Source organism: Veillonella sp. AS16 (assembly GCF_000517785.1).
Taxonomy (GTDB): domain Bacteria; phylum Bacillota; class Negativicutes; order Veillonellales; family Veillonellaceae; genus Veillonella; species Veillonella denticariosi.
Map to the genome: position 1 here is coordinate 1 of NZ_AZYX01000017.1, position 43,637 is coordinate 43,637.

Annotated in this window: 26 protein-coding genes and 1 CRISPR repeat array; of the genes, 3 read left to right on the plus strand and 23 right to left on the minus strand. The window is 42.1% G+C overall.

The window, feature by feature from the left end:
• The 4 genes from HMPREF1521_RS05350 to HMPREF1521_RS05365 all read right to left on the minus strand — a co-directional run.
• On the minus strand, positions 1-1,032 hold a 1,032-nt coding region (locus HMPREF1521_RS05350), incomplete at its 3' end, for an ESPR-type extended signal peptide-containing protein (RefSeq protein WP_038116818.1).
• Positions 1,033-1,293: 261 nt separating this feature from the next.
• Positions 1,294-1,938, minus strand: coding sequence for a hypothetical protein (locus HMPREF1521_RS05355; protein WP_038116820.1), 645 nt, complete (start codon positions 1,936-1,938; stop codon positions 1,294-1,296).
• Positions 1,939-2,024: 86 nt separating this feature from the next.
• Entirely contained in the window at positions 2,025-10,613 is an 8,589-nt protein-coding gene (locus HMPREF1521_RS05360) for a YadA-like family protein (protein WP_038116822.1), read from the minus strand.
• Between the two features lie 738 nt (positions 10,614-11,351).
• On the minus strand, positions 11,352-12,491 hold the full coding sequence (locus HMPREF1521_RS05365; RefSeq protein ID WP_038116827.1) for an inverse autotransporter beta-barrel domain-containing protein: 1,140 nt from the start codon (positions 12,489-12,491) through the stop codon (positions 11,352-11,354).
• Between the two features lie 431 nt (positions 12,492-12,922).
• Between HMPREF1521_RS05365 and HMPREF1521_RS05370 the strand changes: the two genes are divergently transcribed.
• Together HMPREF1521_RS05370 and HMPREF1521_RS05375 are read left to right on the plus strand one after the other, a co-directional pair.
• Entirely contained in the window at positions 12,923-13,801 is an 879-nt protein-coding gene (locus HMPREF1521_RS05370; RefSeq protein ID WP_038116829.1) for a DUF3829 domain-containing protein, read from the plus strand.
• Between the two features lie 137 nt (positions 13,802-13,938).
• Positions 13,939-14,196 carry a hypothetical protein gene (locus HMPREF1521_RS05375; protein ID WP_038116830.1) on the plus strand — a complete coding sequence of 86 codons (258 nt, stop codon included), beginning with the start codon at positions 13,939-13,941 and terminating at the stop codon, positions 14,194-14,196.
• 257 nt (positions 14,197-14,453) lie between these two features.
• Here HMPREF1521_RS05375 and HMPREF1521_RS05380 read toward each other — a convergent pair whose 3' ends face one another.
• Both HMPREF1521_RS05380 and HMPREF1521_RS05385 read right to left on the minus strand, forming a co-directional pair.
• Positions 14,454-14,780, minus strand: a complete 327-nt coding sequence (locus HMPREF1521_RS05380; protein ID WP_232203193.1) for a Tat pathway signal protein — start codon at positions 14,778-14,780, stop codon at positions 14,454-14,456.
• Between the two features lie 260 nt (positions 14,781-15,040).
• Complete coding sequence (locus HMPREF1521_RS05385) at positions 15,041-17,350, minus strand: autotransporter outer membrane beta-barrel domain-containing protein (protein WP_038116831.1); 2,310 nt, start codon at positions 17,348-17,350, stop codon at positions 15,041-15,043.
• Between the two features lie 1,120 nt (positions 17,351-18,470).
• Between HMPREF1521_RS05385 and HMPREF1521_RS05390 the strand changes: the two genes are divergently transcribed.
• Positions 18,471-19,889 (plus strand): sodium:solute symporter, encoded by a 1,419-nt coding sequence (locus HMPREF1521_RS05390; RefSeq protein WP_038116832.1) that lies wholly within the window; start codon positions 18,471-18,473, stop codon positions 19,887-19,889.
• Between the two features lie 198 nt (positions 19,890-20,087).
• Here the strand turns inward: HMPREF1521_RS05390 and HMPREF1521_RS05395 are convergent, their stop codons facing one another.
• From HMPREF1521_RS05395 to HMPREF1521_RS05475, 17 genes are all read right to left on the minus strand, one after another.
• Positions 20,088-20,291, minus strand: coding sequence for a hypothetical protein (locus tag HMPREF1521_RS05395; protein WP_051435760.1), 204 nt, complete (start codon positions 20,289-20,291; stop codon positions 20,088-20,090).
• A 739-nt stretch (positions 20,292-21,030) separates the two neighbouring features.
• Positions 21,031-22,254: a CRISPR direct-repeat array (repeat unit 36 nt; unit sequence GTTTTAGAGGTTTACAGAATTACACTACTCTCAAAC).
• 65 nt (positions 22,255-22,319) lie between these two features.
• A complete protein-coding gene (gene csn2 / locus HMPREF1521_RS05400; protein WP_038116833.1) occupies positions 22,320-22,994 on the minus strand; it encodes a type II-A CRISPR-associated protein Csn2 in 675 nt (224 codons plus the stop codon).
• Positions 22,991-23,311, minus strand: a complete 321-nt coding sequence (cas2, locus tag HMPREF1521_RS05405; protein WP_255325756.1) for a CRISPR-associated endonuclease Cas2 — start codon at positions 23,309-23,311, stop codon at positions 22,991-22,993. The genes csn2 and cas2 overlap by 4 nt, the downstream gene beginning before the upstream one ends.
• Positions 23,301-24,176, minus strand: coding sequence for a type II CRISPR-associated endonuclease Cas1 (gene cas1 / locus HMPREF1521_RS05410; protein ID WP_038116836.1), 876 nt, complete (start codon positions 24,174-24,176; stop codon positions 23,301-23,303). Before cas1 ends, cas2 begins: the two co-directional genes overlap by 11 nt.
• 28 nt (positions 24,177-24,204) lie before the next feature.
• Positions 24,205-28,404, minus strand: coding sequence for a type II CRISPR RNA-guided endonuclease Cas9 (gene cas9 / locus HMPREF1521_RS05415; RefSeq protein ID WP_038116839.1), 4,200 nt, complete (start codon positions 28,402-28,404; stop codon positions 24,205-24,207).
• Positions 28,405-28,971: 567 nt separating this feature from the next.
• The gene (locus HMPREF1521_RS05420; protein WP_038116841.1) at positions 28,972-29,577 is read right to left on the minus strand and encodes a hypothetical protein; all 606 of its coding nucleotides are present in this window, start codon (positions 29,575-29,577) and stop codon (positions 28,972-28,974) included.
• 315 nt (positions 29,578-29,892) lie between these two features.
• Positions 29,893-30,669 (minus strand): sigma-70 family RNA polymerase sigma factor, encoded by a 777-nt coding sequence (locus tag HMPREF1521_RS05425; protein ID WP_051435761.1) that lies wholly within the window; start codon positions 30,667-30,669, stop codon positions 29,893-29,895.
• Positions 30,670-30,830: 161 nt separating this feature from the next.
• Positions 30,831-31,355 (minus strand): DUF234 domain-containing protein, encoded by a 525-nt coding sequence (locus tag HMPREF1521_RS05430; RefSeq protein WP_051435762.1) that lies wholly within the window; start codon positions 31,353-31,355, stop codon positions 30,831-30,833.
• Positions 31,356-31,742: 387 nt separating this feature from the next.
• Positions 31,743-32,885: a glycoside hydrolase family 3 N-terminal domain-containing protein gene (locus tag HMPREF1521_RS05435; RefSeq protein WP_038116843.1), complete on the minus strand. Its 1,143-nt coding sequence runs from the start codon at positions 32,883-32,885 to the stop codon at positions 31,743-31,745.
• 555 nt (positions 32,886-33,440) lie between these two features.
• Positions 33,441-34,871, minus strand: a complete 1,431-nt coding sequence (locus HMPREF1521_RS05440; protein ID WP_038116845.1) for a [FeFe] hydrogenase, group A — start codon at positions 34,869-34,871, stop codon at positions 33,441-33,443.
• A gap of 357 nt (positions 34,872-35,228) precedes the next feature.
• Complete coding sequence (locus tag HMPREF1521_RS05445; protein ID WP_038116848.1) at positions 35,229-36,545, minus strand: O-antigen polymerase; 1,317 nt, start codon at positions 36,543-36,545, stop codon at positions 35,229-35,231.
• Positions 36,535-37,182 (minus strand): hypothetical protein, encoded by a 648-nt coding sequence (locus tag HMPREF1521_RS05450; RefSeq protein WP_198014215.1) that lies wholly within the window; start codon positions 37,180-37,182, stop codon positions 36,535-36,537. The genes HMPREF1521_RS05445 and HMPREF1521_RS05450 overlap by 11 nt, the downstream gene beginning before the upstream one ends.
• A gap of 44 nt (positions 37,183-37,226) precedes the next feature.
• The gene (locus HMPREF1521_RS05455; protein WP_038116853.1) at positions 37,227-38,471 is read right to left on the minus strand and encodes a flippase; all 1,245 of its coding nucleotides are present in this window, start codon (positions 38,469-38,471) and stop codon (positions 37,227-37,229) included.
• Positions 38,468-40,411 (minus strand): hypothetical protein, encoded by a 1,944-nt coding sequence (locus HMPREF1521_RS05460; protein WP_038116858.1) that lies wholly within the window; start codon positions 40,409-40,411, stop codon positions 38,468-38,470. The genes HMPREF1521_RS05455 and HMPREF1521_RS05460 overlap by 4 nt, the downstream gene beginning before the upstream one ends.
• A 12-nt stretch (positions 40,412-40,423) precedes the next feature.
• Positions 40,424-41,575: a glycosyltransferase gene (locus HMPREF1521_RS05465; RefSeq protein ID WP_038116860.1), complete on the minus strand. Its 1,152-nt coding sequence runs from the start codon at positions 41,573-41,575 to the stop codon at positions 40,424-40,426.
• A gap of 13 nt (positions 41,576-41,588) precedes the next feature.
• Complete coding sequence (locus tag HMPREF1521_RS05470) at positions 41,589-42,641, minus strand: glycosyltransferase family 2 protein (RefSeq protein WP_038116862.1); 1,053 nt, start codon at positions 42,639-42,641, stop codon at positions 41,589-41,591.
• Positions 42,642-42,658: 17 nt separating this feature from the next.
• Positions 42,659-43,432 (minus strand): DUF4422 domain-containing protein, encoded by a 774-nt coding sequence (locus HMPREF1521_RS05475; RefSeq protein ID WP_038116864.1) that lies wholly within the window; start codon positions 43,430-43,432, stop codon positions 42,659-42,661.
• Positions 43,433-43,637 lie beyond the last annotated feature (205 nt).

The following is a 43,637-nucleotide window of genomic DNA, read 5'->3' on the forward strand; positions in this document are numbered from 1 at the left end:
AGCGGAACTTGTACCGTTCGATTCCGATCCATTACCGATAGCGATAGCATCTTGCTTAGTGGCCTTAGCTTTTGTCCCTATAGAAATAGCATTTTCATCTGTCGACATTGCCGTTTCACCGATAGCAATGGAAGACGCTCCGCTGGCTTCACTGTCCCACCCCATAGCAGCGGCATTAACACCTTTAGCTATAGAGTTTGCACCAATAGCACGAGAACCTTGTGCCAATGCGTTTGCACCATTACCGATGGCTACGCCCCACTCACCACGAGATTGAGAACCATTACCCATGGCAATAGCGCCACCTTTGGATGCCTTCGCATTATTACCGAACGCCATAGAGGATCCACCATAAGCACGTGCATTGGAACCGAAAGCCTGGTCATTATCAAGGCCTATCAGTTGATTATTTTCATCATAACCTGCACGTGCATTATTCCCTAATGCAAATCCATTCGTAGATTGTACTTTTGCTTCATTACCAATAGCTACACCATTATTAGCAATAGTATTCGCATTACGACCGATAGCCACAGCTTGTGCACCTTGTCCTAATGTCCCCGTACCGATAGCAATTGTGTTAATATCTCTTGTTTCCGCACTATGACCGATGGCGATACCACCGCTCTTATCCGTGATGCCCGGTGTTGCCGTAGCAGGGTTAACACTTACTGTGGCACCATGACCGATAGCGATACCGTTCTGGCTTTCAGATTCGGACGGATCATTTTTACCAACAGTAGCGTCTGTACCCATAGCCACACTATAATCACCACGGGCATTTGTACTATCACCGATCGCAATACCTCCATCATTTTCAGCTGTCGCACCGTTACCTCTTGTAATAGGTGCCCCCAAAGCATCCGTAGGCATCATAACGCCCGTCAACATAACGGCAACTGCTGTAACACCTACCATTTTAGAGAATACAACCGACAACGAGGATCGTTTCGTCATGTTCTTTGCTGTTTCCGCCACAACAACATAGCAGCCCTTTGTGCGATTCCAAATCACTTTAAATACTCGATTCATTAATCTTACTCCTTTAAATCAAACTAACTATATCCACTTACATAAAAATTATAGTAACAAATCAATAATCACTGAGACTACATCGATTTTCTTAAAATCACATAACTAAAATATCACATTTTACTGGAAAAGTAAAATTTTTTTCATTTTATTTTCACAAAAACACGCGTTTAGATTATCAATTTTTTCGATATATAAAAAATATCGAAGTACCGTTACTCAGACAGTCCTCGATATTCTTATATATTCTATTAAATTATTCTATTGAATTGTCGGTGCATTAATCGCAGCACGAAAGTCAACTACATGAGCGTCTTCCAATTCAGGAGCCGCCTGTTCATCCACAGGTTTCACGCGATTATTGCCATCTTTCATGGCTTCATTCAAGCTGAAAATCACCATTTCATTCATGTAGAAACGCAATTCATTATCATGGATATTAGCCGTGTTACGATCTAAGATATCGATGATTTGTTGTGCGTAATCCAACTTGCCGTCTTCAGATACCGTCGCATGGTCCGTAAAGAACTGCTTGTAATCATTATACAGACGGTCTAACGCCAAGCGCGCATAGCTGTCGTTTTTGTAACGATGACTCACGATGTACCAGCTGCGGCGAACGTTCATATAATATAATACATTATTACGGTACCGTTCCTGCCCCTTCATAACGCGCGTATCATCCATGATGCGTTTGCCCTTCTGGTCCAATTGAAATTGTGTGAAAGCATTCACAACATTGCGAACTTCTTCGCTAGGTACAGGAACTGCGACTTCCGCTTCAATCACGTTTAACTGTTCAGCCGGTTGTTCCGGCATCATCAATCGATCTTGAGCCGCATCCGCCTGACCTACCGCACATACACAAGCAAGCGCCAATACAGGCATAAATTTTTTGAACTTCATACATCCTCCTTATGATGAGCCGCCCCCGAAGGGCGGCTTTCACAATCCTTACATGAGTGGTTAAGAACTCAAATATTCAAATTCGATTATTTTGTAAGACCTGCTTGTTGCATCAACAATGCAATTTGAGCCTTCATTTCTTCATTATCGCGTTGTACCTGATCGTATTTAGCAGTTAACTCCAAGTCATGTTGTTTCATACGTTCATTTTCGGCTTTCAACGCAGTCACTTCATCCTGCAATACATATGCGGAGCTGATAGGGCCGGCTTTATAACGTGCAGGAACGGCTTTCTTAGCATCGGAAGTACCGAATTTATAGGATACGCCCGCATTAACCATGTTGTCATGACCGCCGAGAGATACGCCCATATGGAACATTGTGGACTCGTTAGTATAGTGTGCCACGCCTACAGCCGCAGCGGTGCTGCCTTTGTAGTGACCTACAGCAGCCAATACCTGAGTCGGTTCCAACGGATCGTATTGTAACGGTTTGAGGCCGGAGATTGCCGCACTTGCAGCACCTACATCGGCAATCTTACCATCCACGCTACGCATAGCGCTGCTCAATTGATTTACGTTAACCGCATCAGTACCGTCCACGCCAGGACCAACATTAGTAATTCTGTTACCGCCGTTATCAAGGCCGTCTTTAGTAAGGCTTACAGCATTACCTTGAGCAGGTGTAATCGTCATGCCGCCACCGTTCATAACAGTCGTGTTACCGTCAGCGTCCGTAGTCGTTACGGATTCAAGACCTTTCAAGTCTTTAGCCAACTTGATGTTGTAGCCGTCGCCGGCGGAGTTTTTCACAACACCGATATTGTTATCCGCCAAGCGGTTCACATCGGCACCGCCTTTGAGGTTCATAGTGTCGCCTAAACCGCGAACTACCTTACCGTCATCACCAGGTTGGTCACCTTGGAATACGCGGCCTGTTCTAGCCTTGTTATTGAAATCGTCATTGACAGCTTTCAATTGGTCTTCTGTCGCCGCACGACCAGGAACTGCTACAGGGTTTTCAGGATCCCAAGTTTTATTATCCAAACCGGTTACGAAGTTGCCGTCTTTACCGCCGGAAGTCTGTTTACCTACGACTACGTCGCCGGCTTTCACGGTGTTTGCCGTTACGGAACCGTCATTGCCGTCAATCTTAACTTGATTACCGCCATTGCCGGCTGTAATCGTACCTGCAGAACCGTCGATGTTAACTTGTTTTGCCGGATCCTGACCAAGAGTGATCTTGTCATTTAATGCCATCTTGATAGCGCCGTTGTCCACGGAAGTTTTGATATTGCCGTCACCTTTCAGGTCGATTGTCTCGCCAAGAGGTTTCTTCACGAAGTTACCGTCTTCCGCTTTAAGACCGAAGCCTGTAGTTTTGATGTCTTCAATAGCTGTATGCAATTGACCGCCGTTGACAGCGTCCTTGCTACCAGCGCCAATAGTGCCGTCAGCCACATTAGTGATCTTCTTATCAGCTGCATCGATACCGTCTTTCGTTACCTTAGGACCGTTTTCGATAGTTAAACCGTCTTTGTTGACAGTAACAGCTTTATTGCCGCCATCATTGATCTGCAAGCCGTCTTTCGTCAACTTAGTCGCTTCATTAGCGCCGTCCTTAACAGTAACGCCGTTTGTATCCATCTTAGTGTCGCCTGTTGTTACAGTATTAGCCGTTACAGTGTCTACAGTGATGTCTTTTTTCAATTCCACCTTGACAGCGCCGCCGTCTACGGATGTTTTGATATTCTTCTCATCACCTTTAACTTTAACAGTTTCACCAAGCGGTTTCTTCACGGACTGACCGTCTTCCGCTTCAAGACCGAAGCCTTTAGTTTTAAGACTTTCAACAGCATCATGCAATTGACCGCCGTTGACAGCGTCCTTGCTGTCTTTAGCAACATTACCGTCAGCTACGTTCGTAACCTTCTTGCCAGCTGCATCGATGCCGTCCTTCGTCATGGATGGACCGTCGGTGATCTTAACTCCGTCTTTCGTAACGGATGTCAACGGATTACCGTCTTTATCGTTGATGGTCATGCCTTCGCCGTTCACAACAGTTTTACCGTTTGCACCGTTTGCACCGTTGTTGAAAGTAATGGAATTTAGACCTTTAAGGTCTTTTGCCAAACGAAGCATCAATGTGTCTGTGCCGTCGGATACAACACCGATGTTGTCGTCGTTGGAAAGTTTGGATTTATCCGTTACGCCGCCCTTAACATTTACTTGTGTGTTAAGTTTCTTCTTGATAACGTCGCCGGAGTCACCGCCGTATGCCATACCGTCATCTTTGGTTGCCACTTGATGTGTCTTACCGTTTTCATCAGTGTATTTGATACGGGTGATTTCGTTACCGTTAAGGTCCGGATCACCTTTTTCAACGGAAATGTCAGCGCTGCGGCCGTCTTTACCGTTGAGACCGATGTGGCCTACGCCGTCTTTACCGGACATGGATACAGCATCTTTGCCGTCCTTACCGGTAACAGCTACCTTGCCGTCTGTACCGTTATCTGCATCAGGACCTGTAATGGACACACCGTCCTTACCGTCTTTGCCGACCTTCACGGATTCAGCTTTAAGGTTTTTATTCATCTTCACATTGATAGTTGTATCACCAGATGCTGGGTCTTGTGTGATGAAAGTTTTAAGGTTTTCACCGCTGTAATCATCGTCAGCTGCAGTGCCTTCACCTTTAATAGTCACTTTGGAGCCAAGTTTGTTGGTTTTTTCGCCGCCTTGGTTAGCATCGAATTTCAAACCTTTATTAGTCAATGCATCCGCATTATCCTTGATTTTATCATTCAAATAGTCCACATTAACCGCTTCGCTGCCGTCGTTGCCTGTAGCATACGCCACATTCGTTACGTGAGTGCCGCCTTGTTTATTGTTATATGCAGGACCTTCGTAAGTTACCTTGGATTTATCAGGTGTTCCGTTAGGATCCAAATCATATTTAACAGCGCGGTCATCCAATTTATCAAGTTTGGATTTAGAAGCAACGTCTTTAATCGTTACGTTTTCCGTTTGATCCGGATGATTCTTATCCTGTACAGTCAACGCCACATCGCCGTTATCATCCACAGTGTAGTCTCCATTGGAGCCTGCCGCCTGATTTTTGATCAAGCGATAATCAGTGGAGTTAGCACTTTGTGCATCCAACGCTTTTTTCAACTGATCTTCCGTCGCCGCACGACCGGATACGATCTTATCTGCATCCCAATCTTTGTTATCAAGACCTGTTACATAGTTGCCTGTTTCGCTGTCGCCGGCTGCGTTATTGACAGTTTGATTACCCATAGTAGCGTCGCCTGCTTTCACAGTCTTAGCCGCCGTTACGGAATCAAGATTTTTAAGGTCTTTCGCCAATTGAAGCTCTAATGTATCAGTACCGTTAGCTTTTACGTTGATGTTGCCGGATGCGCTCTTGAACGCAGCAGATTCAGCTTCAGTTACGCCTTCACCCTGTACTTTCACCAAGGAGTTCAATTTTTGTTTATTCACAGTACCTGTGTTGTTACCTGTGAATTGTAAACCGTCCTCCATAGTCGCTACCTGGTGTTCACCGTTACCGTCTTTGTAAACGATACGTGTAAGACCGTTTGTACCGTCAACGCCTTTTTCACCCTTAACGCCTGTCGCAGGATCGTCGTAACCAGGTTTCACGGACAAGTCGATACCGTTAGAACCGTCAACGCCGTTCGTTCCGGCAGGGCCTGTCAAACCGATGTGGCCTACGCCGTCTTTACCGGACATGGATACAGCATCCTTACCGTCAGCACCTGTGATGCCTACTTTACCATTATTGCCATCTTGACCGGCTGCGCCTGTAGGACCTGTAATCGTTACGCCGTCCTTACCGTCTTTACCGTTTTTATTAACCTTAATAGTATCAGCGATAAGATTTTTATTCATCTTCACGTCAATAGTCGTATTGCCTGTCGCCGCATCCTGTTTGATGAAAGTTTTGAGGTTTTCACCGCTGTATTCAGCATCGTCAGCTTTACCTTCACCTTGAATAGTCACGGTAGAGCCTAATTTGTTAGTTTGTACGCCGCCTACATTGGCATCGAATTTGAGGCCCGTATTGATCAAGTCATTCTTAGTATTCGTAATTTGATCACCAAGGTCTTGTTTAACTTGATGTAATTGACCGCCGTTGACAGCATCTTTGGAGCCGGCCGCTACATTACCGTCTTTCAAGTTGGTAATTTTTGTACCGTCCGGGCCTTCCAATGTTACTGTATCATGGCCTGTGTTACCGTCATATTTTACGGAGCGGTCTTTTACCTTATCCAGTTCAGTTTTGGACGCAATATCCTTAATTGTTACAGTTTTAACATCACTGGATTTTTCGTCTTTTACCTTCAAGTCAACTTGATTGTTGTCAACCTTATAGGAACCGTCTTGTGCATTGTCCGGATTAGCAATTAAGCGGTAATCTGTAGCACTTGCATTAGACGCTTTCAAAGCATCGCTAACCGTTTTCAACTGTTCTTCAGTAGCCGCACGGTTTGGTACATATACAGGATCCGCAATATTCCAGGATGTGTTATCTAATCCTGTTACATAGTTACCGGTTTGGTTAGCACCTTTGTTATCCGCTGCCGTATGATTACCTACAGTAGCAGTGCCTGCTTTCACAGTGTCGGATGCCGTTACGGATTGCAAACCGGTCAAGTTTTTCGCCAACTGCAATTGTAATTTTGCATTGCCATCAGCGCCGACAGCCGCAGATGTAACACCGATATTATTACCTGTCGCAAGATCGGAAGCGCTTGTTACGCCACCGTTGATGTCCACTTGTTTGTTGAGCTTAACATTAGATGTAGCACCCATGTCGCCTTTGAATTTAAGGCCGTCGTTCAAGGTTGCCACTTCTTCGTTGGAGCCATCAGGTTTCTGGTACGTAATACGTGTTGTAGTCGTGCCAGGAGCACCGTCTACACCGGGTTGACCGTCACGAGTAACGGAAATGTTAGTTGTTACACCGTCTTTACCGTTGATGCCGATTTTACCGTCTTTACCGTTTGCACCGGTAGCCGTAATCGTTTCTACATTGAGGTCTTTTCCGAGTTTCACATCAATTGTGCTGTCGCCGTTAGCGTCTTGAGAGATTTCCGTAATGATATTGGAGTTATCCCCTTTAACTGCTACTTTGGAGCCCAATTTATTTGTTTTTTCGCCACCGTTGTTAGCATCGAATTTCAAACCTTTGTCGATAAGATCTTGTTTAGTTGTATCAATCTTATTATTTAAATCATTCTTGGTATTTGTGATTTGGTCGCCAAGATCCTGTTTAACTTGATGTAATTGACCGCCGTTGACAGCATCTTTAGAGCCCGGTGCTACATTACCGTCTTTCAAGTTGGTAATCTTTGTACCGTTAGGACCTTCTAAAGTTACCGTATCTTTGTCGGTATCACCGTCGTATTTTACGGAACGATCTTTTACCTTATCAAGTTCAGTTTTGGACGCAATATCCTTAATTGTCACAGTATTAACTGTACCGGATTTATCGTCCTTCACTTGTAAATCAACTTTATTGTTATCAACTTTATAAGAGCCGTCTGCCGCATTGTTCGGATTAGCGATTAAACGATAATCAGAAGCACTTGCGTTAGCCGCTTTCACAGCATCGCTCACAATCTTAAGTTGATCTTCCGTTGCCGCACGACCGGATACATAGGCAGGATCAGTTAACGTCCAATTTTTATTGTCCAAACCGGATACAAAGTTACCGTTCTGAACAGCACTTTTGTTATCTGTTACAGATTGGTTACCCATTGTAGCAGTACCTGCTTTCACGGTCTTAGCAGCGGTTACCGTATTAACGCTGATATCCTGACCCAATGCAACCTTAATCGTTGTATCGTCACCGGCCTGTGTAATCGTAGTGTTGATGTTAGTACCGTCACCGGCTACTGTTACCTTGGAACCTAATTTATTTGTTTTTTCGCCGCCGTTATCAGCATCGAATTTCAAGCCTTTATTAATAATTTCATTTTTAGCGTCATGTAATTGACCGCCGTTGACAGCATCTTTGGAGCCCGCTGCTACATTACCGTCTTTCAAGTTGGTAATCTTTGTACCGTTAGCGCCTTCCAAAGTTACTGTATCTTTGTCGGTATCACCGTCGTATTTTACGGAGCGATCTTTTGCCTTATCAAGCTCTGTTTTTGAAGCGATGTCTTTAATCGTTACCGTTTTTTTATTCGCAGGATTTTTAGAATCCTGTACAGTCAAGTCAACCTTGTTACCGGATACAGTGTAAGCTTTATCAGCCGCATCGCTGTTTTCAACTAATTGATAGTCAGGAGCGTCTACGTCAACCTTATATGTTTTATATGTGCCGTCCGTACCTTCTGTAACAGTCGTGTTTTTACCGGCAACAACCTTTACCGCTTTTTGCGCTTCATCACGAATAACGGATTTACCGCCGTCCGTAATGTTGGACAAGTCTTTATTTGCCGCATTGTCAATCTTGTTCTTAGTAGCATCAGTCAACGTCACATCGATTGTCTGGTTGTTAACAGATGTCGTAACATACGAACCGTCGCCTTTTACAGTCAATGTCTGGTTGTCCAATAAAACGTCGTTTTTACCGGTATTGCCGGCTACTTTCAAATTAACATTGCGCAATTGTGCCACGTTAACAGCATCGGAATCAGCTGTACCTGCAGCCACGTTCGTGATTTGACGAGTTTTCGTACCGCCGTCACCTACGGACACCGCACCCATAGTGGATGTCAACGCAGCGCCTGTCAATCCGCTATAGCCGTTTGTCCGGCTGTCTGCAGTTTTAACATTATAACCTGCTTTACCTGCCGCAACGGAAGCAACGGAATTCGCACCCAATGCAACGCCGTCATCTACGCCGGATTTAGCTTTATAACCGATAGCAGTACTGTTCGCATTAGCTGCAGTCGCATCAGCACCGACAGCTGTAGCGAAGTCACCTGCTGCGGAAGCGCGTACACCGGCCGCTGTCGCATTATTGCCTGTAGCGCCTGTATTATCATAGTTCGCATCGGCGGATGTGCCTTTAGCGCTGAAGAAATTCGTCTGCGCCGCTTCAACAGCTTCTTTTACCGTATGGTATGTGCTGTTCTTGATATTAAAATCAGGCGCTTTATATGTGGAACCGTTCGCTTCATAGCCCGTATACGTAGGACCTGCAAGGGATTGTGCCAGGTTGCTGTTTACAAAACGCAATTGTTTTACGTTTGCAGCATCGGTATCGTTTTCACCGCCCGCTACGTTGATGATACGGCGTTCCGCACCTACGTTACCTACCGCAACTACACCATTTGCAACATTGTTATTTTGTTCGTTAGTAAAAGCAGAAAAACCATTGACTAATGTGCCTTTTACTTCCGTTCCGGCACCCAATGCCAAAGAGTTATTGGACTCAGCCTTAGCATTTGTACCGATAGCCATGGAGTTAGTACCTGTAACAGTAGCACCAAGGCCGATAGCTGTCGTATTAGTATTGTTTGCTTTTGCATCTTTACCGATTGCAATAGCACCATCTTTAGAGGCATTAGCTGCACCGCCGAGAGCAAGTGCATCAGCGCCTAAAGATTTCGCATTACCGCCTAATGCGATGGAATTGGATTTAGTCGCTTCAGCAGTACTGCCCATAGCGATAGCATCGGAACCTGTTGTTTTAGCCTGATTACCCATAGCAAAGCTGTTTGCACCGCTTGCATTAGCGCTCTTACCCATCGCTACCGCATTCTGTGCGGATGATTGTGCCGTATTACCGATGGCAAACGCATTCTCTGCACTAGCATTAGCGCTATAGCCCATAGCTACCGCATTGGCACCACCGGTACTGGATGAAGAACCGAATGCCATGGAGTCAGATGCAGCGGTGGATGTTCTCGCCTTCGTACCGAACGCAAGAGAACGAACACCTTCTGTTACAGTATTACCATTGGCGTTATATTGTGCACTTGGTGTACCCTGCTGCCCAGGTAACTTTATTGTTTCTGCCGCACCGATTGCAATAGATTGATCCGCTTTCGCAGTAGCGGAGTAACCCATTGCAAAGCTGCCGTTCCCCTTCGCCCAGGCAACCGTACCTAAGGCTGCGGAGAACTCACCCTCTGCCGCCGATTGACGCATCATAGCCAACGAGTTGAATCCGCTCGCCTTTGTCGCCGTACCGAGAGCCATGGCGGAAGGAGCTGTCGCCTGCGCATAATGACCTAATGCAAAGGAAATACCCCCTGTGGCCTGAGCATAGTTACCGATAGCCAAACCGGAATAATAATTTGTATTACCTTCCCGTATATTTGTCATACTACCGATAGAAATACCGGAAAACATATTTGTTGTATAATTGCTGCTATCATTACTATTATCAAACGGTCTGTTATTCCCCGGATTTTGATAATTGTATAAATAACTGCCCTCACTAGATTGTGCTTTAGCAGTAGCATACCCAGCATTAACACCATCAATAATCATAGCAGTATGACTAGCCGCATTAACAGTAGAAATATTACAACCCATCAATAATGCGGATACCGCCATAATCGCACTCATGCGTGCCCAAACGTTACCGGTATGTACGGACTTAGCCTTGCCGCCACCGGTTTTTACTAGTTCAGATACTACAACGTAGCACTTTTTTGCCTTACTCCAAATAACATTATAAATTCGATTCATAATAATCCTTTCCTACCGATCTCTCGGTAAAAACATCATCCGTCTGCATTTCCTCACACAGCAAACATAATTTGAAATAACAAAAAAGAAGTGATAGAGACGGGTGATCATCTACACTTCCAACACAACGATAATATTCAGATTTACGATCCGAATATTGTATTTTCAACGATTATTCATCTTACTCTCACCCTAGACTATACAATATCAAAAAAATTCTATCTTGTAAACAACTTTTTCATGTTTTCTTCATTTTTATTTTTTAATTAATAAATTTAATAGTTAGGATAAAGAATCTTCATTTTACGGGCATTTATACGATAAAATTCTCATTAGATTTAGTGATGAACGTCCCACTCGATCAAAATTGTCCCACACGAACATATACAAAAATTGTCTCATATTCATGAATTATTAATTTTCATACAATTTCTTCAAACGGCCGGACATAACAAATGTATGCTATACATATATTAGACTATATATGAGACTACATATGAGACTTCATGTTAGACCATATACATATACACATACGCATATACATATACAATACATATACCTATACCTATACCTATACATTTACATTTACATTTACATTTACATTTACATTTACATTTACATTTACATTTACAATAACTATCGCATATATATAGTAAAGCTGAAAGCCGAGGCCCTAAGACCTCGGCTTTCACCATATCATTTCTATATAGATATATTTATATTATTATCTCTTGCAGGTTAATCAACATGCACCGTATGTTGGCGGCGCACATTTTCCAGCATATTCACGCGAACCGATGTATTCGTATCCGACCGATGGTTGCCGCCGAACCACGCCGTATCGACGCCGGCCAGACGGAACATGATCTTGCCGTACGGACTGCCGTGCTTATGCTCCGGCTTGTTGTATCCCATATCTACGGAAACCCGCGGCGTGAGCTGCATCTCCGTACCGATGCGCAAACCGTGCTTATCCGCACCGCGCCGCAACTGCCAACGATAGGCCTCCATGTACACGCGCGCCCAGCGGGCATTCTTAAAGCTGGTCCCGTATTCCGCAGTATATCCGTTAGACACGCCCTCCAAGCGCATCGCACCGTCAAGGGAACGCTCGCCGGACACCCCGCGATACCAGTTCATGCGAAACGCACCGATACCCGACACATACTCCAACCCGACGCTCATACGGCCGTGATTACCTCTGAACCGATGGTCATAAAACAGATTACCGCCGTAATAATGGTCATCATTCGTCGAGATTCGACGATACCCGACGCCTACATTCGCCGTCGTCCCCGTATCCGCCGCATTCGCCAAACGCTCCTGCGTGAACCACACATGGCGGGCGGCCTCATCATAATGACCTAGCGGCTGCAAGGTTTCAACACCGTACAAGGGCTTCCAGTTTTTCTGAAAGTGCAACGACAGGACAGTTCTCTGCATCCACGGTTTCGCCTTCGATCCGTGCATCGCGGAATGAACACCGGTCATGACCACCGCCTGCAACGCGGAGTTGACCGCATCCGTATCGGAATAGCGGGTCGTCTTTTTATCCGTTGAGTCCGGCATCTCCAATCCGCCCTGACCGATGACATGATCCGGCGTATGGGAAGAGTTAACGCGAAATGTATCATCCGATTTGATAACCTTTCGGTCATCTGTTGATTCGGATTTGATTTCGGAATTCGAACGACTCTTCATCGCCCCATTTGCAGTTACCGATGTATCTGAAGCATCAGACGATACGTCCCCGCTTTCACTATGAACTTGTTTTACCGTGGTCGCCTGCATAGACTGCGCCGTCCTGTCCGACTGTTCCCCCGATACGGACATAACGGACATGCAAAAAGCCACTACCAACACAATTATATATTTCATTACACACTCTTACGTACAAACACACTTCTCATTACGTACTTAATCACTTATTTAATAATCATGTTCTTAATTATGTACTTAATACTTAATTACACACTCTGAATTATACACTCCGACAATTCATGCTTTCATCATGAAAAATACGTGAAATTATTTTTATTTTATACAAATATATAGAAGATTGTCAATGCAAATACGATGTATCATTTCAATACAATACAGTGTGTTACGCCCATACAGCTGCTCATGCAATCGGGACCGAGCATATAGTATTTTATAATGGTAATGCTAAGGCAAGGATCATACTGATCATATATAGAGAGATGGATTTCATTTTATTTATATATAAGTTCTTCTTAAAAGTCCGTAACAAGTGTATAATTAAGATATATAAACAGCGTTTAATGAATTCTTGAAAGGAGAGGGTCTATTTGAATCCATTAGGTAAAAGAATTACAGTTGCTGTGTTGTGTATGTCCGCTTGTGCGGCGCCGTTGTTCTTAGGAGGGTGCGGTCTGTCCAACGTAACGAAACAGATTTCTCAAGGTTCCCAAAAAGCGCAACAGAACGATGTGGAGTTGTTTAACCAGTACATTAAGGCTATCGGTGATTTCAACAGCCGCAGTCTCACATTCTCCTATGCGAATGCGCCGGTTGTGGAGGATTTGAAAAACGGTAAACATTTAACGTCTTTCAGTTCGCCGGACTTCAAGCGATTGGAAGAAGCGTTGCAGGAAGCGAAGAGTGCCGGCGTTCCTTATGACGACATGAACGAACCGCTCGACAAGGTGCTCGCCGTATTGCACGATATCGTACCGGTAGCGGATGAACTGGACTCCTATTTCGATGCCAAAACGTACACGACGGACAATTACGCCAAGGAACAGCAGTTAGGGGCTAAATATGTTCAATTATATGAACAATTCTACGCCGTATACCCTGCATTGGACGATGTCATCCATAAACACAATACGGAACATCTGAAAGAAATGAAAGATGCGGGGCAGAAAAATGGCGCCGCCGTTCAGGAGGTTCATTTACGTCTTACCGATATAATTGATGGTCTTGAAAGCAACAAACCGATCGATGCCAATGCAATCAATCAGGAATTGCAAGCTATCAGTGACTTGGCCAATACGGTAAACAAATCGGAATACGATTCCACAAAACGGTCATTACACCAAACCATCGGTGCAATCCGTACTTTCATGAGCAACCGGGATGATAAAAACTACGAAAATATGATTTCTGAATACAATGATTTCATCAGCGATATGAACAATTTGGACATTCCGAAACTGGATAAATAATCCGGTTACAGTAAATCCGGTCACAATAAATTTTCTACATGACAAACATATTACACGGAGAATTCATACGGATACGTCCGATGTAACACAAACTGAACCATAAACAGTTAAAAGTATATTCTGAGAGGAGAATTACAATGAAGAACAAATTATTGCCAATGGGCATCATAGCCTTAATCATAGCCGTAGTCATCTTGCTGGTCATTCCTGATCCGTCAGCGAACAACCTGGAAATCGCCAAACATGCGACCAGTGCACAACAAGCGGCACAAGCCATTTCCAAAAATAACCAGACATCTATTCTGATTCACACCATCGGCATGTTCTGTCTCGGCCTCGGCATTGCGTCGACCGTGGGCGGAATTATCCTGAAATTTGTCAAGAAAGATAACTAAAAATCCGTATATAAGTACAAAAAAGCTGTACACACATAGTTGATGATTAAACTCCCCTTTGATGTCGATATTGCCATCAAAGGCGTTCAGTCCAATCTATGCATGTACAGCTTTTTTATGATTATTCATATGCAGTTTTATAGCTATTTATGCAGAATTATAGCTATTTAATGTTACATGTCGTACCGTTTGAATGTTAGAGACCCGTTTCGGATAACTCTATAGACCGATATACATCAGCTTTCACAGAAAACCGATTAACGACGAGCAACGCGCATAGCCGCCATCATAGCCGGCGATTTCCACAACGACTGCCCATTATCGGATACGAGTTTATTATTGTAATAGAATACGTCCGCATTGTAATATTCGGTGCCGCTGCTCACCTGATAGCTGAGACCTGCCGTAGTATATACAGTGAAATTCACCACGTCACCAATTTTCTTCACGGAGTCCTGATCCACATACCAGCTGTTACCGTTATATGTCGTAGCATATACATCGTGACGCGCCTCTACAGAGGTCGCATTAACACCGATAATTACAAACAGCGCCGCCAAGGCGTACAAACATTTGTGTATCATGGGAATCCCTCCTTTACTTTAGAGATACGACCCTATTATACCAAATAATGTGAAAGTACGCATAATGGGGCAGAAAAGTCGGGATACTCGAGATATGAACTGCCCTCCAAAAATTGTATCCAATTCTTGGAGGGCAGTTTAACAATCAAGTAACTCGGCTTTGTACTGTTTCATAGATGAACGGGCGTGCTATTAATCCTATTATTGGTTTAATATCTTAGCTACGTTCAATCTTGAAATATTCTCTATTAATAATTATCTTAGAACTTATGTGTAAATCCTGCATTCACAGACCAACCTGCCTTATAATCTCCAGATAGCCCTGTACTAATATCAGCAAAGATGCTGTTATTTGCATTAAAACCGTAGCGACCGCCAAAGGCTAAATCCGTCCAAGTACCTTTAATGTCCTCGGAAGTAGATTTAGTAGTGGCACCACTTGTATACGTAGTTTTCACTGTACCGGAGAATGCATGGTTAACACCAAAACGAGTATATAGGTTACCTGCACCGAAGTGTTTACCGATTTCAAGGCCAAGACCGCCTACTGTACTGCTCACACCAGCTTGGTCTACATGCATACTGCCAGCATTGAAGCTATCACCACCGAAGTGAGTATAGCTCAATTGTGCTTGTGGTTCGATATATGTACCATTTGAAAGTTTCACGGTTTTACCATAGCGTACACCGATTGTGTATGCATTGGCTTCAGTCTCACCAGAGAGTTTTTCACCGATTTCATTGCGAACAGTGAAATCGTTAGATGCACGACCTACTTGGGACTCAATGTGAATATATTGATTATTACCAAGATCTTTCAAGCCATACGCACCAACAGCGAAGGCTTTTTCCTTACCAGAACCGTTAAATACGTAGTCATCGTTCCCACGAAGATAGGAAACTTGACCACCTACGGTCCATCCGCTGCCAGTTTTCGCATCGTAACCACCTTGAATACGTGTATAAGTTGTATCTGTGTCGACACCATTTCCATTAAAGCTGTATTTACCGCCACCAACGCGAGCCCAAATACCTGTCGGTTCGCCTTGTTGTAATACGCGTGAACGATACATATTATCTGTCAACGTTCTCCAACCATTAATATTACTCATGATGGCGGAACGAGTGCCACGCATATGTGGCGTATCAAATGCCCCCATATTGACATGCATCTGAGGATTCCGCTCAAGAGCTGGTGCTTGTTTTTCCTCAGCTTTTGGAGTTGCTTGCGGTGTCGGTTTCTCCTCCGGCTTAGGTGTTGGAGTCGGAGCCGGTTTTACCTCAGGCTTCGGAGCCGGTTGCGGTGCTGGTTTCTCCTCCGGTTTAGGCGTTGGAGCCGGAGCCGGTTTTACCTCAGGCTTCGGAGTCGGTTGCGGTGCTGGTTTCACCTCAGGCTTAGGCGTTGGAACCGGAGCCGGTTTTACCTCAGGCTTCGGAGTCGGTTGCGGTGTCGGTTTCACCTCACCATACTCATATTTACCCTGACCATTTTTATCCGCCTGCCACGTAACAGCACCTTCCTTAGCATGACCTTCGGTTAATACTTTAAAACGCGCGGATTCAGCACCTTCAGAAGCAATAGCAACCGTGCCTTGAAGATTTCTTTCACCATTTACATAATTATGGTAGTACACCTTATGCGCCAAATTATCCAAAACTTTATTTACATTGTCCTCAGTAGACAAGTCTAAGCCCTTACGACTCGTGTACATATGAGCACCGGAATTAGGTGCCGCACTTGTAATATGAACATCGCCACCCCAGAAGGACTCTGGCGTCAATCCATTTACAAGATTTTTACGCTCTTTGTAATCTGGATCTTCTTTGTCATCATACTCACCATTTGGATCATAAATAAAGTTTACATGACCTTCTAATTTATCAATGTGAATTTCATTATGCTCACTTTGAGTTACTATGGATTCAAAATTACGATTTTTTGAACCGACCAAACGATGTACACGGCTTGGAGTTGTCATTGTGCTATAACTAGTACCATTCAAACCGCCTTGATACATATGGTCCCAATAACCACGGTCACCAAGGAATACATTAATATGATTTGGTTGCTTTGCATTTTTATCTGCTAAATTGAGAGCAAAACCAGTCCATAGTACTTCATCACTATCTACACCGATATTAATTTCAGATGGATGTGTATCACTACCATCGATACGTACATCACCTTCAATGGACATATCATGACCAGTAAAATTACCCTTATTACCATCTACACCGAGATTTACTGTACCGCCTTTAGCAATGACAAGTGGATTACTGCTACTGCCAACTTGAAGATCACCATTTTTAATGTTCACGGTACTTCCATTTTGACTAGTAATGACAGTCTTTCGTCCATCAGTTAATCTACCAGAAACGTAATCCGCATTAATAGTACTCTTATTATCTGCATCAATACCATACAGTGTCCCTTGTACCTTTCCCAAATTTAAGGTCTCACCCTTAACGGCACTAATAAGAGTATCTTCTGCCATTACATTAGGCATTACAGAGCTAGCAATCGTCAGGGCGATCGCTAATGATAAGTTCGCTTTACACACACGTTTCATAAGAACCCTCTCTCATTCATACTATAAATTACCATTAAATCTTTTTAATTATAATTTATAAGGGCTATTATTGTAAATATAAGAAAAACGGTTTCATCATCAAAAACAATAATAAATAACAAAATAAAAAGGCAGCACCTAAATGCTTGCCCATGATTATAAATAAACTATATTCTCTTTCATCTCAATTTGACGATATAAATCTTTATCTCTATAATATAGGTAGATAGTCGGACGAGTAGCTACGTCAGGCACATCTCAAAAATCTAAACATGAAGAATGGCCTTTCATTTATCTAATTACACAAGGTAATGAAGGGCTATTTGTCTTTAGTAAGACAAATAAGTGCTACTAGCGCTCCGAAAGCAATGAGCACAGCCATCACTTGAAGCAGGAGCATGAAACGAAGAGAGACCCAACCCCGTCCAACTATCTTAAGTTCATTATAAAACGAACTAATGCTCGATACAATAAGCAGCGTATTATAGAAATATATGAATAAACTAATAGAATGTTTTACTATACACAGATTTATTATAATGTCGTTCATCTCAATTTGACGATATAAATCTTTATCTCTATAATATAAGTAGATAGTCGGACGAGTAGCTACGTCGGGCTCATCTCGGAAAACATAAAATTTTGAGAAATGGCCTTTTCGTTTTATACTAATCTCCGGGTTAGTGGAAATGAAGGGCTATTTGTCTTTAGTAAGACAAATAAGTGCTACTAGCGCTCCGAAAGCAATGAGCACAGCCATCACTTGAAGCAGGAGCATGATTAGTTCATAATCGCTCATAGACTTATCCCTCCCTTCAGAAACGAAGAGAGGCCCAACCCCGTCCAACTATCCTAAGTTCATTATAAAACGAACTAATGCTCGATACAATAAGCAGCGCATTATAGAAATATATGAATAAACCAATAGCCGATATCTGTTATGCAGGTACCGGCTATTTTTTCCTCTATCAGTATGTATTCTCCACGCATCTTCAAAACTCCTCTTTGTATTTTCCTTCATTATCACGGATAATTAAATTATACTTGATCAATGCACCGCAAGTAGTAAGGGCGACTTAGTATGTATTTCTGAAGGCTGTTTAGTTTTTGGAGGTGACATATGGAATCTTTAACGATTATTTGGATTATTGTATGTTTATATTTATTGCTGAACTTGTTGGTCGGTGTGTATTGTCATATCCGTGTGAAAGACAGCACTGATTATCTGCTCGCCGGTCGTCGTATCGGGGTTCTTATGACGGCAGGGACGTTAGCGGCAACGGAGATCGGTGGCGGGAGCACCGTCGGCGTAGCGGCAAAGGCCTACGGTTCATGGGGTTTATCCGCCGGCTGGTACGTAGTCTCCGCCGGTATCGGCGTTATTCTGGTCGCTTTCATAGCACCACTCCTGCGGCGCGCCATGGCGACGACAGTGCCGGAAATCATCGGTCGTCGATTCGGTGCGTCCAGCCATCTCATTACGTCCATTCTGTCCATGCTGGCCACGATTACCCTTGCAGGCGTACAGATTACGGCAACCGCAACAATCATCAGCGTCCTCACGGGGCTTTCAACAGAACTCGCCATCCTCATCTGCGGCGCGGTGCTCGTTATCTACACCATGTCCGGCGGCATGTGGAGCGTAACGATGACGGACGTGATTCATTTCTTCGTCCTCGTGGGCGGGTTCACCATCGCGGTGCCGTTCGTGCTGCATAACGTGGGCGGCTGGGATGCGGTCGTTGCCAAATTGCCGGCGGAACAGCTGGGTTTCACCAAGGTGGGATGGAAAACCATCATCGGCCTCATCATCATGTACTTCATGACATTCTCCACGGGTCAGGAATCGGTGCAGCGCTACTTCTCGGCCAAAGATGAAAGAACCGCCGTGCTCGGCTCGATCATCTGCGGTATCATCATGTCTCTGTTCGCCTTTGTGCCGGCCGTCCTGGGCCTCGTGGCGCTTGCGGAATTCCCGAATATCGAAGCCAACAATGCGGTGGCAACGGTGGCTCTGAACCTGATGCCTCCGATCATGGCGGGCTTTGTTATGGCTGCAGTCGTGTCGGCGACGCTCTCATCAGGGGCAGGCGACCTGTTGGGGGCGGCAACGGTATTCACCAAGGATATCGTGGAACATCACTTTGGTAAAAGCCTCACCGATGCTCAGCTCACCAGGTACAGCCGTCTGTGCGTACTGCTGCTCGGCATCATCGCCATCATCATTTCCCTCGTAAGTAAAGCGATTATTCCGATGCTGGTATTTGCTTTCACCATGAGATCCGCAGGCCCGTTCGCGGCGTTCCTATTGGGACTCACATGGAAAAACGCGACGGCAGGCGCCGGCATCTGGTCCATCGTGCTCGGCTCCGTCGCAGGTGTATACTGGGAATTCGTGGGCAACCCATATGGCATCATGTCCATCATATTCGGATCCGTCGTGAGCCTCATCGTTTTTGTGGCTGTGGTGTGTATTGAAAGAGCCATGGGTAAACCGGCGGCACCACCGGCGATTCCGGAGGATTTAAACATAAAATAATCCTGGTATCAATCATGATACATCAAGGGATTCCTTATACATTAAGGTATTCCTCATACATTAAGAAATTCTTTGAAACAGATGTATTGAATGAACTCTATAAAATGAAAGCTTAAAGATATAAAACAAAAACTCCTATCGGTAACATACCAATAGGAGTTTTTCTTCAATCATATCGCCGGCAGGCATCAGCACGTACTAAGTCACGGCTATCTGCTTGGTCCCGTTCTGGCCGTTCGTCGCCTGCATCGACTCTTTATCTTGTACACCGGCGGCGCATATTCCAGAACCCCCCAGCGTACCCGTATCAAAATACCACATAGTCTGCTCATCAGCACCCGGCATATCAGGCCTGCTTTCATGAATCACCTTATACTGCGGCGACGACTGCAGTTCCTGCATCGAAATCGCCTACCCGACCATGGTGAAAGCTATCGACATCGCCAAACCTGACACAATACCTTTTAATTTTATACATGCCTCTCAAATGATAATAAGCACGGTCTTGTTGGTATAAGTATACTATACGTACAAGAACGTGCCTATTAATTTGGCTTAATAAATTTGTCTATGAATTGCTAAGTTAATGAAAATCAAGAGGTAGATTTAACAGGTAATAAATGTAATGGAGTTGATGATACTAGGGCGGGTTAACACTATGAAAAGTAATATAAATGTACAAGTAAACTATTACGTTAAAACTCTATAAAAATGGTATTACCACCAAAAAAGCAAAACCCAATAATCCTATCAAAAAGCTGACTAAAGCTATGATAGTACCTGTTAACCATACTAACCCTAAGAAACGAAGAATAAAATTCAGCACTACTTTTAACACATATATCGCAGTCTTTTCCTCATTAGAGAAAATTAAGAATTTCTTGATTTTATCGATATATTTAGGTTGTCTCTTATTAGGATTTAATGTCCGCCAATACAAAATCAAATATGGTACGATAATAAAATTTCCTAAAAGTATATACCATAATATAATTTCATAAAGTTCAAAGTACCCTTTATAAAAGCAACCTTCACATGTTCATAGCTCGATAATTGCATATAAATTTAACAACCAGATCAGTGTTAAACCGAGCTTACCAATTATTTGTTTAAGATTGAACATAAAACCTCAAGTAATAACACTATACAAAGACACAGAATTACACTACTCTCAAACCTTGGCCGCTCCGACGTTCTTAGAGAACTTGTTTTAGAGGTTTACAGAATTACACTACTCTCAAACTAAACTTTGAGCATGGTATCAATATGCTCAGTTTTAGAGGTTTACAGAATTACACTACTCTCAAACGACCGGTACGTGGAACATACTAGAAGCTGAGTTTTAGAGGTTTACAGAATTACACTACTCTCAAACTTAAATATGAAGCTGTAGACATTAACGGAGGTTTTAGAGGTTTACAGAATTACACTACTCTCAAACAGATGTGTTCAATACACACTCCTGATTTCTGTTTTAGAGGTTTACAGAATTACACTACTCTCAAACTGTACTCATTCGGTAACGTGCATTCGTTAAGTTTTAGAGGTTTACAGAATTACACTACTCTCAAACGTCTCTTGATTGTTCGATTGTCTTGTTCGAGTTTTAGAGGTTTACAGAATTACACTACTCTCAAACTCTGTTTTTAGCGCCTACAGTAACAGGAGCTGTTTTAGAGGTTTACAGAATTACACTACTCTCAAACACCGTAATTTGTCGCCTCAACGTATTTACGGTTTTAGAGGTTTACAGAATTACACTACTCTCAAACCTGTTCCTTAAAGTCATCATAGACACGTTGGTTTTAGAGGTTTACAGAATTACACTACTCTCAAACAATGAACTTCCTTAGTATCAATTGTTATATGTTTTAGAGGTTTACAGAATTACACTACTCTCAAACGAAACTAGATGTGAAATTTGTTGATGTTGAGTTTTAGAGGTTTACAGAATTACACTACTCTCAAACTGTGCAATGCGAAGAGGCTGAGAACGACAGTTTTAGAGGTTTACAGAATTACACTACTCTCAAACAAGAAATATCCTCATTCCAACCGTCCGTATGTTTTAGAGGTTTACAGAATTACACTACTCTCAAACACGAAGTTTACGCCTAATCAAATGACGTTGGTTTTAGAGGTTTACAGAATTACACTACTCTCAAACGGCGAGGCTTGGAGAACATTAACAGAATCGGTTTTAGAGGTTTACAGAATTACACTACTCTCAAACAGAATTTATAAAGAAAGTGAGTATAGCAATGTTTTAGAGGTTTACAGAATTACACTACTCTCAAACGGAGAATATATGTCGCAAGATGAAGTAAATGTTTTAGAGGTTTACAGAATTACACTACTCTCAAACCCCAAATTAAAATTTACGGCTCAAGAGTAACTCGAGCTACCACCAGGTGTAATTCTGTATTCTCATCAAATCACACAGAAATCATTATCTAAAATATAACCATTAATCAAGCTTTTATCAAGCATTTCTTTATCCAAAGATCCGGTTGTTAAACATACAAGCCTCAACTGACGACTTAACATAGTTTGAAAAAAAGATATTAACTCATCATCATTTAGGATAAGATCAATATTAATCATGATATACAGTTTCGGATGAAGCAATGTATCAACGACTTCTACATAAGACATAAGATCCATAACATCACCATTTCGGTTATCTTCAAAATTAAATGATCCTAACTTAATAAGTTCAGCTGTCCCTATTTCAAGTTTATGTTGAATCGCAAGAGGGTATCCGAATTCTAAAGCATAGTAAAAAGCATGAAGTCGACTGATAATATCCGACACTTCTTCCGTCATCATCAAAGCTTCTTTTCCCAGTTGGTTTTGTAACTTTGTAAGTAAGGACTTATTATTCATATCAACATATAAAGGATTGAGTACCATATGTCCATATTTATCTAAATCGTATGCCTTATCGCTATCATTCAAAATCCAAGGGCCTTCACCACCATCACACTGCACATCTAATTCAGTAACCATACGACGAAATATTTTTCGATTTTCAAAGGATATAACTGTTACTCTATTCTCCGGCACTTCAAAATCCAGCGTCGAGTCTTGATACATTAATTTCATATCATCAGCACCCTCTCTGTCGAATCTATAACCTCACTTTGCTTATCGCCTACAACAATTTCCATCTTGGAAAATTGCTTTTCTGTAACAGTCAGCATGAATAAACTGCCACTCAGTGGCTTATGTTTTCGCACATGTTCCATAATGATAGTGGCACTTGTCGTGTTAAGAACCAGCTTAGAATAAACAGATTCTTGAAGCATAAGAAATCCTGATGTAATTAGATACTTTCTAAAATTTCTGTATTCTTTTCGATCTTCCGAGGTTAGTGTCGGTAAATCAAACATAATTAGTATTCTCATAAATCTATAGCTCATATTCTATAAACCTGATTTGTGATGCATCCTGATTACGTAGCGCATCAAATACACTTTTACAATAAATACGTATGGCTGCACTAAATGTCTGTACCGTATCATTAATCGTTACATCTTCAGATAATAATTCTACTAGTGAAAGCTTCACCTCTCGATTAAACTCGTTCACCTGTGCTTTCACCACCAGTGCATCAATAAATCCACGCAACGGTTCCATCAAATCAGAACCCAAATTATACGGATTAAACTGATTACAATGATTTAGACCCAGTTGAGTAATGTAACCTAGAGATGTAATTTCACGATTAACTGCTGAAAGTATAATTGCATAGCCATAGTTTAAGGCTGCATTAATAGGATTATCTTGTTCCCGAGAAAAGGATTTACCAAATAGAGCATTAAAATACACCTTAGCCGCATGACCTTCACGTTGTGTTTCATCATTTAGTGTCAGCTCATCGATATATTGATACAGTAAGTCCGATTCTTCTAAATCTTGATGGCGTAATAACTCCGCCTGATTCATGATTTTCCTGCGTACAATTTCCGTCCATATATAAGCCTGTACTTCCTTAGGCCAATCCGCCTGCTCCCGACATCGCTTACTGCTATTATGACTACCGTATAACGGTAACACCTCACTGGCGGGATTCCGTTTCTCATCACAGAATACTATTTTCACCTTCTTCTTAATCAACTCATTCATGAGTACGGCGGTGAGACTCACCGCCGTCGATTCAATGATTAACATATAGATTTCATCAATATAAACCTTAGTCGTTTCAAAATCTTTACGTATAATCATGTAATTCATCTTAAAATCTAACTTGGAACGACTACCTATTACTACCGTGCGCCAACTCATAGTATCACCTATACTGACTTACCTGTACTTAAACAATAGTTACCTCATTAGAATATAATCCTGTTATGGATTCATTGATAATTTTAAATTCATCCTGATTACTAACTTTACTACCTATAGTTCCTCGAGATGCAGTTATACCTAAAGGCTTTACATCAGGAGCTTTCTTGTTGGTTAATAAATTCAATAATTCCATTAAATAGATACATTGATTTTCTAAAGACATATTCACAAATATCTCTAAACTTTTCGTTGCCAATTCACCTGCCTTATTCCCTTTCATCTTGCTATATATAGATGAATGAAGTTTTCCAACCAAATAACTAAAAAACTCTACATTCCGTTCTTCAAGTATTTTTATTACCACTTTCTTACCTTGATTTTGAATGCTTGTCGAAACCGTACCAACTTTTAATTCCTTATTCTGTTTTCTCATAACATCAAACTTTTCAAGCACTTTTAAATATGGTATCCATTCATCTGCAATCACAACTTGAATTGCACTATCAATCCAAAAATAATTATTAGTCTTTCCACCCAAGTAATAATAGAACCCGTTAACTTTTACCAACTGATTAATGCATAGTTTTTTATAAATTATAGATACATTCTTAGCTTGTGGAATAATGGATACTATATAATGTATTAATTCCTGATCTGTTTTATTACGATTAATCAAATAAACTGGCAATGGCACTATTTCTTTAATAATTTCATTCTTTTTCCCTGTGTACTCAACAACAATAGAGTACGCATTTTTAATACTTGTCCTGCCACCATATTTAGATACATCAGAGAATACGCTATCTTTTGTTTTCATACCAATATAGGCACCACCTTTAGCCTTACCGGCAACGGAAGCTTTATATACGGTAGCATCAGACAAAGCCCCTTTTTGTTCCATTAAACGCTTCGTCACCCTCACGTCATTGCTCGCCATCATTTTTTTGACGATATTCATACTCGTTTTTATATCCCACGCCTTACCGTCTTTTGCATTTGTACTCATCACGTCAAAATCAAACATACGGGCAAGATTATAGGTCCGTTTGGCACCGTTCTTTTTAAGAAATTTGCGGAAATTACGAGTAAATTTTTCATGATATACGTTACCGACTACGATATTTAGATACGCATCTTTCGCATGATGGTGATGGTTTAAGGAACGCACCTTAATAAAGTCATTATCATGTCGGAAATCAGTTACATTCTCAGCTTTTACAAAGACTACATCGACACCCGGATATAATCGACGCAATAAAGTAGTGACCGCCTTAACAGATTGATTCGTTTCAACTAATTGCCGTGCGATAAACCCAGTTAAATCATCCGCTTCAAGAGGGAGTACACGTGTAAGCCGTTCATATTTACGTGAACTGATCAAATTCTGATCTTTTAAAAAGGTCCAGAATGGTTTACGTGCATTTTGTATGTCCGGATCAATTGGATAGTTATCAGATTTCTTAGCATTTTCCTGTCTCTCACAAAGTACCAGATTGTCAAAACTATCATCCTTGGTAAGACTACGAGGATAAATATGATCAATATCGTATTTATCCGTGTTTAACTGATCTAAATCAATAACTCGCCCGCTATACATGCACCGACCCATTTGTGTGTAATATAAATATAATTTTTTACTTCTTAAACTTGAATCATCTGCACGATCAAGATTAGAAATAAGCTTATCAGATTCATCTCGCGTAACACTTAACCATTCAGGGCTTTCCTTTTGAATCGACTTATAGAGCTCTTGCAAACGTTTCTTACGGGAGTCTTTTTTCTTCTTTTCATCCTTATTAGTCCGTGCTACCTCTACAAAAATACGTGATGGTAATGCTTTTTTAATATGTATCACTTCATCTACAATCCGTAACGCCTGCCATACAGCCCTCTTCACGGCCGGTGAAAGGCCCAGTTCTTCGATAATCTCATGAGGGTCAACAACTTGTCCTTTAGTAAGTTTATCGTTTTCTTCGATGATAACATCCATAAACGAGAATGTATCCCCTAATAATTCCATTAAGTTATGACTTGTATTCCGCATCATATCAATAATGGTACCAGGCGTTCCGTCCTCACCTTTAACACATCCATCTATACCGATTAAGAACTTTTTAGACAAGCGGCCCCAATCACGATAACGTAATTTAGCAAGACTCCTAATTTGATCTTCACTGAGTATAGAACCAAATTTCTTACGCAACGTTTCGCGTAACATGTTCTTACTTTCACCAAAAATTGTGATAGATGTGATAATTGACTCAGCCATAGAAACATCAAAATCATCGCCTAAAATGCGCTTCATATCACGATAAGACGCAAGATCGCCCTTTATGCTTTCATCTAATCCGTCAACCTCAGGTTTATGCTTGCCAAGAATATAATTATTATCTTTGAGAAATTCAATAATCCGATTCTTCGTCTGCTTCTTATGCTCTTTCTTAAATACAGCGTCTATCAAATGCATCTTAACCGCCTGTTCCAACGGTTTCCCATCAATGCGCAGATTATTCAATTCATTGAGCAGCATAAATTCACTATATAATAATGACGACTTAGGCAATACATCTTCACCAATCAGATACGTACATTTATTGGTAAGGTTTTTAATGAAAGCCTCCGCCGATTTCTCACGATCAATTTTATCCTCAAAATTCCATGGAGTAACTTGTCCCGGCTCTTTTCTCTCAACCCATGCGAAACCGCCCTTATCTATAGAGTGACTCGGATTAAGAGGTCCAACATAATAAGGAATACGGAATTCGAGCATCTTAATTAATTTTTCCGCTACGGTAAAACCGTCAGATACGGTATTTAAAAATGGAAATGTATCCTTACATTTTTCAAGAATCGCCTTTAATTCCTCTAAATGCAATTGATACGGAATAACACCATTATCCTTAATACGTTGCAATGGCAATAATTTTTGTAATTCTATTTCATTAAGAATATATGCCTTATCACTAGAGTCAGGTAAAGACTCCACTACCTTTTTTGTATATTTGTAAAAGTCCTCACAAGAACAACCGGTTTCGTTCTTACGGCCTTGTTTAATATAATGAACATAATTGGCTAAGCCTTTTTCATCTGCCTTAAACATATTTTTGTAAATATATTTATCAGACTTCAGCAATCGTTTTAAAATTGCTAAATCCTCTTTATGTTTGTTAAAGGCTTTCACCTTGGATTGAGAAATAGTAAGCCCCGGTTCCTTGATAGACATAAGGATAATCGAATCATATACGGATTTACAGTCATCGATGATACGGATAGTGTCGCCCCATACTTTGGCATAGTCATCACGTTTCTCTTCATAGGTATCGCCTGTAATCTGAAGTTTTACAAAGTCCTCCTCAATCTCCTCTATGGTGCCGAACAAATCCGTTAAATTTGCATTTAATCCTAAAATTAGATTAGCAAAGGCCCGCAACCGTTTCTTATCAGCCTTTAGCAAATCTTTCTTCTCTTTATCAGTACAACTTGATTCCACCTTATCAGTAATATATGTATCAACAAGAGATTCTATAGCCTTAGCCTTGTCGGATTTAGTTTTATCTTGTAGTTTTACAATATCTAAAATAGAATGTAATGCATCCTCAGATGTAGCATTAAATATATGAAATTCAATTTGCTCTAATGCCCGCTTCAACACCGTATCAAGGCTGGAATTAGAATCAAATGTAGCCCCTTCATATAGAAAATTACCACGATATTTAAGAATGTGATGCACTGCAAGGAATAATTTACGGATATCACTAGTGCCATTCTCCATCAAATCAGCACGTAAATGATAGATTGTAGGATACTCCGCAAAATAGTCTTGATCTGTATAATTGTCATCAATAAACAAAATATGTTTAGACTTATGTCCTGTTGTTTTATCCTCATAGTGATACTTGCTTTCACGGAGACGAATAAAAAATGTAGAATCTACACGCGCCATAGCATCAGCAAATAAAGCCTCTAATAATTTTAAACGCAGCCGCCTGCGTTCCAATCTCCGGCGTATAGAGCGAAATCCCCGACGCACAACAGCTGTTTGTCCCTCTTCAAATAACCGACTACCCCACATCTTATGCGAACGAAACTTCAACAATTCATAAATCCGATTAGTCACGGCCCAACCGACCGAATTAGTACCAATGTCCAGGCCTACAAAATAATCATAAATAGGATAGCCTTTTAAATGACCGGAAATGAGTTGAGCTGTTGCTTGTGTTTCCATAATTACTCTCCTTCGCCAAAATTTACGATTGACATTCTTCGGTTGGTTCACTATACTATAAGTAATCCAAATGTTTTGGAGGTTTACAGAATTACATTACGAGTTCAAATACAAATTTATTTACAGTACCTTCGGGCTGCCCGACGTAGGGCATCTACTCTCAATCCTTAAGGATTGAGATTTTTTATTGCCTTCGACCTAACCAAACATAATTTGTAAACCGAAACCATACCTGTATAATTAATTTCATTCTAGCATAAAACAACTTAAAAATTCATCATTTTTTCATGAAAAGATTTAAAATTTAATATAATCAAGTTCTAAACACCTTTTTCTACAAAAATAAGACCCGAGTAAATTATTTCAATTCACTCGGGTCTTATTTTATAAATTTAAAATCAACTAACCCAGTTTAATTAAAAAACCATCCCTCAATTTCTCAAGGGATGGTTTTCCTCATTTATATATATTTATTTTTACACTTATACAACATCAAAATTACACAGCTTTCACCTATACGCCCGCCCCCTCTCAACAACACAATCCGAACAATCTATGTCAGAGGTCTTATGTTGTGAGGTCTCGCCAGGCGATGAAGAGTTCCGCCACAACGTGCGGGTTGCCGCTCATTTTGATGCGAGCCATCATTTTACGTACGTAATGGCAATGTTCCATCATGGCTTCCGCCAGTTTGCGGCGCACCTGGGCCGGCGACTGGTACACCAGGATCGGTTCAAAGTCCCCCACGCGGATATAGCTCGTATCCGATTGCGGGCCCTCCTCCACCCGATATTCATAAGGAATCGCCACGTTAAACAGGCCGTATACCACGTCTTTACCGATAGAACGACGGCATTTAATATGGGCCAACGTCATATGCGGTCCAAAAATCCGCGGTGCCGTATACGCGCTGCGATGGCCGTCGCTACTCAACATACAACCCGGCCGTAAGCCTTCTTTCAGAGCCAACTCGCGTGTAACGAGGCGTATCGGCTTGTCGATGAGGACCTGCCGACCATCGACATAATAGCACAACGTACTGTCCGCGCCATTTTCATAGGTTGGAATAAGACAAACAATGTGATTCTCGGGATTCGCGTATACCAAATCCAAATCCTCTCCCTGCGATAAACGAGAGATCATCAATTCTGCAACTCCGTCATGTGATGTCATCTAAACATCCTCCTTAATAAAATAAGGAACATTCCTATGCAATTAATAATGAACACGTGTTCTGTGAAAGCAGATCTGCATGCGGTGATCCGCCGTTAAAACTATTGTATACCTCCGTACACATTTTGTAAATATATACGGAAAACTATAGAATTTTATGTATTATTAAATATTGTTATAATCTTGTAAACACAACGATTAACTGATGTGGCATTAATTACGCATCGAATTTGTAAAACGTATATAATATGCATATCTATAAAACATTATGAACCGATATGAATCAGTCTAGCCATCATAAACCGCTATGAACCGCTACGAACCATAATCCGCCAGCTCCTCAAAGTCCGTTGTCAGATATTTTCGCAGTTTCCTGATAGCCCGTTCATGGCGTTGCTGCACGGCTTGACGGCTGCAATTCAGTTCTTCGCTGATAGCGGTGAAGCTTTTAGAGTCGCCATATACCTGACGCAGTAAAGACCTTTGTGTTTCCGTCAAACGTGACATGGCCCATACGAGACGCTGCCGCAACTGCTGTTCCAGCTCCCGGTTCATCACCTCGTCCTCCACACAATCCGCGGAAGCGAACTGATCCATGGCCAGCTGCTTTTCGTCACCGTCCGTCGTCGTGTCCGGCAGATGTATTTCCCGCTGCCACTGACGGCGCTGGTGCTTGAAGTAATTCATCTGACCGTATCGGATACCGGCTTTCACAAAACCCGCAAACGGCACGGGCCCCTCCGTATCATAGCTGTAAATCGAGTCCACGAGAACCGCCCACAGATACCCTTCAAGGTCCTCTCTGAACGCGCGATTCATCGTGAAGTTCGTGTAATGCAGAATGAGCGGACGATACCGCCGACACAGCTCGATCTGTGCCGCATCATAATGAATTTCATCGGGGCTCCACGGCTGGTACAGCACGGTTTGCACCCGCATGTTCCGGCGCTGACATATACGCACCAGATTTTCGTCCGTAATCGATGCCAACACCTCCGGCGAGCACACCATGGTCTGCAAAATCGGACGATCCGTATGTTTCTCCGGCGACTGACACCGTTGAATATTTGGTAATTCATCAGAAATTAACATAATCCCCTTTCCTGCCCGGGCATAGCGCTTGACTACACCTTAACGCGAAAAGAGGATTATGACAAATCAGGAATTAATTAGATTTTATACATATTTTCCAGGGTTATCAGTTCAATATCGGGATTTGTATTGGTAAAAGTATAGCCGCTTTTACTGAATAACTAGTAATATGCGGCGCCGTGAATGCAACGTCCTTTTTCAATCAATTTTTCTAAAATTACAGGTTTGACGGGTTCATTACGCCATTTACATTCGCCCAGTAATGCCAGCGGTTGCGGTGATGTATTAGGAGAGGGTTTACTTTCACCAAGGGCAAGGATATCGATTTCAACCTGCTGTTTAGTCGTATTGTCCGCTCCCCACCAGATCCCGTAACTGTCCGGTATGAAAGGAATCGTGCCCCTTTGTATACGATACCCTACGTATTCGTAGGCCATCCGTTCAAAAACAGGGACCATAAATTGAGGCAACATCGGTTTGACATACGTTTCATACGCAGATGCACCTGAAAAATTTTCAATGGCACTGATATACGGTTCCACATATGCAAACCAAAAGGCATACATAGAATCCTTAATCCGATATATGCTGCGTTTCGTATTCTCGTCGCCCACAGGCTGCACCTTTTCTATAATCTGCAGATCTATAAGAGTTTTTAAATAGTTATTCAATGTTGCCGTCGACATATTAACCTTCGTCGCAATCTCATTATTTCGGCGCGCCCCACAAAGATCATGATGAACTCCTTTCCAACTATATTCTCAAAATTCCAGATTCGCGTATCAATTACTATATTATAATATAGTATATTAAGATACAATATAATACGATGTAGTCATATTCCCCAAATTACTCCGACCAAAAACAGTGCATACCCTCTTCAATAATATATTCTCTCTTCAATCTAATATTAAAAAAACTCTGATACTATAAGACTCTATATAGAAAGCCTATAGTATCAGAGTTAACAAGTGTCTTTATATTTGTCTCAATATTTTCTATTATCTCTGTTACAATTTATATTGCTATAATACTGCACTTACGACCATATATGGACCGTATCCTTACAGATTTCAGTCCCCATGTTCCTGCATTTTCATGGACAGAATCCGTCGCACCGATGCATTCAGCCGTTCTTCGGAGATGTCTCCGTTTTCCACGGCGCGGGATAAGGCGCGATGTACTTCATCGATATGCGTCGTATCCGCATCGAGAAGAATGATGTCGCTGCCGGCCAAGACGGACGCCACCGCATAATCGCCGATGTCCTGATTTGACTGCAGCGCACCGACGTCGATGCGATCCGTCATGATAATACCGTCATAGCCCAGATCGGACCGCAGCCAATCCGTTATGATCGGCTTTGATGAACTCGCCAGATGTTCGCTGTCGATAGCGGGAAACTGCGCATGGCTGACCATGACCATATATGTATTCGGCGTCGTCTGTTTCACGAGGCGCTTGAATACGGCCACATCATTATCGCTCAAGTAATCCTTCGTCTCATCGGCGGAGGAAAACATACGGTCCCCCGTTCCCAATGAAGGGAAATAATTATAAGCGAACCACATATGATTGATCTGATAGCGCTCGGCCATAGCCAGATTGATGTGACCCGCCCAGGTCGGGTCCGCCGTATAGGAAATATGCGGCACCCCCAGATTCGCATTAGGTCCGATAACGAGATTAAAACCCATATCGCGCAATTCGATAGCGGACCGGGTCGTAAGGTTGATAATACGGTCAATCGAATATTGTCCCATCTTGGACGCCTCGGGCAGGCGCAAAAAAATATCGCCCCTGCGTTCCACCTTGTCCCGATTGATTGCGATGTACGGCGTCACCAAACTCGATGTCACCGCCGTTTGATGAATCTCCTCGATGAAAGCTTTCACCTGGTTCTTGTACATCAGGTTCTCATTAGTCAACAAAATGCCGCCCACCCGATATTTACGGATGACGTCCCGTTGCGACTGCCCCAGCTCGGTGCCATGCAGGCTGATCATCATGAGCTGTCCGATTTTATCCTCTCTCGACATAGCATCCAGCCATGTATCGACCTTTTCAGTAACGGGTTTATCCGAAGCCACCAGTCCGCGATACGAGAACTGCCGAATTCCTTCGCTCCCCGTATTCTGATGTTTACACGAAGCGGCCAAAATGACTGTCAGAATTACGCCCATCCCTAAAATGACTCGCTGAATTATACTTTTCATGCGTACACAAAACTCCTCATTAGCACCGTAGTGCCCCATTACCTACGTAACCAAAGAGGTATTAGGTACTTTCACAATCCACGATATACAACGAATTTGTCCGTTCCTTGTGAAAGTTCCCTTCGGTTTACTAACGTCCATTCGGCCTGTAGCCCTCTCTAACCACACAATGTACGCTAACGTTCTCCCAAAGAATACGACCCCATCATATCCTTTTGACATTATGTATTACTATTATACACTATATAATTCATCATTTCCTCATGCATATTGAACATATCTATACAAAATTCTCATAATTAACAGACCGAAATGAGAATATGTTTTATATCATGATAAAACCCCATGGGATCTACATGATGTAATCTCTAACGTCAGATAAGCCATTAGATGCGCTATCTAATTAATTGTATTGTCTAACGTCAAAGAATCTACTCACAATAGCCCATAGGGTTTCTACAGCGGTTTATGTGATTGTTAATATGACGAAGCTTCACCATTACTCATGGCCAGAATTCATCAGATATTAAAGCAGATAAATATAAAATACTAAATTTATCCTTTGAATTTAGGGGATGTAGGGCATGTTTCAGGCACTACATCCTTGCGATCGCCGAGCACCGCACTGCGATCTGTATAATGCGTATGCAATAGTTCATGCGCCTTATGACCCAACGGTTCGCCCAGGAAGTCCTTGTACAATGATTGAATTTCAGGGTTTTCATAGGAAGCGACCCATTTATAGTTTTCGTCCGCTTCATAAAGTCCGCCGATACGGGCTTCCTTGGTTTTTACGGCTTGCGGCAATTTCGTGCGCGGTTGACCGCCGCCGCCGATGCAGCCGCCGGGGCATGCCATGACTTCGATGAAGTCGTAATGCTTGTCGCCTTCTTTCAAGGCGTTGAGGAAGTCACGAGCATTTTTACCGCCGTGCACAACAGCCACGGACAAGGTCACATCGTCGCCGAGCTGAACGGTCGCTTCTTTCACGCCCTGCATACCGCGTACATCCTCAAGATGCGTCAACGCATATGGAGGCGGTTCTTTGTCCGTAATGAGTTTATACGCCGTACGCATAGCGGCCTCCATTACGCCGCCGGTATTACCGAAGATGATGGACGCACCGGTTTCCATGCCGATCAGTTCATCAAATTGAGATTCCTCAACAGCGTTAAAGTCGATATTTTCCTCCTGAATCCAACGGATGAATTCGCGAGTCGTAATGGAGATGTCCGTATCCATGCCGAGAGAGTCATCGTTGTAGAAACGAGACGCCGCATTTTCTTCTTCCCGTTTTGTTTCCGCTTTCTTAGCCGTACAAGGGTTGACGGAAATGGACACGATATTATGAGGGTCGATGCCTTTCTTCTCAGCAAAGTACGTCTTGATCATAGCCGCTTCCATAGCGATACAGGAACGCGTGGATGACAAGTTCGGAATGAGTTCAGGGAAATAGATTTCCGCAAAGCGTACCCATGCAGGGCAACAGCTCGTAAATTGAGGAATCTGACCGCCCTTATTGAGGCGTTCAACGAGCTCGGACGCTTCCTCCATGATGGTCAAATCGGCGCCGAAGTTCGTATCCACCACATAATCGGCACCGAGGGCGCGCAAAGCGCCGACCATTTTGCCTTCCAGGAATATGCCCGGCTCGAAGCCGAAGCCTTCACCGATGGACACGCGCACAGCCGGAGCCGTCTGGATGACAACGATTTTATCGGGATCTGCAAGGGCTGCTTTCACCTTATCAAGTTCGGATTTAGCATGCATGGAATCGAACGGACACGCCGCCGCACACTGACCGCAGTGAATGCATACGGGCACGTCGCCGTTCGCATCGAGATCGTAGTAATCGAGCACGCTCATCACGTCCGCACAGGCGCGACGGCACAAGGTGCAGTTCTTACATTTCGAGATGTCGTGATAAATCGAAGGATTGTCGAGCGCAATCGGCACGCGTTTATCGATAAATTCATATTGAGACATGAGGACCTCCTCGGGACAAACTATAACTAAAACCTTTGGGGGCGAAATATGCCGAACCACCGACGGCAAAATACGCCAAATCACTTGCGTGCGAAATATACCGAACCGTCAGGCACCTGCACACGGGGCATACTATCACATCTTACCTATAGTATACGATATGATGAAAGTTTATACTGTGTCGGTATGTTACACATTGAGGGTCAAATTTTAATATATTCCCCATTAACATAAATTGTACAAGACCAGCTATTTTATCCGTACTAAATGTGAAAGAGCCAACAGGCATTCGCAAACCTCCAAAGCCACCCCTTCGGCACAAAGTCAATTGCGAAGGGGTGTAGCCCCTAAATACTTTTACAGTTTATATTTATATAGTGTTTTTATCAGTATATATTGCAAAATAATAACATATATAATCTGTGTTCCGAAGAAGTCGATAAAGATTCGATCATCTACATAGAACAGGTACAGCGGGTATACAAAGGTCGCGTAAGCAAGTATCAACAAAATATTGTTGCGTTGTCTGCATGTATAGTACAAAATGCTGTAAATCAAAATGATCAGTAATGCAAATAGATACATGCCGATGAACGAAAAGTCATTGTAGTACCGCATCAATGCCGTATATACATTGGTATCTATATTATTAAAATACGTAAAGAATAAGAATATACTCGGCTTAGGCAGTGCAAATCCTAATGTGTTCAGATTCCCATAGGGCCCTACGAACAGTGTCTGACCGATTAAGGTGGAGTCCGGCAACTGATAGTGCAAAATGACATCGAATGCCGAAAGAGATATGCCCGCATAATGCGCTAAAATCTCGAAGGCCGATTTATTGGCGCTAATACCCTTTCCGAATAGAGCACCCACAATGATAAATAAAAGAAAGAACGAAATGAATGAAATACCAGCCGTAGTAAAAAGGTTCTTCGCATATTCATATCCGTCATATTTACGATACAACGCATGACCTATAACCGTAAATATGAAAATCACCAATGTGATAATCAGAATTCGCCCCGTTGTCAGATAAACAAAGGGGAAGAAAAATAACAGCGGTATTAAATACGATAGATTGCTCCATTGCCAATCTTTAGAAATAGAGCGCTGAATAAACGCAAACAATGAAATATATGTAAGTTGCTGAACGAGAATTTGATAGTACGCCATCCAGCGCGACAGCTGTATGGTTGAACTTTCAGCCATGATATAAGGTCTGATGCTGCTGGCAATGCCCCAAATACCGTTTTGGTTGCCCACCCGTGCGGCCATCGTATACATCTCATGTCCCGCCAGTCCGACGATGACAAACAATAGAATCCACATTATTATTTGACGGTATACGGGGATATATACATCACTGATTGTATGCTGTTGTTCATCAACTTTCACACGAACGGCATCATTATCAGCTAGACAATAGGCAACGTATAACGCACCTACGGTCATAACTATCTGTACAGTGATTAATAATAATACCGTATCGCCATGCATGGGCAACTGCCATCGATTCATCATGATGGTGCATAGTATGCCGGCAATCGTTAGTGATGATTGAGTGGCAATGATAGGTGAAAGCAGATCAAAATCCAGCACGTATAGTGTCATCACCAACAAAGCTACAGACAGTAATGATAATAATAAAAACCATAGTTGGCTATCTACCATGACGATACTTCCTCATAGCCGTAACGGAAACTAATATACTCATAACAAGAGCGCCTAAGACAAATCCAATGATGCCATATTTAACGAACAAAAAACCCTCTTCATGATGTTGATCATCGCCGAAAACGATTTCTTTCTGAATCACACGAATCGAATAATACGGACTCATAGCCTGCACATTACGATTTGCATAAGCGATATACTGATTTGTCAATGCATCCAGATGAGTTTTTACATATTCCTCATCCTGTATATCATTAGGATTAAACATGATATACAATTCATATAGTTTAGGATCATCGGAATTGACAAAGAAATGTTGCTGATACCATTTAAATTGGTTAATGGAATCCATCTTATCCCAGTTTGAATTGATTTTGTTCCAATCGATAGTATCCGATGTTTGCTTGATAAAGCCCACGATATAACCTTGAGAATTAAGAATTCCTTTTATCTGAGTTTCCGGTTTCACCACCAGATTCGGGGTCTGATCATCCAGTGCAAATATGACGGATGCGTTAATAGGACCATGCACCATTTTAGGTTTTACAAGAATGGTCCTGCAAAATATAATGGCAATAGCGCAGATAACCCCAATAAGAGCTATTTGCCACCATTTTCTTTTGATTTCATTCATAATATACATATTCATATATCTTCTCAACTTTGCTCAAATTACTATTATAAAAATCTGAAATCACTAGCATTAACAAATCTGACGCATCTATATAGTACATATATCTCGGTCAGTACCATCGTCAATGCCGCACCTTCAGCATTCATATAGTAAATCAACGGAAACACAATACATAAATCCAAAATAGCGGAATGGACCAGAATTGTGACGAATTCCTTTTGATGACCGAAGGAAATCATACCGAACAATCCGTAAATATTGCTGCAGATTACAATAAGCGGTAAAAACGACAAGATTTGTAATACCGGTACAGAGGCTTCATAACTCGAGCCGAGAATGTAGTAAACCAGCCATTTTGCGGTAGCTAATATGCCGATACACAATACAAACGTACCGCTGCATAAAATGATAAAAGCCTTGCTCAAAATCTCCTTAGCCCGTTCTTTTGACTCTTTTGCCGCTTTGTTGACAAACGGATACAAGGCATCCACAATCGGACTCAATCCGCCTCTGAAAGCATCGATAATGCGATTCGCCGCACTATAGATACCCACGATGTAGTCGGATGTGAGCAGGCCTAAAAATACGACAGTGGACGTGGTGTACAAATTAATAGCCACCATGGAACCGAAATACGGAACGCTATCCTTAACCGCTTCTTTGATATGAGTCCATTTTATCCTGATCAGCACATCGGGATATTCCTTATAGATAATAATCCAGGAACAAAGGGCGGCAATTACGGCCGCAATAGATTGGAAAAATGCGGCCCATACTATGTCGTTTGATGCTTTCACAAAAAGAAAAATACCAGCCACCGATATAATTCTGCCCATGATACTGACAAAGGTTATATACCGCATTTTCTGTATGCCTTGAAAGAACCATATCGGAAACAGCGCCGTTCCAATGACATTCAGATAAATTGCAATATACAGCAAGACGTTAAACGCAAACCACCGCGACAAAACAACGAGGGCTATCCCGAAAATAACCGTCAACAACAGCAGAATCAAAATTTTTGCCCCCATAATCGAGGTGAAATAAAAGCCTCGCTTCGGCCCTCTATCATGACGGGCTATGCTTTTAGGACCGCTTAAATCGAAGCCGAAATTGGATACCAGCAAAAAGTATTGAATGATACCCGTAGCGAATGCCAATTCACCAAAGCCGTCGACGTGCAGCACGCGAACCAAGTAAGGGAATGTGATAAAACTGAGCACATATTGAAGCCCCTTTACAGTTAGCAAGGATCCGATGTTTTCCAACAATGACCAATTAATCTTCATCGTTTCACCCACTTATCTCGCAAAATCAGCCGCAGTTGATTACCGTAACTCAACAGACGTAGCAATATATTGGAGTGACACATGGCATGCAAAAAACCTGCAGGCCATACACTATTTTTAAAATCATAAAATAATTGTTTCGGATGACTCACGTAAGATTGCAGTGTGCCGCAATGTACCATCGGCTCAAAGGAATCAATATACACAGGGTAAGGCCCCCAATATACGAGGTCCTCATCCGTAGGATGCAGGATAAAGTAATTGAAATCCGTCATAACTATATCGGTATCAATAGAGCCATATCGAGTCATTTCGATAGGATATCCATTATAGAAATCGATGGCCCCCTGGTGCAATTCCTGCAAACGAGCCTTATAACTATCCGGAATAGACTCATATTCATACTCTTCCAGCACCACATCAATCGTATCTTGATCGGTGCGTGTATAGCCTAGTGTTGTGCCATGAGGGGCGGTGAAGAACACCTCTAAAAACATATATCCCATGCGCAGTGCCGTCTGCAATTCATAGTTCTCGTTTATATTGATATACGATTCTGACGGCTTACGGCTATTCTGCAGGTACAACGGAGTCCAGTCTATATCGATATGATTAATACTGCTAAATTGCTTTAAGGCCTCAATAATCGTACCTGAACCTAAATCGACGATACCGATTGTTTTATGTTCACCGTATTGACGAAGATAATCGTACAACAATCGTCCCTGTTCCTCTGAATTCACCATCGCCCGTTCTTTAACGCGATTATACAAGGACTGAATGCGACTATCCGTAGACAGCTCCGCTCTGGTGAAAGTATCACTGTCAGATAATCCAACCGATTGAACTGCCTCCTTATCATAAGGGATGCCCAATCTGTTAAAAACTGTAGTCAGTGTAATATGGGGCTGCCACGATTTATAAAGGTTCCATATATCTTCCAGCGATTCCTGATATTGCAGCAGCGGAATCACTACGGACCTTCTCGACAAATACGAATAAAATGTATCAATAGAATCATCCAACTTGCTGCGAACAGAGTCGTCCGCCTTATCTCGAGCAGAATCGGAAATCCTTTGTAAAACATAACCATCCCGTGCTAAAAACAGTATGGTATCAAGATGATATATTTTTTGCTGTTGCTGAATCCATTCCATAAAACCCGTAACAATGGGACCGAATACATCAAAACCCAATCGATACGCCAATGTATGAGATGGATTATATTTTGTGATAAACCCGTACAATAATGAATAATTTAAGTCGAACTTAGCCTTATCAGCATCTACATACTGTGTACGGCTCGGCGGTTTAACTAGATAGGCATCCAAGCCTCTAGATATTGCTCGTTCTATGTCTGCTTTCACATCGTTACCGACGTGCAATACATTCTTCGCCTGTGTCTGTATCTCATCCAATACGGCCACAAATAATTCGCCCGATTCATGCTTGGTTTTACGGTACAGACAGGATACAAACAATTTTTCATACCCCACGATGCCATTATGTTCCAACACCTTTGCAATCGTTGTGTCCGTCAGATACATATCGGAAATAATGTATACCTCTTTTCCCTGTTGCAATGCATAGTGAAAAGCCTCTACAACGGAGTTATTAGGGAATGTCAGATTGATTTCCAGCTCTATCTCCAGCCTTTTACAAGCATCTGCCAGATCCCGACCGTATAAATCGGCAAACACTTCATATATTTCGTCAATTGTCACTTCTCTATACGGATATGATTTACGTGCCTTGCGATCTGAAAGCTCCCGTTTTCGATAGAAATCAATAGGTCCTACATGATTTCGTTTTTGATATTCCCGATCGACTAAATGCCATACATCTCTATCTCGATATAAGACACGATAGATCAACGTATCGTACACGTCAAACGTAATGACGGAATGTGCATCAATCGCCTGTTGTAACGCTAAATCCATACGTTCTCCCCACTACTTATTTATAAACTTATGATATGTGCCTATCAATAAATTTTCAACGCGCTTCGTTTCATGTTCAATATCATACCCGGCCGTTTTCAGTTCGTCATATCGGCTTTGGCGATGATTCCGTTTAGCCTCTATAACGGCTTGTGCCCATGTATCGGCACCAGCATCCAGTGAAATAAACTGCGTCGATGGCAACAAACCCAGTTCACGCGTCACTGTATCAGATAATAGTAACGGCAGATCCGATGCCTGTGCCTCGATGCCGACAACGGTGAGGCCTTCAAAAAATGATGGCATCACAAGAACGTCAGCGGCCTGCATAATGCGATTCACATCGTCTCTCCGTCCCAATAGCCGAACCGAATCATCTAAGCCGTATTCGCGAATTTTACGCTTAACTTCGGATAAATATTCGGTTTCCTCCGTAGTATCCCCTACCAGCAGTAAAACGGAGTCCGGATGAATTCGATGAACCTCTTTAAATATATCCAACAAGAATGCGTGATTCTTCTGATAAGAAAAACGCCCCACATGTAATACGGTTAATGCTTCGTCTAAGCCGAGTGATTGGCGCCTCTCCGCCCGAACAGAATCATCTGCATCGTACTTATGAATATCAATGGCATTATAAATGACGTGATACGGCTCATTCCCAAACATCCATCGACCCGCAAACCGACTGCAGGCAAATCGTAAATTCGCACTCCAGGACAATAATTTCTTATTCATTCCTACCAGCAACCTTCGTGCTAGGCCCTGTTTATTTTCGAATCCCGAATTATGACTGTGGATGACGCGAACGGGAATATGAAATAACATTCCTAATACGAGAGGAAATACGTATTCCAAGCTATTCGTATTCAAAACAACGGCATCATAAATGCCTCTATTTTTAACCGCTATGGTAAACCATTGCCAATAATGTAAAATCGGATTCTTATGTCTTGAAACGACCTTAAAAATCTTACTACCCGCCCCCAATATTTCATCTTCATAGCATATAGCATATTCACCGGTAATATTAACAAAATCATAGGTGATACGATTGGTATCCAGGTGTCGAAACTGCTCAATCAGATAGGTTTCAATCCCGCCTAGATTACGTGTCATCCCCACCTGTAGTACACGCAATGCCTGATGTTCCCCATATATCATAATAATGCTCTTTCTAACTAGATTTAATCTTAGCAAACAAACCTTTACAACGATGACGTACAAACGAAATACCCTCAGTACATAAAATCACAGCTATCGTACATTTATACTTTAAAAGACCGGATAATATGCCGATTAAAGAGAACCCGCAACACATATACTGCCGCATCGCTTTATATAAGGAATCTTTCCATAACAACCGCAACCACTTATATTTATCGTAAACGGAAATCACCAACCCCATTCGCTCCAACGAGGAATACATATATTTGACATATAACCGGCTCAATAATTGGAAACAATCTATATCATCAATACCAGCAACCTGCATATATTTATAGATTGTTTCTACCTTTAAGCGATACATCTCATAATACTTCGGTTCCCACTGTTTAGATAAACTGGACTTATCAAAATCCAATATATAGTGATAATACACTTCAGGAATAGTCCCCATGGCCCCGGCATAAGTAAGATACTCAAAAGAAAATATAAAATCTTCCATAATATATTGATCAGAGAAACGTATATTCCGAACATTGATAATCGAAAGTCTGTAAAATCCATTCCAAACATAGCCGAATAAGGGGATATATTCCATTTCAAGTGCCATTCGCAGGATATCGGTGCTACTTTCAGATATGAAAGGCACTACACTATTTATCTTGTCTCTAATACTGCGATTATGCTCAATATAATGTTCAACAGCCCCGTATTTCCACAAATCGATATGAGGATAGCGATGACGATAATCAAAAAATGATTGTAAAATATTATCACCATAGTAATCATCGGAATCTATGAAGGTCACAAATTCACCGCGCGCCAATGATAAGCCGAAATTACGAGCATGGCACACCCCGCCATTAGTGATATGACGGATAACGAGCCGCATATCAGGGTACGTACCCACCAACGCATCCAATACCGCCCCGGTACGATCAGTGGAACCGTCATCAATGATAATCAATTCATACTGTGACCGGTCAACACCCTGCGAATATACACTTTGTAGAAGTTTCTCAATCGTTTTCTCCGCATTATAAGCGGCAACAATGATAGACACTATTGGATTCACTATGATTACCTGACCTTATTCTTGCAACCAAGTTTACGTAATATAAAGGCACTGCCCTTTTTCAACCAATTCTGCGGCTCCATAAAGGACACATTTTGTTCCTTATACTCAATGTGATTCGCTTCGAGCCATACATCGAGCAGAATTTCGCTGACAAATCCGTAAATACGCGACTCATACGCATCATAGCCGGAAATATCCACGCGCTTTTCCAGCTCCTCCAATATGGAAAACATCCATTCACAATACTGATTATACAAATCCCGACGCATCACAAACATATTGAACATATGCGCCCATGTACGATTACAGACCGTCGTGAAAGCGGCGCTGTATTCAGGGTACCGCTCCGCGATAATCTGCTCCGCCACATCAAGGCCTTCACTATGATGAGCATTGTTGTAATGAGACCTGTTCGTTTCAATATAATATTTACGCTTATCCGCTACTATTACAGGGTATTGTGAAAGCAACGCTTTCCATTCCTCACCCGTGAGGATCTGGTTCTTTCTATCCTCTACAGACCGCACTTCTTTACGAGTAAAATACCGTCTGTAGTGAACAAGACCGACATAATCCGCATCAAGGTTCTTCCAGGCCCAATATAATGCTGTCAATTCACAATAATTAGAATTTTTCAGCGAAATATTATCCCCTGTATTGTCACCTACATATCCTAAATCAGCTTTTCCTTCACGCCCAACATGAATTGGCATATATACGTGATCCTCAGGCATCCAATATTGCTTATGTGTGGCTACTAAAATTTTTATATTCACTATTGCACTCCTTACATAAGCTATGTACGTTTTCCCTGACCCCTTTTGCTGAACCTGCAACATATGAAATCGTACTTATAGCACATAATAATACACCATTAAGCCAATTCTCTTTCAACCAGTGACAACGCACTCGCAATGACCTTATCCATATCGTAATATTTATATTCCCCTAAGCGGCCTCCGAATATTACATTCGTTTCCG

What these genes read in the sequence shown, in the direction of transcription:
- HMPREF1521_RS05355 (WP_038116820.1), bottom strand. Translation starts at nt 1,938, where the DNA reads ATGAAGTTCAAAAAATTTATGCCTGTATTGGCGCTTGCTTGTGTATGT.
- HMPREF1521_RS05360 (WP_038116822.1), bottom strand. Translation starts at nt 10,613, where the DNA reads ATGAATCGAATTTATAATGTTATTTGGAGTAAGGCAAAAAAGTGCTAC.
- HMPREF1521_RS05365 (WP_038116827.1), bottom strand. Translation starts at nt 12,491, where the DNA reads ATGAAATATATAATTGTGTTGGTAGTGGCTTTTTGCATGTCCGTTATG.
- HMPREF1521_RS05375 (WP_038116830.1), top strand. Translation starts at nt 13,939, where the DNA reads ATGAAGAACAAATTATTGCCAATGGGCATCATAGCCTTAATCATAGCC.
- HMPREF1521_RS05380 (WP_232203193.1), bottom strand. Translation starts at nt 14,780, where the DNA reads ATGATACACAAATGTTTGTACGCCTTGGCGGCGCTGTTTGTAATTATC.
- HMPREF1521_RS05385 (WP_038116831.1), bottom strand. Translation starts at nt 17,350, where the DNA reads ATGAAACGTGTGTGTAAAGCGAACTTATCATTAGCGATCGCCCTGACG.
- HMPREF1521_RS05390 (WP_038116832.1), top strand. Translation starts at nt 18,471, where the DNA reads ATGGAATCTTTAACGATTATTTGGATTATTGTATGTTTATATTTATTG.
- HMPREF1521_RS05395 (WP_051435760.1), bottom strand. Translation starts at nt 20,291, where the DNA reads ATGCAGGAACTGCAGTCGTCGCCGCAGTATAAGGTGATTCATGAAAGC.
- csn2 (WP_038116833.1), bottom strand. Translation starts at nt 22,994, where the DNA reads ATGAAATTAATGTATCAAGACTCGACGCTGGATTTTGAAGTGCCGGAG.
- cas2 (WP_255325756.1), bottom strand. Translation starts at nt 23,311, where the DNA reads ATGAGCTATAGATTTATGAGAATACTAATTATGTTTGATTTACCGACA.
- cas1 (WP_038116836.1), bottom strand. Translation starts at nt 24,176, where the DNA reads ATGAGTTGGCGCACGGTAGTAATAGGTAGTCGTTCCAAGTTAGATTTT.
- cas9 (WP_038116839.1), bottom strand. Translation starts at nt 28,404, where the DNA reads ATGGAAACACAAGCAACAGCTCAACTCATTTCCGGTCATTTAAAAGGC.
- HMPREF1521_RS05420 (WP_038116841.1), bottom strand. Translation starts at nt 29,577, where the DNA reads ATGACATCACATGACGGAGTTGCAGAATTGATGATCTCTCGTTTATCG.
- HMPREF1521_RS05425 (WP_051435761.1), bottom strand. Translation starts at nt 30,669, where the DNA reads ATGTTAATTTCTGATGAATTACCAAATATTCAACGGTGTCAGTCGCCG.
- HMPREF1521_RS05430 (WP_051435762.1), bottom strand. Translation starts at nt 31,355, where the DNA reads ATGTCGACGGCAACATTGAATAACTATTTAAAAACTCTTATAGATCTG.
- HMPREF1521_RS05435 (WP_038116843.1), bottom strand. Translation starts at nt 32,885, where the DNA reads ATGAAAAGTATAATTCAGCGAGTCATTTTAGGGATGGGCGTAATTCTG.
- HMPREF1521_RS05440 (WP_038116845.1), bottom strand. Translation starts at nt 34,871, where the DNA reads ATGTCTCAATATGAATTTATCGATAAACGCGTGCCGATTGCGCTCGAC.
- HMPREF1521_RS05445 (WP_038116848.1), bottom strand. Translation starts at nt 36,545, where the DNA reads ATGGTAGATAGCCAACTATGGTTTTTATTATTATCATTACTGTCTGTA.
- HMPREF1521_RS05450 (WP_198014215.1), bottom strand. Translation starts at nt 37,182, where the DNA reads ATGAATGAAATCAAAAGAAAATGGTGGCAAATAGCTCTTATTGGGGTT.
- HMPREF1521_RS05455 (WP_038116853.1), bottom strand. Translation starts at nt 38,471, where the DNA reads ATGAAGATTAATTGGTCATTGTTGGAAAACATCGGATCCTTGCTAACT.
- HMPREF1521_RS05460 (WP_038116858.1), bottom strand. Translation starts at nt 40,411, where the DNA reads ATGGATTTAGCGTTACAACAGGCGATTGATGCACATTCCGTCATTACG.
- HMPREF1521_RS05465 (WP_038116860.1), bottom strand. Translation starts at nt 41,575, where the DNA reads ATGATATATGGGGAACATCAGGCATTGCGTGTACTACAGGTGGGGATG.